The organism is Ammoniphilus sp. CFH 90114 (assembly GCF_004123195.1).
In the GTDB taxonomy this organism is placed as follows: Bacteria; Bacillota; Bacilli; order Aneurinibacillales; family RAOX-1; genus YIM-78166.
In genome coordinates, this window is sequence record NZ_SDLI01000013.1 from 1 (window position 1) to 57,671 (window position 57,671).

Here is a 57,671-nt window from a genome sequence, read left to right on the forward strand (position 1 = left end):
AACCAAGCGAAGTTAAAGGATCTGCAAGTTAAAGATCGACCCTTAAATGAAACGTTTGCCAGTGACCGGATGACGTACACGCTCCACGTGGTCAAGGGAACCGCGAGTGTGGATGTGACCGCTGTAGCGGAAGATCCGAAAGCAAAGGTGAAGATTGGAGGTCACGATGCCCAGTCAGGCACGAGCACCCGAACGGTAACGTTGAACACGGATGGCACTCCAACCCCGATTGAGATCGGGGTGACGGCAGAGGATGGGGTAACAACCGAAACCTATACTTTGATGGTGTCCTCGCGTTCTAGTTCTAATGGTGGTAGTNTGATGGTGTCCTCGCGTTCTAGTTCTAATGGTGGTAGTGGTGAAGGCAGCAGTGGAGGTGGAGGTAGTTCAGTGATGGGAACATCTTCATCAAAACCTGTGTTGCAATTCTATTTTTCTATTGATGGGAAATCAAATACAGCAGCGACTATGATAAAGAAGGATAATCAGCTTTATTTAGCTCCTATCGAACCAAAAGCTATTAAGTATCAATATATGGTGCCATTTACAACTCTAAAAGAGATTATGGACATTGAGCCTAATGCTGTTATAGTATTTGATACACAAATAAGTTCTTTTAGATTTTCAGTTGCTGAGATTAAGAAAGAAATGATAGGTACAATTCGGCCAGCTGGTCTTGAAGATGCAAATTTGATACTGTCTATAGGTTATGTAGATGGGGAGAGCAAACGAGAAATGGATAATAAGCTTGAGTTACTAGGAGGGGTCAGCTTAGTAACGCCGATAGAATATAATATAAAACTTGAAAAGGATGGGTTAGAAGTCACTCTAGAAAAATTCAGCACTTATATAGAGCGAGGAGTCAGGTGGAACGGTCTTATTCAATCTGATAATATCCAAACTGCTGGTTTATATTATGAACCTATTACCAAGTCTTACTATCCCGTGCCAATGTACATAGATGACATGGGGCAAGAAAAAGATTTTGTATTAAAGCATCAAGGAAATGGTGCTTATATTGTAATAAAAAACGAGGAAACATTTAAGGATATCACTGGACATTGGGCGAAGCAAGAAATAGAGACGATGGCTTCCAAGCTGATTGTAAAAGGAAGGACCGAAGACCAGTTTTCTCCGCAATCTACCATTACCCGTGCAGAAGTAACAGCTCTTCTTAACAAAGCTTTAAGTTTATTGTTAGAGAGGGAACTGTATCCAAATGAGTTAAAGTTTATAGATGTACCCTCTAGTGCTTGGTATGCTGATTCGATCAGATCATCGGTACGAGGAGATTATATCGTGGGTTACGAGAATCAAACTTTCAGACCGAATCAGGACATGACAAGGGAAGAGCTTGCCGTAGTATTAGACAACGTAATTGTTAAGATCCAAGGAATGAAAGAATATAAACAAATGGCTGAAAAGGTTCTTGCTAACTACGAGGATAATAAATATATTTCATGGTGGGCTAAGAATTCGGTGACAAGAATGATCGGAAAGGGGATCTTGAAGGGAAGAAGTGCAAATAAATTCTCGCCTAAAGATAAAGTAACTCGTGCGGAAGCTACGGTCATGTTTCTTAGGGTCTTACAATATCTTAAGTTCATGAATTGAAAATTGAAGGGTGTTACATAAACCTCCCATTCATTCAGAAGAGGTTATCTCTTTTAGACCACTGCTGTTTTAGTGGTCTCTTTTAATAGCTCAATAAAGTGTTGGTAATTCATATCTTGCTAATTAATGATTAGATCACCCAGTTCAATCCACCCTTATAGGATGATTGAGAAAAAATACACTTACTCTTAATAGAAAAACCCTGTTTGACTGCTCACAGCATTCAAACAGGGTCTTTTTTGGTGTTATCCCGATCTATATGGAGAAGCTTCTACTTGTTATTTACCAAATAAATCCTTTTCTAACATAATTCTATAAACAAGGGTAGCTGCTTCTTGATACTCCAATCTGTTCTGAGGTTTAAACATATTGGATTCACCCTTCATTATACCAGCTTTGGTCACTGCTACTACAAACGGTTTAGCCCAATTAGAGATTTGTACATAGTCCGTATAAGTCTTATTTAATTGACTGTTAAGGCTTTCCAAATCTTTCTCGGTATAACTTGATACTTTCAGTTGAAGCGCTCTAGCAACAATTACTGCTGCTTCTTCCCTAGACAGATGTCCGTCAGGATCAAAATAGTTTCTTCCTGAAGAATCTGTACGCTTTCCTTGGATGAGACCATTTACTAAGGCCGCCATTATATAATTGTTAGAATTTCTATTTGATCCAATGGAGTTCGGAGGTTCACCATAGGAAATAGTTGTATTATCCCTAACACTATTATCGGTATTAGACCTAGCGTTTGCTCTTATATTTACATTGGCAGGGTTTTTGGATATAAAGGAAATTTGGTTACCACTAATTGAAATGTTATAGTAGTCATCTAGTCCAGCCAATTGAGCTTTTTCTTTAATTTTCTGTAGAACACTTGCAGCTGTATCATGAGAATCAGTCTGTACTGTAAATTCAACTACATCCTTATTCGCATTATTTCCTGCTTCGTCTTCTTCAATGTCATTATCCGTGATTGTAATTAAAGTCGAGCTCGCGTAAACGTTATTTGTTACACTATAAAATGCAGTACCCGGAGTATTACCGTTCCCGGCAGTCAAGTTGTGCATTGCAATTGGGGTATTTGTTACTTTCTCCATTGTTAGGGTAATTTGGCCCTTGTTTTCCTTATCAATTGAAGTGAATATTACTTCGTTCCCAGTAGAAGTTATATTATATTCTCTAGTAATGTTAATAATCTTAGTTGCCTCTGCTGCAATTTTTCGAGCAATAACGTCGGGTGTATCCCCTTTAGAAATATGTGTATGGAAAGTTTCCGCTGGAAGACTTAGTGTATCTCCAAATGTGATTTTCAAAGTTTGATCAACATTGGACTGTCCAATTACTTTCAAGGTATTTACTTGTTTTTTTCCAATTGAACTATAGTGGGCATCTGAGATATCGGCAAAGTAACTATCGTATGGAACAGGGCTCCAGTTCATGGCCTTAGATATCATGACTGTATAATCATAGCGATTGATTGGACTGGCAAGATTATCACGAAGGAGACCATTACTACCTGTAGCTTCAACTATTCCCTTATAGGCTAAACTCATAAGAGCAGGTGCTGCCCAATTTTCAAGATCACGGTACGTTTTGAAGCTATATATAACAGCATAAGTCCCAAAACTAGGTATGGTGGCACTGACGGTGGATTTTTTAGAATCTACATACCCACCGATAGGGTACCACTGTCCATTTTCTGTTAGGCGTGCAATGGAGATATTGTACATTGCAACATCTTTAGCTATTCCACTACCTGCAAAAGATAACGTGATTTTACCGGGTTTTGAGAAATTATTGTCATTATCATTAGTTCCATCAGAGATGAAGTAACTAGGACTTCGAAAACTGTATCCATCGCTAGGAGTCACTCCGCTGTTTAAACGTTCCATAGAATTCTCAACCTTAAAGTGCAAGGTTTGTTCTGGTGCAATGGTTTGAGTATCGTAGGAATTTGTAATAAAGCTACCTACAGGAAATTCCAGTAATACATTCCCGTTAAATGCGGTTACTTTCTTTCCTGTTTGAAAAGGGGTAGTAAACTCTGCTCCGGCAGACTCCATGTTATAATAGTTCAGGGTAATCGTGATACTATCATCTAGAGGTTCAAAATCGTCTCCTTCATCATCTTCTTGGACAAGTCTTTCAACTTCAATTTCAATTTCTGTTTCCCCAGGCTTTGTAAGTGTAAAGTCCTCAATTAAGAAGGAACCTCCATAGTTACCAACAATCCGTCCCTCTTTACTAGTAACGGTATAAAGGCCTTCTTCCACATCATCATAGGTAATGGGTTCACCACTATAGGATAATTCAAATTCAATGTCTAGCTTGTTTGTAACGATATTCTTACTTTCTGGACTAATTAGCGTGAGAACTAATTTTTCGTTGTCCTCCCCAACAAACTCTTGATCGGCAGCTAGTACATTATTTGCACTGACTGGAGACATCAATAAGGCCAGTGTACAGACCAGTGCACAGAATCTTTTTCGCATTTTACCCCTCTCCTCCAAGTAATCTATTAAAAATTAATTTTACACATTAGTAATTATCGGCAATATTATTTAAATTGTTAATACTTTTTATCTAATCTTGTAGTTTTTTGTAGTAAAAAAGTAACAGATGGGTACGGATTCTAATAATTGACAACTCCCTCCCAACCGTGCTATATTTTATCTAATGGATTACAATCAAATTGGACATACTACATAAGGGACAGTTTGAATTGCCCATTAAGTTTACCTTTGAAAGGAAGTAAAGAGCATGCAAGGAAAAGTTAAATGGTTTAACGCAGAAAAAGGTTTTGGTTTCATCGAGAGAGACGGTGGAGATGACGTATTCGTACATTTCTCCGCAATCACTGGAGACGGCTTCAAGACTCTTGAAGAAGGCCAATCCGTTGAGTTTGACATCGTTGATGGGGCTCGTGGACCACAAGCTGCTAACGTTGTAAAACTATAACGCAAACAATAAAGACCCTGGATCGTCAGATCCAGGGTCTTTCTTATTTTTCGTGTTCACTCATACATAAAATCCATGGCATTGAGTTCACAAATATTTCATCAAAGTTGATTATTTTGGGTCGTAATGTGGAAGGATTTTGATGTAAGATGGAGAAGTTAGTAAGTACATGAAAGGAGGAGTTGCATAATGAGATACAACATCCGTGGAGAAAATATTGAAGTAACACCAGCCTTAAGAGAGTATGTAGAGAAAAAGGTAGGTCGCTTGGAGAAGTATTTTGATGATATTTCCCCATCCACTGAGGCTCATGTAACTCTAAGGGTTTTACGAGACGAACACACCATTGAGGTTACGATTCCAATGCCAGGAGTCATCCTTCGCGCAGAGGACACACATACAGACATGTATGCTGCTACTGACTTAGTTGTAGAAAAGTTAGAAAGACAAATTCGCAAGCATAAGACCAAGGTGAACCGCAAGTTCCGCCAAGAAGGCAGCTTGAAGACTTTGTTCGCAGAACCGGTTAACGGTGCTGCTGTAGAGGAAGAAGAAGAAGGCAAGATCGAGATCGTCCGTAATAAGCGCTTCGCGATGAAGCCAATGGACGCAGAAGAGGCTGTTCTTCAAATGGACATGTTAGGCCATAACTTCTTCGTTTTCGCGAATGTGGATAATGATGGAGTAAGCGTGGTTTACAAGCGTAAAGATGGACGTTACGGTTTGATTGAGCCGGAATTAGAATAAATGTAGTAAAAAGAGATCTCCTTCATTAGAAGGAGGTCTTTTTGCACGTTTGGTAAACTTTCCCGCAACTTCTTAACTCCTCACCTCGTATATAGTGAATAATACCATGGAACATTTCTTGTCTTGTCCACGTATTTACAGTACAATTAATTGTTAGGAAAAGTTTTTTAATTTGGAAGGAGATATCTCCCTATGCTAGGTATTATGAAGAAGCTTTTTGGCTCTTCGGATGAGCGTGAAATAAAGAAGCTTTTTAAGCGCGTAGAAGTAATTAATGGCTTAGAGCCTCAAATACAGCAACTTACAGATGATCAACTCAAAGCGAAAACGGAAGAATTCAAAGGACGTCTACAGAACGGTCAATCTCTTGACGATATCCTGCCTGAAGCGTTTGCCGTGGTTCGTGAAGCTTCCAAGCGTGTTCTTGGAATGCGCCACTATGACGTACAGTTGATCGGTGGCATGGTGCTTCACGATGGACGTATTGCCGAGATGAAGACGGGGGAAGGGAAAACCCTTGTATCCACTCTTCCAACCTACCTTAATGCGTTGACAGGCCGTGGAGTTCACGTTGTTACGGTAAATGAATACTTAGCGGCTCGTGACGCGGCAGAGATGGGTCAGTTGCATAACTTCCTAGGTTTGTCTGTTGGTTTGAACCGTTCTGGATTAAGTCCGGAAGAGAAGAGAGCGGCGTATAACTGTGATATTACGTACGGGACGAACAATGAGTTTGGGTTCGATTACTTGCGTGACAACATGGTCCTTTATAAAGAGCATATGGTGCAGCGTGATTTGTACCATGCCATCGTGGATGAGGTGGACTCCAACCTGATTGACGAGGCAAGAACACCGTTGATCATCTCGGGACAAGCACAGAAGTCTACGGATCTTTATTATGTGGCTGCTCGTTTCGTGAAGATGTTAAAGGAAGAAGAGCATTTTGCGATTGACGAAAAGACTCGCGGGATCACTCTGACAGATGATGGGGTAGCTCGCATTGAAAAAGCCTTTAACATTGATAACCTTTATGATGCTAACCATATGTTGCTGAATCACCATATTCAAAATGGCCTCCGTGCAGAATATATTATGAGAAAAGATGCGGATTACGTGGTTCAAGATGGTGAAATTATCATTGTCGATGAATTTACTGGACGTATGATGCAGGGGCGCCGATACAGTGATGGTTTGCACCAGGCGATCGAAGCGAAGGAAGGCTTGAAGGTTCAAAATGAGAGTATGACGCTTGCGACGATCACCCTTCAAAACTATTTCCGGATGTACGAGAAGCTTTCCGGGATGACAGGAACGGCGAAGACAGAGGAAGAAGAGTTTAAGAAGATCTACGGCATGGATGTGGTCATTATTCCTACGAATCGTCCTGTTTTGCGGGAAGATCTGCCGGATATGATTTATAAGAGTGAAGCGGCTAAGTATCGCAATGCTGTTGAGGAAATTGTGAAGCGTCATAAGACAGGGCAACCGATTCTTGTCGGGACAACAACGATTGATAAGTCGGAGTTGCTTTCTGCCATGTTGAAGAAAAAGGGAGTGCCTCATACCGTCTTGAATGCAAAGCACCATGCGAAGGAAGCGGACATTGTCGCACTTGCCGGGCAAAAAGGAGCTGTGACCATCGCTACGAACATGGCGGGTCGTGGTACGGATATCAAGTTAGGAGCTGGCGTACACGAGCTAGGTGGACTTCATATCCTCGGTACAGAGCGTCATGAGAGCCGTCGTATTGATAACCAGCTTCGTGGCCGTGCGGGCCGTCAAGGGGACCCAGGTTCGTCTCAGTTCTATCTTTCTTTGGAAGATGAATTGATGCGTCGATTCGGTTCTGAGAATATCATGAATATGATGGATCGCTTAGGGATGGAAGAGGATGTTCCTATTGAGAGCCGTATGGTTTCTCGTGCGATTGAATCCGCTCAGAAGCGTGTAGAAGGAAATAACTTTGACGTACGTCGTGTCGTTCTCCAGTATGACGACGTGATGAACCAACAGCGTTCCGTTATCTACAAGCAGCGTCGTGAAGTTCTAGAGAGTTCGGATCTTCGTGAGATTGTCCTGAAGATGATCTATTCTCATATGAACCGCTTAGTTGAGATGTTCTGCCCAGCTAGCGAAGTTCCTGAAGAATGGAACCTAGATGGTCTAGTTGAGCAAGCGGAGGCTACCTTCTTGACTGAGGGTGCTTTAACGGTTAAGGATATTAAAGGCATGGAAGCGGAAGAAATCGTAGAGAAGTTCAAGCAAGTGATTGATCGTCTCTATGAAGAGCGCGAAGCTTATATGGGGCCTGAACACATGCGCGAATTTGAGAAGGTTGTTCTTCTTCGTTCGGTTGACAGCAAGTGGTTGGATCATATTGATGCGATGGATCATCTGCGTCAAGGGATTCATTTGCGAGCTTATGCCCAAAATGACCCTCTTCGCGAGTACCAATTTGAAGGCTTTGAGATGTTTAACGAGATGATTGCTCGCATTGAAGAGGAAGTGTCGACGTATATCATCAAGGCCCAGGTATCCGTGGGTGGCTTAGAGCGTCAAGAAGTCGCTAGAGGAGTGGCTGTCAATCCGAAGGATGAGACACCGAAGACTGTCGTACGCAGTGAGGAAGAGAGGATCGGTCGCAACGATCCTTGCCCTTGCGGAAGTGGGAAGAAATATAAGAACTGCCATGGGGAGTGATGGAAGTGGAAGTATCTGAATTACGAAACGAGCTATCCATCATAGCTAAAAAATTGAGTGATATTAGGGGGTCTCTTTGACCTCGATTATAAAACCGAGCGGATCGCCGAGATGGAAGAGAAGATGGCGAATCCGACCTTCTGGGATGACAATGAAGCAGCACAGAAAGTGATCAGTGAAGTCAATGCCTTGAAGGAATCCGTTACGAAGGTTCAAGAGTTGGATACGAGCTACGAGGACCTACAGTTGATGCTGGAGCTCATGGTGGAGGAGAAGGATGAGTCCCTCCTGCCGGATTTGGTTGAAGGAGTAAAGTCCTTGATTAAAGATGTTAATGACTTTGAGCTTCAACTTCTGCTAAGTGGTCCTCATGATAAAAACAACGCTATTCTGGAGCTTCATCCGGGAGCGGGTGGAACAGAGTCTCAAGACTGGGCGGAGATGCTCCTTCGTATGTATACTCGCTGGTCAGAGCGCCAGGGATACAAGGTAGAGACCATGGATTACCTACCCGGAGATGAAGCGGGAGTCAAGAGCGTAACCTTGTTGATCAAAGGATATAATGCGTACGGTTATCTCAAATCGGAGAAGGGAGTGCACCGCTTGGTGCGTATCTCTCCGTTTGACTCGTCCGGGCGTCGACACACTTCTTTTGTTTCTTGTTCGGTTGTACCTGAGATTGAGGACGATGTCGATGTGGATATTCGCACGGAAGACTTGAAGATCGATACGTATCGATCGAGCGGAGCTGGGGGGCAGCATATCAATACGACCGACTCTGCGGTGCGTATTACCCACATTCCGACTGGGGTTGTCGTGACCTGCCAGTCCGAACGATCTCAGATCAAGAACCGAGAGAAGGCCATGAAGATCTTGAAGGGTCGACTTTTTGAGAAGAAGATCGAAGAGCAAGAAGCGGAGCTCGCCAAGATCCGTGGAGAGCAAAAGGAAATCGGCTGGGGAAGCCAGATTCGTTCCTACGTCTTCCATCCTTATAGTATGGTGAAGGATCACCGTACAGGAGAGGAAACTGGGAACACGCAGGCTGTAATGGACGGGGAAATTAGTCCATTTATTAATGCGTATTTGCGCTGGCAGATGAATTAAATGAAAGAGAGGTCAGGCTCCCACATGGAGTCTGACCTCTTTGATTTGTTACTAGGACTGCTTCGTGAGATTGTAACTATTGTTTGGGACAAAGGGGTGATTTTCGTGACATTGCTAGCAAATAGAGGTAGATGGAGGGGGATTGGTCCCTTTTTATTTGTAATTATAATAGCGACGTGAGTTTGATTAGCTTTTTCGGGAGAAAACTTGGTGTTTATTTGAAATGATTCCTTGCAACGTGAGATTGAAGACTGAGTTCGTGACAAAAACGGCCAAATTCGTGAGATTACTGAAAAAATCGTGAGTTTCGTCCCAGTTCCGGAGCTGCTAAGGCTTATTCTACAACTCTTTCAACACATGAACTGATTAAACAAGAAAAAACTGTCCATCACTACTCAATGATAGCCTTAGATGTTAGTCCACTGGGCTGTTTTTTAAATTAAAAACCTAAAAACTAGACCCAAAATCATTGATTTTAAAAAATAATAGGGCACCCCATAGGGGCACCCTTCTCCTCTTACTTTGTCTCAGTAGCAGTTTCGTCTTGAGTCTGTTCTTCAGTCGCTTCTGCATTAACCGTTGTTTCCTCTGTATCTGCTACTTCTTCTTTCGCTGTATCCCCAATCACCACGACGGTCTGGGTTTCTTGCTCCCATAACACCTTAGCCTTTAAGCTTTCGCTCAAAAAGCGAAGAGGAATCACGGTTCGGCCCTTGTTGATCTTAGCTGGAACATCAAGTGTGTATTCTTGTCCATCAACTGTTGCTTCCATGCTATCGATGGTAATGACAACACTTACCCCATCCTTCGTTACCGTTACGGTGCGTGTTTCCGCATTCCATACGACTTCTGCTCCTAAAGCTTCAGCGAGGGCACGGAAAGGAACAAGGGTGCGTCCGTTTTCGATGGTTGGCATGACGTCCATTTCTGGTTCCACACCGTTAACCAAAGCTTTCACGCCGACTTTCCCCATTTGCTTCATGAGCTTGCCCACTTCTTTATATTGCTTAAGAATTTCTTCGTCAGTTCCAGTATGTAACTTTTTAGCATAGTCTTGTTGAACTTTAAGAGCCTCTTCTAGCTTCCCTAATTCTACATAAACAGCAGCTAAGGAACCAACAGCAACTTCAGCTTCTTCTCCTTCTAAGGTATCTAGTTCCTCTTGAAGCTTAGCCAGCTCGTCGAGTTGCCCCTTCAGTGCATCCACTCGGTTTTGAATAGATCCAAGCTTGCCCTCTAAGGCTTGTCCCGGAACTTCTTGTTGAGAGAATTGATCAAGCTTCTCTTTGATGCGATCTATTTTCTGGATAAACTTTTCGTTGGTTGCTTCTTCTTTTTCCGTATATACATCTGTTGTTACAGAAGCATTCACCGTTGTCGTAACTTCTACGCTCTTGCCATTGTTGGCTTTTCCTTTATCCTGATTCCCCTGAGCGAAGGCTCCTTGAGAGAAGATAAGACTAGCGGCAAGAATTCCCATAGTGGCAGGTTTCCAATGTTTTTTCATGGTGAAATGTTTCCCCTTTCTGTTTTGAAAAACTTTTGTTACTTACTATTACGAGGGGATGAATTGTTTTATGGGGGGGGGGAGGCGATCAAGTTTGGGTTTTCCTTGCCATTAACGGATAAAATATGATCAACAAATTAATTTTTAGATAGGATTGTCTGGCTTATGGAACAGGCTGTAAACAATAGAAGACGAGAAAAAGGAAATTCTCCTTGGTTAACGGTTGTAAGAGAATATGTTTTTTTGATTGCGGGTTCTCTTACGGTTGCGATTGCGTTTAACTTATTCCTCAATGCGTTTAATATTGCGTCAGGGGGAGTCAGTGGGATCAGTATTATTACAAAGGACCTTTTTGGCTGGAAACCGGCTTTTACCCAGTGGGGGTTGAATGCTTTACTTATTTCTCTGGGGTTTGTTTTGCTTGGAAGGCAATTTGGTCTAAAGACCATCACGGGGACCATTATTCTACCTTTATTCGTGTTTCTTACCGAAGGCTGGCCGACGATCACAGATGAACCCTTGTTAGCTGCTCTGTACGGCGGGGTAGGAGTAGGGTTAGGATTAGGGTTGGTGTTTCGTGGGAATGCTTCGACGGGAGGAACGGATCTCGTGGCTCAGATTATCCACAAATATACGGGATTGTCTCTTGGAATTGCGATCCTACTCGTAGATGGACTTGTGGTTGTCACAGCTGCGCTTGTGTATGGACCTGAGCTTGCTCTCTACGCTCTCATTTCACTATACATTACGGGGAAAACCATTGACGTCATCCAGGTTGGATTGGGTGTATCTAAGATGGCTTTTATTATTTCGGAGAACTTGGAGCCGATTCAGGAGGCCATTCTTTATGACTTGGATCGAGGCGTGACGAGGATACCGGGCCAAGGGGGATTTACGGATAAAGAAAGACCGGTGTTGCTTTGTGTGGTTTCTCAAAATGAAATTAACGGATTAAAGAAGCTTGTTCAAGAAACTGATCCGGATGCCTTTATTATTGTAACGGATGCCAATGAAGTGTTGGGGGAGGGGTTTAAAAGGTAGAAGGTTGGTCTCAAAGCTCGTATGGACCCATAGTGGGAGCTTAATTTAATAAAATGAAATAAACTCCCACTTATTGTTCGATAGAGCCCTTAGAGATCCTTTTTTCCGTCTTACGGTTTAATATCTTTAGTCTTCTTCTCTACCTACTCATCATAACGGCAGACAAACGTTCGATCGCTTTCTTCGTCGTACGATAATAAGTGCTTAAGGAAATATTCAGCTCCTCGGCAATTCCTTCATGGGAATCATTCTTTTGTAGATAGGTTTTGGTTAATAGGTCAGAATAGAGCCGATCTTCTTTGTGGCTGGAGGCCATGGACTGCAATGCTTGGTCTATTTTCTGACGCAAGAATAAGGGGAGCTCTGTCACTTCATGAGATTGTTTCGTGCTATCTTTAAAGGACTGAAGAAGCTTAAGCTCGTGCTCTAAGAAGTGATATTTGGTAAGAAGTTTCTTTATTAGGATTGTAAATGATTGACCGTCAATTGGCCTTGGTGAGCGCATATGATTTCTCTCCATGAAAACCTCGAACCAATCCCGTTCTCGCAAGTCGATTTGAAAGATATGTTGATAGGCGATGAGATCTTGAAAACCTAAGGAGCGAAAAATGGGAGCAAGAGATGGGACAGATGTAACAACAGTAATGATCTTCCTTCGAACCATCTGTCGAAATACATAGCGTAGAATGGACCCGGCCGTTTGTGGCTCATGCGGTTCTGAAATATAAACAAGGTACTCCTCTTCTCTAAGGGGAGCAGTCTTAATATAGTCCGTTAGGAGTGGATCACCAACCAAAGTCCGTCTAATCTTTTCATTGAACTCAACGAAAACGACATAGGCCATCATTTGGCTCTGTGCCCAAAAAACTTTGACAGTTGCTGGTTCAACCTCCCATAAAGTCGCGATAATTGGATCGGACTTGAATAAGTGAAGATCGGTTTCCTTCACTTGTCGTTCTTCTAGATCTAAGTAACGGTCAATAAAGCACATCTCTTGAACGGGTTCATCCCCAGAAAGTTGAATCATCTCAACAACCGCATGGCCTTGAAGGTGTTGGGGGACGGATGCCACCGATGTCTGAATAACAGTAAGTGCCCGCTTTTTGAACTCTACATATTTACTTGGGAATCTAACTATAAGGTCACGGAGAATCCAGCGACGAAGCGGTGGTACGATCGTCCAGCCTTCTTCAGCGAGAGTGACAAAAGGGAATTTACAAAGCTGCTTGAAGATGGAATGGTCATAATGCTCTTCCATTACTTCTTTAAGCCATTCTTCATTAAACCTCCAAAATAAAGCAGCGGTATAAAGCATCCATGGATCACGGAATGCTTGCTCTGAAATGATGCTCCTCAATAGAGATTGAATCAATTGATCCTGTTGAAGTGCTTCACCTTCACCTCTATTCCTCCAGTACTTGCAAGCCTCCTGTAAAGCTAGGGGCACCCCTCCCGAAAATCGTTCAATGGCCTCTTGAGAAGTAACCTCTTTAATACCTTGGAGAGACATGTAATGAGAAATAGCAACGCGAGAAAAAGGCTCTACCTTCATGAAACGGATGAGATGGCCCCACCCAAATTCCTGAACCCATTCTCGGTCTAGTGGCTGGCGGTCGATGGTGACGACACGGATTTTGGTCGAGAGCATAGGGATCCACTCTTCCCGAAGCCATCGTTCAATCGGTTTCATGCGTTCAATGGAATCCAACACAAGAAGGACTCCGTGTTGACCTTGTTCTTTTTCTTTCAACTTTCCGGATACTGCACTTAAGAATTCCTCTCTTTCTTGGAATTCTTGGCTTAGATAAATCGTATTGGAGGGAAAAAAGCGCTGAGAAAAAACGCGTATAAGAGCCGTTTTCCCGATTCCTCCATAACCATGGATATGAACAAGATTCCATTGGGGGTCAAAGAGCCAGGAACGTAGTTGCTCCATTTCTTTTTCCCGTCCCACAAAAAAATGATGAGCAGTTTGGGTAAGCCATTCAGATATATGCATAAAACTCCCCCTCAGGATTTCATATATATACAGTATATTTCGCTCCTATCGACGACAACTCCTTCCAAAAAATCGGACAGATTGACAGTAATTTGACAAGAAATTGAAATGGAAAAGCCTACCTGTTTGCATTTATTGTAAGGAAATGAAGATGTTCTTTTTAACGAAAAGGGGGTGTGATGAAAGCAAAGCTATTAGTTCAAACAGGTTGGAGGTAGATGACACAGCGATGAGACGAACATTATTAAAGTTAAGGAAGAAGCTTCCGCTCTTTTTAACCTTTGTGATGCTGTTTGGGCTTCTTCCTCTTCCGCAGGCTACCGCTCTGGAGGAAGAGACAAGCGTCATGAAGACACCCGTGACGGAGGAGGTTTATCAGGTTCAGCAGCAGCGATCTCAGCCGAAAAGTTCCTCTCTGGCATGGAATCAACTAACGAAGCTAGATCGGGGTATACTTCCAAGTATTTATGTTTCAGAGGAACCGATATCGAGAATGAGTAGTAGTGGTCGATATGTGGGCGTTATTCGTATGAACGTATCCATGGGTGAACCTATGGAGGTTCGTGAGGTGGTTTCCGTCTTTGATCGATTAACCGGTGAGATTGATAATGTGATGGGGCCTTCCTCTATGTCTTCTTTTAATAGAATACGAAATTTTGACATGAGTGACGATGCGCGTTTTATTGCATTCTCCCATATAGAAGACTTATATCCTCAGGTGACTAAGGTGTATGTGTTCGATCGGGTAACTCGAGAGCTAGAGACCATTACGCAAACGGGCGGCCGCAGTGATAGCGGAAATGGAAACGATCGAGTAGAGATTAGCGGAGAAGGGCGTTATATCGTATTTGATTCCCTTGCCAAAGGGTTAGTGGAAGAGGACCAAGACGAGAAGCGGGACGTGTTCCTCTATGATCGTGAAACCAAGACGACTACTCGCATCAGTACCCGTCCAGGTCTCACGGAAGAGGACCTAGGTCACAGTAGTTCCCCCTCCATGAGCATGGATGGACGTTATATTGCCTTTGATTCTGAGGTGAATCTTTTAAATTCTGCGGAGTACAACTACATGACAAATGTTTACCTCTATGACCGGGACACAGGGACAATCAGGCGGATAAGTGATGGACTGGGCGGAGAGGTGCCCGACGGGTGGAGTTACGAACCTTCGATTAGTGCAGATGGGCAAACCGTTGCCTTCTTATCTGATGCGTCGAATTTAGTAGAGGGTGATGAGAATTATGAAGCAGATTTATTTATTTATAATAACCAACGTGGTATCCAACGTATAGCGTTTGTACCGGATGGTAACGATCATGGGATGTTTATCAAGAGCCCATCCATTAGTCCGGATGGTAAATATGTTGGTTATGAGCTTCTTCAATATGGTGATGAGGATGAGATCAAGGAAGCGTATGTGGCGGACATTGAAGCCCAAGCTTCCGTAAGGGTCACAGTCCCTCAGTCGCCTCTTGGACTAATCAATCCTAGTCGATTACCGACTGTGGGAATGGATGGTAATCCTGTCGTTTTCTTTTCCATGTATAACGAGAGCCTGAATGGAAACGACTTCGAGCTACCAGGCATGTTTGTAGCTTCTATGGGCAGTGCACCCACATGGCCTACAGGCAGTGAGCTACAAGTGGAAGGTGGAGAGAATAACACGGTGGTCCTAGGCTGGCCTGATGCTGCAGATTCAAGTGAAGTGTTAGGTTATCAGGTCTACAAGGATGGAACGGTCATTGGCTTTGTTCCATATGGTCAGGGTAATCAGTTTAACAGTGATGTCCAACCTGGAATGCAGCATACCTTCCACATTGAAGCGGTCAATTCGAATTTTCATGTAAGTGCTAAACTGGAAAAAGGTGCGGGATCTGATCCAGGAAACCCGAGTGATCGATTTGACATCTCGTGGGAAGCGGACAACTCGCGCAATGGTCTTCCTTCTCCCGGAAGTGAAATAGAGATTATGGCCTATACGGGTAAAGGGCTTGATGGTCAAGCGGTAATAGAGTACAAGGTTTGGAAGGATGAGAACCATACCGACTCTAAAGCAACGAAACTACTATTGGAGGAAGTGACCCATCTTCCTGGTGCCTATCGTACGAAGTTCGTTCTCGAGGAAGGAACAGCAGAACTGACTTCCTTAACGATAAAGATGAAAGATCCGGCAACAGGTAAAGAAACCGAGAAGAAGGCCGCTAACTTACCCGTTCAAATCAGTGGAAGGGTAAACGTGAATTTTGATAACCCTGGCGATGCCCCTCTGACTGGCGCGGTTCTTTCCTATATTCATCCACGGTTTGGCAGTCATTTTATGATGCTGACGGGGCAAGGAGCGGTGACCTTAGACGGTTTGGTACCAGGAGAAGAGTATCGAATAGTCTTGCGCTCCTCCAATAATCGGCACATCCTAGCCGAAGCAGATGGGGTCAAAGCTGAGGCCGGACGTACGAATAACGTTTCACTAACCATCGAGCAGCCTGCAAAAATCCGTTTTCAAGTTTTAGACCCGAAAGGCCATCCTCGAAGTGGTATACAAATCCAGCTTTACGATGAGAATCAAGAATATCTGGGAAGGTATACGAGTGGTGAAGAAGGCTGGACATATTGGCAAGAAGGCTTGGTCGCAGGAAGTAAAATTACGGCTAAGGTTGATGTGAGCGGTGAATGGGTTCAGAAGGTGCCCGATCAGAGCATTGAGCTTACTCCTGGGGTGAATGAAACAGTTATCCAACTTCAGGCACTTCCCGAAGGTATTTTAAAAGGGAAAGTTGTTAATCCGGCAGGTGAGCCGGTAATGAATGCGCTCGTCAAGGCGACGCAAACCTTTAATGGAAACACGATTGTTAAGGAAGCAAGAAGTAACCTTGACGGAGAATATCAATTTAACTCTATGTTGACAGGGGAAGTAGCTGTGGAGGCCTACGAAACCTCCTATTCTTATCGAACAGAGGAGAGCTTGAAGGCTCATATCACCGTAGGGAATACGACCACGCTGACGATTCCGGTGCGACAGCCTGGGTACGGTGTTGTGAATTTGAAAGTCTTTGTCAAGTATCTTGATACAGACTGGATGGGTCCGGTCAATATGGAACAGATGAATTATATGGTTGAAATTGAAGCGGATCGTGGCGGATGGATGAGAGGGTATTTCCAAAATGCCTACCAGTTCAGTGGCTATCCTGGAGATACAGTTAACGTTTGTGTAACGGGATCTACGCCGAGTTTCATGACGGTATGTAATAAGGCTACGTTAGATGAGAATGCCAATGGAACCGTAGAGATACGGTATGAGGAGAAAGGTGGCCGTGTTCAAGCTAAGCTTGCGCAGATGGATCACCGTTGGGTTAGTGGGTCGCTTTATAGTATTCAAGGCAACTCAAAAAGTTGGTATCGATCTGTAGGGGACTGGGATATGAACGGTGACATGCTGAATCTGAATATCATGGATCCCGGCAACTACCGCTTAGAGCTCACTCGTAGATTAAATTCATCTGAAACTCGATACGAATATGCCAATGTAGAATTTACGGTTCATGATCAGCAGATTGTCAACGTCGGAACTATTCAATTTAGCCCAACGAGTTATTTTGTAAATCAATGGGGAAATCGCTTTACAGCTTGGCCGAACCGGGCGGTCCCCGGCAGTGTGGTTACCTTCCGAGTCTTCTACCAGAACGGGAAAAATAGGGAGGCAAAGGATACCTATTTATTTCTCGACGTTCCTCAAGGCATGTCTCCTGTCATCGATACAAATGGAAATATCATTGTAACAGGAGCTGAAGGAGCGGTGCTCGAAGAAGGAAAGCTAAAGGTTCCGCTTGGTGATCTGACTTCCAATCAGTCTGGAGGCATTACCTATCAATTGAAGGTAGATTCTGCGTTTAATCGAAACACGGTTGCTGTGGCGGCTCAAATTCGATCAAACATTGAGGGGAAATCCATTGAGGAAACGATGGGGACCATTCAATTAGATACGCCGAGGCTAACCCTGGAGCTTCCCGAGGAAATCAGTCAATTGGATACCCAAATCAGCGGTTATGCGCCAGCTGGCAGCACCGTTAAAGTTTATGACGGGCAAGCATTAGTTGGAAGTGCCGTGGCTTCACCTATAGGTTACTGGAGTATGAATGCCACGTTGCCGGATATAGGAAACCCGAGCGTTCATGTTCTGCATGCCGAAACGGAGGCGAATTCTGTTACGCTTCAGAGTGAGAAGGTGTATGTCGATTATGATGATTCTCGTCCAAGGCTGATAGAAATGGCTATGGCCCAAGCGCCCAATCAAAAATGGGTTACCTTCGGCTTAGAAAATGGTATTTCTCGACTGCCCTACTCGGTTGTTCCAGGCAACCCGTTTCAATTTGAACTGAAATTTGACCGACCGGATGATGTAGAGAATGTGTATGTGTACCTTGGGGGACAAATGGGTGAACCGGTTAAGGCTGTACGAAGTGGAGACCTTTACCGTGCAGTTGCGCCTACTGGGCAGGATGCCTTAGGTGGCATATACGTTTCCTATGATGTGGTACCAGGACCATATACGTATGAGGCAGATCAGCCAAGTCTAGAACAAATCCGTCAGTCAATGCCAAGAGGGATGCGGGATTTTGAAGTCGTTTCTACCACTCCTTTTGAATTAAAGGATGGCAAGTATACAGGAACCGCCGTTTTACATTTGCCGCAGCTCGATGATATGAAAATGACAGTGACCTTCACGCTCCAACCCCATGCGGGTTATCAGCCTTCGGATGGCGAAATTGCCTTAGCGCAGAAATCGGGCGATCCCGTGTTGGGCAGTTCATTCGATGCGGTAGAAACGGAAGAAGGGCTCACATCCATCACCAAAGGGTATGTTCCCATGGATCTGATTTTTCAAAATGGAGCCCCGGGGGCGCCTGATGCCTTTACCGCTTTAAGCCGAATTGAACGATGGATTGGCAAAGCGGAACAATATAAGGATCTTGCCGAATACTCCACCCATGTTCATATGGAATTTAACGAAAGGTACAAAACGGTCAAGGATATTAAAGGGCAGTTTGACAGCTATAAAAGCTATGCAGGAAAAATTAACCGCATCACGTACAATGTGGAAAGAGGATTGGACTGTCTGGCTGAACTTCCAACAACCGTCAAGCAAGCGGGAAAAGCTCTTGGTGCCGTTGTCATCGGTGAGGTGGCAAAGGTGGGATTAGGAGCTTGGACCGGAGCCATGGGTCTCGTGGGTCCTGCGGGAGCAGCAGCAGGATTTGCTGCACAGGTCGCAAGCAGTAAAATTGACAAATATGTAGATGCGCAGATTGATTCGATCGGAACAGGCTACAATCAATGTAATGATGAAGATGAAAAGAAACGAAAGAGGAAGAAAATAGCCGATCCAAAGTGGATTTATGATCCAAGTGGTTATGTTTATGAAGCAGTGCCTGAGAACCGCCTGGAGGATGTGCTAGCTACTGTTCTTTATCTTGATGGAGGTCAATGGACGGTCTGGGATGCCGGCCCATACGAGCAAGTCAACCCTCATTATACGGACCGGGAAGGCAGATATGGGTGGGACGTTCCGCCTGGGAAGTGGAAGGTGGTTTGGGAAAAAGAAGGCTATGAAGTGCAGACCAGTGCAGAGCTTGATGTACCGCCGCCACACACAGAAGTGCATGCCGGTCTCATATCAAGAGCAGCCCCTCAGGTTGAGACGGTTACAGGTTACACCTATGAAGGTGGAAGCTTTGTCGATATTGTCTTTACGAAATATCTAAAGGTTTCCGAGCTTCCTAATAGAACCATGGAAATTAAGGATTCTGAAGGATCCGCTCTAGGCGGCACCATTCAATTCGTAGAGGCATCGGAAGACCCAGTTCAAGAAGGGGAAAAGTTGTCGAGGACATTACGTTTTCAACCCAATCAGGAACTTCGTTTGAATGAGCAGTACGATATAAAGATCCATCCACACCCATTTAAGAGCTATGCCGATGTATGGATGACTGATTCCTATACGGGAAGCTTTAGTGTGAAAGAGCTGGATACCGTCGGTCCTCGACCTGTAAGTGCCTCAGGAGATGAAGGTGGAAGGATGATTCGACTTACTTTCAACGAGGCATTGGGAAGAACAATTGATCGAGGAAGATTCGAGGTGAATGGTGCTGAGGGAGCCGTAGTTTCCGCAGTCACAGATGTAAAGGATAGCAAGGTGCTGTATTTAACTTTGACTCAGCCTATTTCTAGTGACGCGCAAGTTCTTATTCGAGAGGGAGCGGCTACAGACTTAACAGGAAATGCTTCTGGTGAAGAGAGTATAACGGTTTCGATCCAGTCTGCGGTATCGAATAATGCCTGGCTTGGGGGACTTGCCATTACTCCAGGTGTATTATCCCCCAACTTTAGCTCGGAGCAGATGAATTATACGCTTCGTCTTCCGGTTTCTGTAGGGGATATTGATGTCACGGCGAGTTTGTCTCATGCTCAAGCCAAGTTGGTTATAGAAGGGGATCTAGCAGCTAGTGGAACGACAAAGAGAGTTCGCATTCCACATACTGGGGAGATTACGCTTGTTTCAACGGCTCCGGATGGTGTCACGAAGCGAATCTATACGATTCAAGTGGAACGTGTGGATGAGACACAAGACGATGCTACACTATCGTCCATAACCGTAAATCCAGGTACCCTGAATCCAATATTCCAGCCAACGGTATTAGAGTATGGGGTCATAGTGGACCAATCCGTAACGGAGCTCACCATTACGGCAGTTGGGAATGACCCTCACAGTAAGTTGAAAATGAATGGGGTAGCTGTAAACAGTGGAAATGCTATGCCTGTAATTATCCCGAGTGATGGGAGGATTCAATTGGAGGTAACGGCTCCAGATGGAGTCACGAGGAATACCTACTTGATTCAAGTGTCTCGAAAATCAGGAAGCTCGGGAGGTTCAGGAGGAGGGTCTACTCCAATCTCTGTAGGGGATTCGCTTGACGTCGGGAAAGATGCCCAGATAGAGAAGCGTAAAGCGGCGAACGGTGGAGTATCTTTACACGTTACTCTAAACAGAGAAACCGTAAAGAAAGCTCTAGAACGCAGAGGAAAAGAAGAAAAGCCACTTTTTGTCGAGACCACTGAGCAGGCGGATGAGTACGTACTAAACTTTGAATCTGAGGTCCTCAACGAACTGAAGAAAGCTTCCGCCGTCGTCATCTGGAAAACAGGTCTAGCTAATCTGACCATCCCGATGGCAAGTGTCGAATCTAAGCTTTCGAAGGGTGTCTATCTGATCATCGGCAAGCCGACGGTGCAAGAAGGGAAGACGTACCTGGAGGCTGCGAAACAACAGAGTACATCGTTAAAGCTTGAGCAAGGTCCTATTCTTGCTGGTGTGTTTGAGCAAACGGGAGAGGCCATATCACCGGTAATGTTTGAGATGGAGTTTCTGTCAAGAGAGGTGAAGCAGGAAGCTGTCTATCATTATCAGCTTAATAAGAGCCTATGGACTTTCTTAAAAAACGGTACCACGGTAAGCATCGATTCACCAAGCATCTTGGCTGTGATGACGTACAACCATTCATTTACAGATCTTATTGGTCATTGGGCAAAAGAAGATATTGAGTGGATGGCTCAACGTTTGTTGGTCAGTGGTTATTCTGTGAGTGAGTTCAAACCACAGCAAGCCGTCAGTCGAGCCGAGTTCACAACGATGTTAGTAAGGGCATTGGGATTAACATCGAATCTATCAGATGGAACAGTACGTTTTACGGATGTTTCTAACGAAGATTGGTTCTATACGACGGTCCGAACAGGGGTTGAAGCCGGCATTGTTACAGGAATGCCTGATGGCACATTCAAGCCGAATGAAACGATCACCAGAGAACAAATGACCATTATGATATGGAAGGCTTACTTGATGAAGATGAAGGAACGTTCCGCTGCGGCTCCTAAGGCCGATCTGAATAGACTAAATCGATACCAAGACAGAGAGCAAGTAGCCAAATGGTCTGCAAATGAAATCGCACTGTCGCTTCAAGAGGGTCTGGTTAAAGGGGTAACAGACCGTCGTTTCGATCCGAAAGGAATGGCGACAAGAGCTCAAGCCGTTGTAGTCATTAAGAACCTCGTAAAAGATTAAAAAGAAAAAGGCTGAACCCAGGGGACATCTTCTTATGTCCTTGGGTCAGCCCTTTTTAAATTATCCCAAAACCTTCTCTACCTGAGCTACCACATTCTCCACCGTGAATCCATATTCCTTCAGGATACGGTCTCCAGGAGCGGAAGCACCAAATTCCTTGATGCCGATGATCGTTCCGTGGTCACCCACATACTTCTCCCAGCCCAGTGGGTAAGCCATCTCGATGCCGACGCGAGCCTTGACGTCAGGAAGGATAACGGAGTCTTTGTATTCCTGAGATTGCTTTTCGAAAAGCTCCCAGCTTGGCATGCTCACGACGCGAGCGGCGATGCCTTTGGCTGCGAGGGCCACCTGTGCTTCAACTGCTAAGCTGACTTCGGAACCCGTTGCCAGCAATTGAACTTGTGGCTTCGCTCCATCAGCTGGATCTGCCACCACGTAGGCTCCTTTTGCGACGCCTTCACGGGCTTTTTCTGCACTTCCTTCAAGAACCGGAAGCTTCTGACGAGTCAGCACCATCGCGACAGGGTTTTCCTTTTGCTCGATCGCATAGCGGTAAGCTTGGATGGTTTCGTTGGCATCCGCTGGACGCATAACCAGTAGGTTTGGCATGACGCGAAGGGAAGGCAGGTGCTCCACAGGTTCGTGAGTCGGACCATCTTCTCCTACGGCGATGCTGTCGTGAGTCAGAACGTAAATCACGGGTTGCTTCATTAAAGCAGATAAACGGACAGCTGGACGCAGGTAGTCAGAGAAGACGAAGAACGTTCCGCCATACGGACGAACCCCTCCATGTAAAGACAATCCGTTCAACGCAGCCGCCATCGCAAATTCACGAACACCAAACCATACGTTACGGCCCGCATAATTATGACGATCGAAGACGTCTAGGCCTTTCAATGTCGTATTGTTGGAAGAAGCTAGATCGGCAGATCCTCCGAATAGAGTCGGCAGGTTTTTCGCAATGGCATTCAGCGCAGCGCCAGAAGATTCGCGCGTAGCCATCTTCGGTGCATCGGTTCCGAAGACAGGAAGGTCTGCATCCCAGCCTTCAGGAAGCTCGCCCTTCATGGCTTGCTCAAATTGCTGAGCCAATTCAGGGTGGGCTTGCTTATAACCGGCGAAGAGCTCATTCCATTGATCTTCTTTTTTCTGCAATTCTCCTTTGATTTGGGCAAAATGGTTGCGCGCATCCTCTGGTACGTCAAAAGGTTCATGCTCCCAGCCATACGTTTGCTTAGTTAAAGTGACCTCGTCTTTCCCTAGTGGGGAGCCGTGAGCAGCGGATTTTCCTGCTTTATTCGGGCTGCCGTAGCCAATCACGGTACGGACTTCGATCATCGCAGGTCGAACAAGGTCTTGCTTTGCTTCTTGTATAGCTCGTCCTATCGCCTCGATGTCGTTTCCGTCTTCTACGCGAAGGTATTGCCAGCCGTAAGATTCATAGCGCTTCGCTACACTTTCGGTGAAGGCAAAGCTAAGTTCACCATCAAGGGAAATATCATTGGAATCATAGAGGACAATCAGCTTACCAAGTCCCATATGTCCGGCCATCGAAGCGGCCTCAGCGGATACGCCTTCCATTAAGTCCCCGTCTCCGCAGATGGTGTATGTATAATGATCGACGACTTTAAATCCTTCTTTATTATAAGTCGCAGCTAAATGGGCTTCGGCCATAGCCATCCCCACGGCCATAGCAACTCCTTGTCCAAGTGGTCCGGTTGTGGCTTCTACGCCTGGAGTGTGGCCAAACTCAGGGTGTCCAGGTGTTTTACTGCCCCATTGACGGAAGTTCTTCAACTCTTCGATGGGAAGATCGTAACCGGTAAGGTGAAGCAAGCTGTAAAGTAAGGCAGAACCATGTCCAGCGGAAAGGACAAAACGGTCGCGGTTGACCCACTCGGGATTCGCTGGATTGTGGTTCATCTGCTTTGCCCACAGCTCGTAAGCCATGGGAGCAGCCCCCATGGGCATGCCTGGATGTCCGGAATTTGCTTGCTCTACCATATCAATGGAGAGGGCGCGTATGGCATTAATGGCCAATTGATCGATTGACATTTGAAATTTCCTCCTTATTGTACAAGCACGATATTCCTATATTACCATAATCAACTTGGATTTATCAGCGATTTGCGAGGGGAAGTTCGAAATTTGCCAAAATCGCAAGTCCTTATTTATTCACACTTCTCCCGTTCTTTGGTTTGAGGATCCAAAACAGAAGGACAGGAATCAGCCATTCAAATAGAAGGGCGATGGCTGGCCAAGTCCTGTTAAAGTTCAGAGTCTGAATGGCGTCACTAAAAAACCAGAAGGAACACACCAGAGAAAAAAGTCCGAGAGGTCCCATGATGGACTTGGGGGAGATTTTGGGTGCTAATTGCTTAATGGCGTGACAAACCAAGAAAAGTCCTACTCCGATCTTGACAATCATGGCGGGCATCCAGATTCCGATAATAGGAAGATCCAAACGATCGAGAAAGTCGGTTATCCGGATCGCGCGAATCATCTCCTGATTCGGGTACATGAATCGGGGAGCCAGTTCCGGACCGAGAACGGTAACATTGAACGTGATGAGAATTTCTAACAGAAAGATCGCTATAAAAAATCCCCATAGACCATGTCGGAAAGAAATTTGTTTTCCCGGTACCATGAAAGCCAAGGCAATCATCTCGCCAAGATAGGCGACAGCATACCAGCTGCCATTGAGCAGATCTCCAACGCTTGCTTCAAAGATCGGTAGAAAATCTCGACCATCAAATTCACGTAATAGGAAGATCGGGAGGGATAAAACAATCAGGATCAAAGCGCTCTGATAAATCTCAGCCGTTCTTCCGACGAGTTCAATCCCCCCACGGGTCATAAAGATCGCCGTTATTACCGCAAGAGAAGTTATGACCACGATTGGTGTATTCTGTAGGATGATAATATTAATGAAATCACTGATTAACCGAATATCTCGAGCTAGGATAATCAAAAAAAAGAGAAGATAGGAAAAACCGAACACCCTACCCAAGTATGGATATCGCTCAATCATAATGGTTAGTAGATCATGGTCTGGGAAACGGGCTAGAATCCTGGAGATGAGCCACCAAGCGGAAAGAGGGATGACCATCGCGATTAGATAGCAGATCCAGGCGTCTTGTTTAGCCATTCCAATCACTTGGGCCGGCACGCTGATCAGAGTCGAATTGAGCGTTAAGGCACAGATAATCAGCATTCCTTGGTGAGCAGAGATCCTTTCCAATGGTTCACTTCCTTACGGTACAAGAATAAGGGGTTCTAGCAAGCTTTCTAGCCAAACCATAGGCCTGTGAACGTCGATTGCACTAGAACAGTAGATCCACAGAAGCCAGCTGGTACCTAAGATCCCATAGACAAACCATCGCGTGTGCCGGTTCTCCTTTTTTAGAGTCTTCCATTCCAGGGCTAGAAGGAGCCCGATAGCAATGAATCCTTGGATGAGTGGTGAATTCACGGCGCGATTTCTCCTTCCTTAAAACCAAACGGTTTGGTGATGGAACCGGTATGTTCAATATGGACATTAGCTACGACTTCTACATCTACTCGAGGGTAATATTCCTTCTTCCATTGCTCGCGCATATCCGCCCACTTTTTAGGATATCTTTGGTGGAAGGCTTCGCCAATCCCAATAGGATCGGAATGAAACTCATGCTGCAGCTTATGGATAACATCTTCCATTGTGGTCTCTATGGTTTTGCGCAATAGTCCTTCTAAATCACGTAGATTGCCATTTTTCGTAATATCATATTGGGAGGCATTCTCGACCAAGGATCCCCTTGTATCCACTTCCACTTTTATGTGGAGTTTGTCACCCTTGATGGTAGGCTTCAAGCGAGATTGCACGTCTTCGAATCTGACCTCGAGTCGTCCCTCGCCATGTGGAGGGACGACCCGAATCGTGGGAAGAGGGGACTGATCCATAGCGACCAAGAGAATCGAGGCTTCCTCATTTTCAAGGACTCCCGCCAGCTTATCTTGGTCAAAGACCGCCATTCCTTTAAACTGAATATTCGTCTTGGCTTGTCCCTTAGGTCCGGGATGGGTCTTAGTTTGAGCAAGGTAAGGGAGAATGGGGTCGATCCCTTCTTTTAATAATTTCTCTGTTAGAACTCTTAGGGTTGGATTTTCCGTCATCACGGATTGAGCCATTTCTCGAATCATCTCCGCTGGAAAGTTCTCAATCGGTGCATCCGAGTTTAATACATCCCGTGCCTGACCTTCTACGACAACGCCAAGAGTACTCAACCGATTCTGAGGGACGCGTACTAAGATGTCTAAGGATTGAGACACTCCTTCTTTAGCTAGATCCTCCCCGAAAACAATCACGCGGCGGTGAGAAAAATTGAGCTGTCTTGAGAGCATAGATTGTTGAACCTCGTTGGCTTCTCTCAGTGTGCTCCCTTCGGCGGATTCCACATACCAGGGACCTGTCCCACTGGTTCCTCCACCTCCGCCGCTCGACCCTTTCCCTCCCATCTGACCAGGCAGCGTAACCTGAATAGAAACGAGATAGTTGTCCTCAACCTTATCCACTCCCGTACCTGCTACGAAAGCCACATCATTTATTTCTATACGATCCCAACAACCTGTGCTCAGGATCATGGAGGGTATGAGGAAAAGCAGCATTTTTTTCATATCCGTTTTTTCCCCTGAGTTGGTGGTTCAGGCTTCATATCTGTGGCCATCCTTTGCCTATTCTCCTGATCGGTGTAGGTAGAGGGACGTTCATTCATTTTCCACCATGGCACACGCAGGAAGGTATCTTTGAGCTCGTTTAAGTTCAGTGGGGCAAAGCCTGACATATAAGGAACGCCGAAGGATCGCAGGCTGCACATGTGCATGATAATCCACATCATGGCGATGATAATCCCATAAAGCCCGAAAACTCCAGCCAAAATCATTATAGGAAAGCGCAGCATTCGAACTGTGATCGCAAAGTTAAAACGAGGGATGGTAAAGGAAGCGATCCCTGTAATGGAAACAATAATGACCATGGGAGCTGATACAATTCCGGCTTCTACTGCAGCTTGACCAATCACGAGAGCGCCTAGAATACTTACGGCTTGTCCCACTGTTTTTGGCAAACGTATTCCGGCTTCTCGTAAGGCTTCGAAGGCGACTTCCATAATTAAAGCTTCTATAAGAGCCGGGAATGGAATCGCTTCTCTCGTTGCCGCAATCGTATAGATCAGGTTGGTTGGCAACATATCATGGTGATACGTGATCACGGCGACATAGATAGCAGGAAATAGCAAGGAGATAAAAAGGAAAATATAACGAAGCCATCGAATCAGATTGACGATCATATACCGCTCGTAATAATCCTCTGAAGCTTGTAGGAACTGAACCGCCGTTACAGGTCCGCTCAAGGCAAAAGGGGTACCATCTACTAAAATGACAAATCTCCCTTCCAACAGTTGCCCGGCAATCGTGTCGGGTCTCTCTGAGTATTGAACTTGTGGAAAAGGAGAATAGGGATCATCTTCAATTAATTCTTCGAGATAGCCCGTTTCTAGAACCCCATCGATTTTAATATCTTTAATCCGGGCCGTGACTTCCTTAATGACATCCGGATCGGCTAAACCCTCCATATAGGCGAGCGCGATATTGGTTTGGGTATGCTCTCCTAGAACGAAGGGTACCATCTTCAATTGAGGAGATTTCAACCGAAAACGGATGAGAGCGGAATTGGTGCGTAAATTTTCCGAGAAGCCCTCTCTTGGTCCTCGAATAACAGACTCGGTATTGGGTTCCTGCACCCCACGTCTCGTTCCTCCACGAACACTGAGAATGGTCGCACGATCAAACCTTTGCACGAGGAGAACGGCATTCCCCGTTAGAATCGCGTTCACAGCTTCAGAAACCGTCTTGGCCTCAGAAACTTGGGATACAGATTGACCGTTTTCCAACAAATTCGGGATGCGTGTATCGGGCTCTACGGCTTGTTGGCCAAAACGGAACAGCAAGGGAGTAAGAGCATGATCGCTGATCATGTCTGAATCAACCATCCCATCTATATAGATGAGAACTCCTTGAACATGGGGCTGTAATGTCAACTCACGGTAGACGACATCGGAGCAATCATGAAACAACTGCTTGATCATCTCAAGGTTGTCTTCTAGCCGATGCAATAACAAGACGTCTGATGAGATACCGATATGGGTGTAGGTTTTGCTTTTGCTTTTTTTCTGCCGCCTAAACACATTTCTTCTCATCGAGATACTCCCTAATGTTAAAGTCTCTTTCTATAAAGTGGCATGAATGGAAGGGATTTATTCGCAAAAAAATCAAGAGGCTGATGGCAGCCTCTTGATTCCTTACGCTTTTATATTTCTCCACAAATTGACGGCAAATACAATGACTCCAATAATGACGGCTGTTGCTCCGACAGGAATAAAAGGGAGAGCGGCATTGACTCCAGTAAGTACTAGATATAGAGCAACCATCATAATGGGGAGTCCGATGTTGTAGAGCCAGAAGTGCCATCGAAATAACGTTGATTCGGCTGTTGCTGGATATAAGTGATAAATAATACCAAATAAAGCCATCGACATCCATCCCAATAAATTGATATGAGCATGCAAGCTGACTAAGCCAAATTGATGCGTCATCGACATTCCCATACCCACCAAGACTCCAATGACAAAATAGCCTGCCGCCAATTTAAGAAACCATGTATGCATTTTTTCACCTCCTTAATAGGGAATGAAGAGCTCCCGTTGACCTTTTTTGAGCCCATAAACCTGCCAATGGAATTCTTCATTGCCCTTTATCTCATTTCTATGTTCAAAAATTGTAGACATTCCTGGAATTATGTATGAATAAAAATAACAAGGGATTAATAAAAAAACATTTTTTCCTGTTGTATAAAAATTATAACCCTTGTATAATGATTCATAAATATTAACGGCTACAGGGAGAGAATCCATATGAATATATCGATTATTGGGGCTACGGGGTATAGCGGAGTCGAATTGATCCGTCTTTTACATCATCATCCGTATGCGAAGGTCACCTCATTATTTGCGAGTTCACAAGCAGGGAAGGAAATGACGGAAGTCTATCCTCATCTGATGAATATTGCTCAGTATCCTTTAGAAGAGATTGATATAAACGCCACAGCAGAGTGGGTGTTTATTGCCACTCCATCGGGCATTAGCAGTAAGTTAGTTCCTTCCTTACTTGAGGCAGGACGAAAAGTGATTGATCTATCTGGAGATTTTAGACTTCCAGCGGAAACGTATGAGACTTGGTATGGAAAAACAACGGCAGACAGCAGCTATCTTCAACAAGCGGTTTATGGTCTGCCGGAATGGTTCAAGGAGCAAATTCAGCAAGCACAGCTGATTGCTAATCCAGGGTGCTATCCAACAGCAGCGGCATTAGGGCTGGCACCAGCGATGCCTTATATCGATCCGAAATCAATTATTATTGATGCCAAATCAGGAGTGTCTGGAGCAGGTCGTGCGGCCTCTCTCGCCACTCACTATGGGGAAGTAAATGAAAATCTAGCAGCTTATAAAGTAGCAAAGCACCAGCACACGCCGGAGATCGAGCAGACATTGAATCGACTCTATCAACAAGATCCAATTATCTCGTTCACACCACACCTGGTTCCGATGACCCGCGGGATCTTATGTACGATGTATGCGACGATCACGGAAGACGTGAATTTCCAAGAACTCTATCAAAGTGCATACGAAGGAAAGCCGTTTGTTCGACTTCGCCCACAAGGAAGTCATCCGAAGACGAAGGAAGTTTACGGATCCAATTATTGCGACATCGCTTTACACGTGGATAAGCGCACGAATCGTTTGATCATCCTGTCCGTGATCGACAATGTGGTGAAAGGGGCCGCTGGTCAAGCGATCCAGAATATGAACATTATGGCGGGGCTAGAGGAAACGACGGGGTTAACGTTTAGTCCGGTGTATCCGTAAACGTAGAATTTTCCGCTATTTAGAAAACATAGCTAAAAACAGCGGGAATAAGAGAAAGTTCTTCCGTTATCTAGCGAAAAAGAGCTTCAAAAGGGGCTTTTCAAGCCAATAACGGAACTTTTTCCTCTTAAAACCCGACAATTCCTCAGGTTCATGAGAATAAGCGAAAAATCTTCCCTTATTCTCCTCATTTATATAAAGAAGCGGAGAGAGAGAAACATGTTCGTGTTAAAGTGTGGGGGAAGTACGCTAGATAATCTTCAAGCGTCTTTCTACGAAGAGTTGATCCAATTAAAAAGAGACGGTTTTGATCCTGTGATCGTCCACGGCGGCGGGCCGGCGATCTCCAATACCTTAAAGTCTTTTAATATAGAACCTCAATTTATCGATGGCCTTCGAGTCACAGATGAAGCGACGCTTCAAGTGGTCGAGATGGTGCTCATCGGTCAGACCAATAAGCAAATCGTGAAAAACCTGCAAGGCTATGGGTTCGGACTAAGCGGGATGGATGGACAGCTGATTCAGGCGAGTAAGATGCCGGGTCCACTCGGTTTTGTCGGGCAGATTGAACAGATTAAGCCAGAAATCTTAAAGCAAATCAGTGATATGGGATATATTCCAGTCGTTGCGCCACTCGGATTGGACTCGGAAGGGCAGTCTTATAACATCAACGCCGATACGGCAGCCGGAGCGGTTGCATCCGCGCTGGAAGTTTCTCAGTTAATCGTGGTGACGGATGTACCAGGAGTCATGGAGAACGGCGAAGTGATACCGGAGTTAACGGTAGAGGGTGTCAATGAGTTAATCGCAAGTGGGGTCATCACCGGAGGCATGATTCCAAAGGTGAAAGCAGCGATGGATGCCCTGAAGGCAGCTGATCAGGTTGTGATTATTGATCCGAGCAACTTAAGTCGTGCCGTACAAGGGGAGTCAGTGGGAACGAAAATTACAGGGAAGGTGGAGTAGAGGTGAGTCATTTATTTTCAAACTATGCGAGATGGCCCATTAACATTGTGAAGGGAGAAGGGAATTACCTTTTCGATGATCAAGGGAAGAAGTATTTAGATCTTGTTTCAGGGATTGCCGTGACTTCTCTTGGTAATATTCCACCACAGGTAAAAGCGAAAATTTCCGAGCAACTCGATACCCTATGGCACTGCTCGAACTTGTTTAACATTCCTCAGCAAGAAGAACTAGCAACGAAGCTCACTTCAATCAGCTGCGCGGATCGCGTATTCTTCTGCAACAGTGGCGCAGAAGCGAACGAAGCAGCGATCAAGCTGGCTCGTAAATACGGAAATGAAAAAGGCAAATACGAAATCATTACCTTTGAGCAATCCTTCCATGGACGGACCTTAGCGACACTCACGGCTACCGGACAAGAAAAAGTAAAGATCGGATTCAGTCCCCTGCCAGAAGGCTTTAAGACGATTCCTTACAACGATATCGAAGCCCTTAAGGAAGCGATTGGGGATAAAACCTGTGCCATTATGCTCGAGATGGTTCAAGGAGAAGGCGGCGTGCATCCAGCGGATCCAGCATGGGTAGAAGTGATTACGGAGCAATGCCAACAGCATGGACTTCTCTTAATCGTCGATGAAGTTCAAACCGGAATTGGTCGTACAGGAAAATGGTTTGCACACCAGCATTACGGCATTGAACCAGATATCATTACGATGGCGAAAGGGCTAGGAAGCGGTTTTCCAATTGGAGCCATGATGGCGAAGGAATTCTTGGCTGACACCTTTGGACCAGGAACCCATGGCACGACCTTTGGCGGGAATCCTTTGGCTATGGCGGCGGGTCTTGCCACACTAGAAGCGATTGAGGCCTACCTTCCTGAAGTCGAGGAAAAGGGAGCTTACTTCATGGAGAAGCTAGGCGGTCGCGGTAAAGGATTAATGATTGGCGTTGAGTTTGACTTTGAAGTAGGTCCGATTGTAACAAAGCTAAGAGAAGAAGAAGGTATCCTCGCCTTGGTTGCAGGACCGAAGGTACTTCGTATTCTACCACCGTTTACGATTACACAACAAGAAATGGAAATGGCTGTAGAAAAAATTCTGCAGGTCGTTCAGGCACATAAAGGAGCGGTTGAGTTATGTTAGGATACCTCGTATTAAGCACGGGGGACGTATTCGAAGGAACCTTGTTTGGAAACTTGGAAGCTTGCCAGGGAGAGCTAGTGTTTAACACTGGCATGAGCGGATATCAAGAAGTATTGACGGATCCTTCCTATTCCGGACAAATTGTTACCTTCACTTATCCGTTGATTGGAAACTATGGCGTGAACCAGATCGATCATGAAAGTGTTCGTCCGGCTTGTAAGGGTCTCGTCGTCGGCGAGTTGTGTCAACAACCGAGCCATTACCTTTCCCAACATGGGCTAGCGGAGATGGCGGCGAAATACGATTTAGGTGGCATTACGGGGATCGATACGCGCACCGTGACGCAGATCATTCGGGAGCAGGGTCTTGTGTTCGGGAAGATTACGACAGATCCAACCGATCAACCGGAGATCACACCGGTTACCGGTCAGGTAGAGCTTGTTTCCACGAAATCGAAGGTTCATTATCCAGGAAGCGGTTCGCATGTTGCTTTAATTGATTTTGGTTATAAGAAATCGATTTTGGACTCACTATTGGCCAGAGGCTGTGCGGTAACGGTCTTCCCTTACGATGTCACGTTAAAGGAAATTATGGAGATCCAACCTAACGGTATTCTTTTATCTAATGGACCGGGAGACCCGAAGGAAATGATTCCGCATCTTCCGGAGCTGAAGAAGATTATCGAAGCTTATCCTACGCTTGGCATTTGCCTTGGACATCAGGTGACGGCTTTGATTTACGGATGCGATACCGCTAGATTACCGTATGGACATCGCGGAGCGAACCATCCGGTGAAGAATACGCAAACGGGAAAAGTGTATATTACCTCTCAAAACCATGGCTACATGGTGAAAGAAGAGTCTGTAAATAAAAACGTGTTAAACATTTCATACATTAATGTCAACGACAAATCGGTAGAAGGCATAGCTCATCGCGAACTTCCTATTTCAACGGTGCAATTCCATCCGGAAGCCCACCCAGGACCGAGCGATTCGGACTTTATCTTTGATCAATTCATCGAGCAATGCCAATCCATAGGAGAAAAGACATATGCCTAAGTTTGAACACATCAAGAAAATCCTCGTGATCGGTTCAGGTCCGATCGTCATCGGCCAGGCGGCCGAGTTTGATTATGCAGGAGCTCAAGCTTGTCTTGCTTTAAGAGAAGAAGGCATTGAGGTCATCCTGGTCAATAATAATCCGGCTACGATTATGACGGATGAAGAAGTGGCTGACAAGATTTATATGGAACCACTAACGGTGGAGTCGTTAGAGAGAATTATTGCCAAGGAACAACCGGATGGGATTCTTCCTACCCTTGGAGGACAGACCGGGTTGAATCTAGCGGTAGAATTAGCGGATGCAGGCATTATCGAGAAGTATGACGTGGAGCTGTTGGGAACTCCTTTAGATACGATTAAAAAAGGGGAAGACCGTGAAGATTTCAAGCAATTGATGCTAGAAATCGGCGAACCTGTTCCGGAAAGTAAAACGGTAAATACCGTCGAAGAAGCGTTGAGTTTTGCTGAAGAAATTGGCTATCCAGTGATCGTGCGTCCCGCTTACACACTTGGCGGATTTGGTGGTGGGATTGCAGGAGAGATAGAAGAGCTTCGCAATGTGGCTAAGCGAGGTTTGGCTGCCAGTCCGATCCGTCAGATCCTCATCGAGCAGAGTGTGAAGGGATGGAAAGAGATTGAATACGAAGTGATGCGGGATAGTAATGATACCTGCATTATCGTATGTAATATGGAAAATATCGATCCGGTTGGTGTACATACGGGAGACAGCATCGTCGTAGCTCCATCCCAAACATTAACCGATCGTCAATATCAAATGCTTCGTTCGGTATCGACAAAAGTTATTCGCGCCCTCGGTGTTGTGGGGGGATGCAATATTCAGATGGCTATGGATCCTCATAGCGAACGTTATGTGTTAATCGAGGTCAATCCACGAGTCAGTCGTTCGAGTGCCCTTGCCTCGAAGGCAACAGGCTATCCCATTGCCCGGATCTCAGCGAAGCTGGCGATCGGATATCACTTGGATGAAGTCATCAATCCGATAACGGGTTATACGTATGCAAGCTTTGAACCAGCCATCGATTATATCGTGACGAAGGTACCTCGTTGGCCGTTTGATAAATTCCCGCATGCGGATCGCTTGCTTGGCACTCAGATGAAGGCGACGGGCGAAGTGATGTCCATCGACCGTAACCTAGAAGCTTCTCTCTTGAAGGGGATTCGTTCATTAGAAACTGGTGTTCATCATTTACAGCTGAATCTCGAGGGACTTTCAGACGAAGAGCTCAAGGTAGGCTTAGATCAAGCGACGGATTTGAGAATCTTCTTGGTCGCGGAGGCATTCCGACGCAGCATTACCTTACCTGAGATCCACGAGATTACGCAAATTGACCCGTTCTTTTTACAAGCCATTGAAAATATCGTACGCATAGAGAGAGAAATCGCTTCTTATTCTTGGGCAGAGGTTCCTGAAGCGTTGTTGAAGGAAGCGAAGCTGAAAGGTTTTGCAGATGAAACGATTGCTGAACTCGTTGGGGTTGAACTCACAGAGGTTCGCGAGCGCTGGAATCAGTGGAATTGGTCTCCAAGCTATAAGCTAGTGGATACCTGTGCAGCCGAGTTTGTGGCCGCCACGCCTTACTATTATTCCACTTGGCAAGGTAGAGACGAAGTAACCGTCACCGAGCCGAAGAAGAAGGTGCTGGTTCTGGGTTCTGGTCCGATTCGTATCGGTCAAGGGATTGAGTTTGATTACTGCTCGGTTCATGCTGCAAAATCGATCCGCAAGCTAGGAGCGGAAGCGGTCGTCATTAACAACAATCCAGAAACGGTAAGTACCGATTTTAATACAGCAGATCAACTTTACTTTGAGCCTTTAGCAATATCTGATGTACTTAACGTAATCGAAAAGGAAAAAGTCGACGGGGTGATGGTGCAGTTTGGTGGACAGACGGCTGTGAATCTAGCAGGTCCATTGGAGAAGATGGGAGTGACCATTTATGGAACATCCGTTGAATCGATTGACTTGGTAGAGGATCGCGATTTGTTCTATCAATTGCTTCAGAAGCTAAACATCCCGCACATTCCAGGCATTAGCGTTCAATCGCAAGAAGAAGCCTATGTCGCAGCTGAAAAATTAGGCTATCCCGTTCTCGTACGTCCCTCTTATGTGATTGGCGGACGCGGCATGGTCGTCTTGAACCAACCGGAGGAATTAGAATCCTACTTCACTGAGACTACGTTTAGTTTCCCGCTTCTAGTGGATAAGTATGTGTCGGGGATGGAAGTCGAAGTCGATGCGATCTGTGATGGGGAACAAGTGCTTATTCCTGGAATCTTTCAGCACGTGGAGCGTGCAGGGGTTCATTCCGGAGATAGTATGGCGATTTTCCCAGCTCCATCGGTTCGTACAGAGCAAAAAGAAATCATTACAGCCTATACACAGCAAATCGCAGCCGAGATGCAGGCGAAGGGCTTGATCAATATCCAGCTCGTCATCACAGACGAACAGATTTACGTCTTAGAAGTCAATCCAAGAGCCTCTCGTACGGTCCCGATTGTGAGCAAGGTGACAGGTGTACCGATGGTTGAGCTGGCGGTGAAGGCTCAGTTAGGAGAAAAGCTTCCACAAACGGGGCTTTTAGAAGACATTTCGTTTTACGCGGTAAAGGGACCTGTGTTCTCAACGATTAAACTTCGTGGCGTGGACCCTGCCTTAGGACCAGAAATGAAATCCACGGGCGAAGTCATCGGACTTTCTCGCAACTTGCAGGAAGCGATCGGAAAAGCCCTTCATTGGAAGGAAGGGATTTGCCCTCCATTAACTGAGGGTGACACGGTGATGCTTTCTTTATCCGATACGATGAAAGAAGAGTTTGTGCCTTTCCTATCCGAACTAAAAGAACTGAACTTGATTGCGACTCCAGGAACGGCTGCTTATCTTACGTCCCATGGACTGCCGGTAACAGAGGTAGTAGAAGATGCAAAACGAGTTCGTGATATTTGTACGAAACAAGAGGTGAAGGCCTTAGTCAACACCCCAACAGTCGGGAACAAGCAGGGCCGATTAGGCTTTGAATTGAGGCAATTGGCGGTTCAACTGAATATCCCTTGCTTCACTTCACTCGATACCTTTTCTTCTTATCTCAAAGTGAAAGCGGGGAATATCACCGAACCGCTGGATCTCGGACAATATTTAAGAGAGAAGGAGCGAGTCAACATATGAACGCAGAAACAAAAGTAGCGCAGTTAGCCAATCAGGTGAATTTAAAGGGGAGAGATTTCCTTTGTCTGGCGGATTTTACAGCAGAGGAGCTTACCTATTTACTAGACTTAGCGGCAGAGATTAAAGGGATGCAGAAAGAGGGCATTGCTTATCAGCCGCTAAAAGGCAAAACGTTAGGGATGATCTTTGAGAAGGCGTCTACGAGAACGCGCGTGTCCTTTGAAGTAGGGATCTACCAATTGGGCGGTCAAGGCATGTTCTTTAGCAGTCGCGATATGCAAATTGGAAGAGGGGAACCGATTGAGGATACGGCTCAAGTTCTGGCTCGCTACTTAGATGGGATTATGATTCGGACGTTCGAGCACGAAAAGGTAGAAAAACTAGCAAAGTATTCTTCCATCCCTGTCATTAACGGGTTAACGGATAAATTTCACCCTTGCCAAATTATGGCTGATTTCCAGACGATCATTGAGCAAAAAGGCCATTTAAAAGGCTTGAAGCTTGCTTATGTGGGAGACGGCAACAACATGGCGCACTCCTTGCTCAACGGATGCACGAAGCTAGGGATGAATGTCGCGATTGCTTCTCCAGAAGGTTATATGCCGGCAGAGGACGTGGTCGCTATGGCAAAAGGTTTCGCTGAAATCAGCGGAAGCAAAGTTACGATTACGGACAATCCGATTGAAGCTGTGGCAGACGCCGACATTATCTACACCGATGTATGGGCGAGCATGGGTCAAGAAGACGAACAAGAGGCACGGGTAAAAGTATTTGCACCGTACCAAGTGAATGAAGAGCTTGTGAAGTATGCAGACGATGAGTTTATCTTCATGCACTGCTTGCCTGCTCACCGTGGCGAAGAAGTTTCTGCTGGCGTGATTGACGGTAAGCACTCTGTGATCTTTGATGAAGCGGAAAACAGACTGCATGCCCAGAAGGCAATCATGGCTGCTATTATGGCTTAAAACAAGATTAACTATAAAAAACTTGGTGGCGTAAAAACATTGGCGTCATCAAGTTTTTTTGCTGTATAATGGTGCTAATATGTTATGGGAGAGCAGGTGGTTGAGATGTCTCGGGTCATTAGTGAAACAAACTTCCAAGATTACTTCAGCAAGGGACGCACATTAAAGAAGGAACTAGGGCAAGAGGATTTTTTCAAGCTGTTGATTGAGCAGCTGAAGAACCAAGACCCCACGCAGCCTTCCAATGATCTCAACCAAATTTTGAATACGGCTACCTTTGGGATTCTCGAAGGAGTAAACCAAATTAAGGAAGCTGTAGCCGATAAGAAGCTGAACGTCATGGAATATACGCATCTGGTTGGAAAAGAAATCACCTACGAGAAGGTAAAGGTCGATACATTAACCAACCAGCGATCCATTGTCGTGAAGCAGGCAACCGTGGAAGGGGTATCTCTTGAAGGGGATCGGATCATCTTGAAGGTCGACGATGGTGTTGTGTTCCCCAATGAAATTAAAGAGATGAACTTTCAAGGACATGACCAGAAGCACTTGTTACAAGATACCATGGCTTACTTCTCTCTTGTGGGGAAGAAGATTGACTATAATTTAGGGAAGCTCGATCAGAGCGGAATCGTACAATCGGTTACACTTAAGAATGGTCTCCTTGAAATTATGGTAGGAAACGATAAGTTTACACTTGATAAGGTAACAGGCGTCCATCAGAGCCTTCCACCTGTTGATTCTTCAACACCAACAGAAGGAGAGGCTCCGGAGGAAGACGAAGAACAGCGATAGAGTAGAGCCGATGGGGTACAAAGAAGTGCTTTTCTTTGTGCCCTTTCTTTTGAATAGGGGAGGGATAGAGATGAACGAACAAGGGAAAGTCCCCACCGAATTGTTAAGAGGGGCTTATAGGCCGGAAGATTTTCCGTTTGAGACAACAGAGGAAATTGAAGCGCTAACAGACGTCATCTTCGGTCAAGAGAGAGCGGCGCGGGCGATTGAATTTGGGCTGAAGGTCAAGCAGCCGGGCTACAATCTTTTTATTGTAGGACCTTCCGGTTCTGGAAAAAGCACTTACGCTGAGGCTAAGGTGAAGGAAGTCGCGATCCATGGAACGGTACCACTGGACTGGTGTTATGTTTATAACTTTGATCATCCGGACCATCCGATGGCCTTGTCTTTTTCCGCAGGTCAAGCCAATGTATTTAAACAAGAGATTGATCATTTGGTAAAAGAACTCGAGCGAACCATCCGTTCCGCTTTTGCGAGTGAAGATTTCGAGAAGAAACGCAAAGAAGTACATAAGGCTTTTAACGATCAAGTCGAGAAGATCTGGAAGCAGCTTGAACAATATGTGAAAGACCACAATTTTGGAATCGAAAAGACAGCGCAAGGGATGGCCACTGTGCCTCTACGCTTTGGTCGTCCTTTAAGTCCTGAAGAATTTAAGGCTATGCCGGACTCCATGAGAGATGAGCTCAACCAGAAAAGCAAGGAGATCGAAGCCGAGGTCACCGAAGCCGCGCGTCGAGTTCAGCTGATTGAACGCCAAATGGAAGAGGATTACAGTGAACTGAAAAAGGAAACCGCTCGAACGGCTACAGCGGAGCTATTCGAACAACTGCGAGACACTTATGCCGAGCATGCGAAGGTCTTAACCTACCTAGAAGGAATGCAGAAGGATGTGGTGGAGAATTACCGATTGTTCCAAGGGAGCGAGAAGTCAGAGAAAGCGAGCTTGCTGCCGTTCCTTGAAGGCGATAGTAAAGAGAAGCTGGTACGCTACAAAGTGAATGTTTTGGTCGATCAAACAAAAGCCGAAGGAAGCCCCGTGGTGTTTGAGACGAATCCAAGCTACTACAATCTGTTCGGGAAAGTGGAGTATAAGAGTGCTTTCGGATCGATGGCCACCGACTTCACCATGATTAAGCCAGGGGCCCTTCATTTAAGCAACGGTGGATACCTTCTCGTGCAGGCAGCTGAGTTATTGTCGAATCCCATGTCCTGGCTGATGCTGAAGCGTGCGTTGAAAACAAGGGAACTCCGCATGGAAAACATCTTAGAGGAGAGAGCCTTGATTTCCACTGCGGGCATTAAGCCGGAATCGATTCCTTTAGATGTGAAGGTGATCCTGATTGGCAACCCTTATCTCTATCACTTGTTAGCGCAATGGGATGAGGACTTTCATAAAATTTTTAAAGTTAAAGTAGAGTTCGATCATGATATGGATCGCTCACCAGAGCATATTCGGGAATTTGCTGGTTTTGTCAAAAGATATACGGAAAAAGCATCTCTATTGCCATTCCATAGGGAGGCTTTAGCGAACATTATTAATCATAGCTCCCGTATTGCCGGAGACCAACGGAAGCTGTCCACAAAGTTTCATACCTTGGCTAAGGTGCTTGTTGAAGCCAGCTTCTGGGCGGAGCAAGAAGGGCAAACGGTTGTGGGCGCATCCCATGTTCGCCAAGCTCTAGAGGAACAAGAATACCGTACCAATCGTATTGCGGAGAAAATTCGTGAAATGATCGCGGATGGAACCTTGATGGTGGATACGGAAGGAGTAGAAGTGGGTCAGATCAATGGATTGGCAGTCCTGCAAATGGGGGATTACGCGTTCGGCCAGCCGCACCGCATTACCGTCCAGACTTATTTGGGCCGGAAAGGGATCTTGAATATTGAACGAGAAGCTTCCTTAAGTGGGAACTTTCATGATAAAGGATTAATGATCCTAAGCGGCTATCTCAACGGCAAGTTTGCCCAAACTCGTCCGCTTCCGGTATCGGCGAGTATTACCTTTGAGCAGACGTACAGTATCATTGATGGAGACAGTGCTTCAAGTACGGAGTTATACGCCTTATTGTCATCTCTTTCTGGCGTGGGAATTCGTCAAGGCATAGCGGTGACAGGTTCGGTGAATCAGAAGGGTCAGATTCAACCCATCGGCGGAGTAAACGAAAAAATTGAGGGCTTCTTCTACGTCTGTGCAGAAAAAGGTTTGACGGGACAGCAAGGCGTGATGATTCCTCACCAGAATGTCAAGAACCTCGGATTAAAGGAGGATGTGGTGCAAGCCGTTCAAGAAGGAAGGTTTCATATCTGGTCGGTGAAAACGGTTGAAGAAGGCATTGAAATTCTAACTGGAGAATCAGCTGATACGATCTTCAAGCGAGTCGAAGAGCGTCTGGATCGCATGTACGATAGCATGAAGAAACTGGACTCCTCGAAAGAAGAGAAGTAAGTAGGTTTTATCTACCATTGATATCGAGGGTTCACCTGAGGTATATTAGGAACACGAAACAGCCGATAAGGCACAAGCAAAAACAGTCTCATCCGGAACTTACCATTGCTTATGAGGTGGTATCCGTGATAAATTACATCATGTAAACGAGTTGAGCTTGAAGTTGCTTTCGTTTAAGCGTAAAATATAGATATCCTGTAAGAGATGCGGATAGTCGCTGCCTGACATATGAGCAGGTAGAGGAAAGTCCAGGCTCGCCCGGAGCTGAGATGCCCGGAGTGTTCGTGCCTATCGCAAGGTAGGGCAGTCGGTTACGGCCGGCTGACGGCGGGGAAAGTATCCTAAGGCATTTATGTGCTATGGTGCGAATACCCTGAAAGTGCCACAGTGACGGAGTTCTTCCGGAAACGGAAGAAGTGGAACGAGGTAAACCCCACGAGTGAGCAACCCAAATTATGGTAGGGGCACCGCCCAGCGGGAAATGAACCAAAAGGGCGGATCGGTCGCACAGACCGATAGTTAAATGACTATGACTTCAGGTACCAGGCTGGCTGCCGATATGAGTACAGAAGTACAGAACCTGGCTTATAGCATTTCTTACGTGCCGGTATTATTTATATGGCGGATGTTTTCCGCCAGCTATACATAGTAAAGGGAAAAAGCATGAACCTGTCGGTTCGTGCTTTTTTCGTTTAGTGATGGTTTTGGGGTGCATTTTTATAATTTAATTCAAAAATGGGGCCATAAGAGTCAGATACGTCATCCTATTTATCGATAATCGCTTGTTTTTTAAGGTTTCTCTAAAATTAATAGATGTAAAAACAATTCAAGAGGTCAAGGTCAGCCTGTTCTTACCGGATACTCACGATTTTAGTAATATACTCACGTATTTCTTCATTTTTGTCACGATCTTAGACCTCAATCTCACATAGCAGGAACGATCCCAAATAAACGGCCTGTTTTCTCCCGAAATAGCGAATCATACTCCCGCCACTAGAATGATTACAAATAACATCGGACCCAACCGCCTAATATCACATCTTCTAGGTGGGAAACTCATGAAAAAAATCAACAACTCTATGGTCACGAACTATCGTCATTTCTCCTCTTCTCGGTCCTGAACCACACTCATCCAGATGAGCCCCGCTAATCCGAACAAGAAATAGCCTAACATACCAAGGAGAGGGGTCCATTCTTCTATATGATAAAAGACTGCCCAAATAGGGATGACAAGCAAGATCCAGCCTAATCGCCCCCGAAGTTTCTGATACTGCATGGGTATGTCCCCACTTTCCGGTTCGTTTGATCCTATCATTTTATGGGCTATGTTCAAAAATTATACAAACAAATTTGTACAAATGTACATATAATAATTTAAAAATTCAGTTTAGAGTAGTATAATGGACAAAAGGAATTCTGCGATAGGTAGAAGAAGGAGGTGGGATAGGATGAAGATGATTCTAGCTGTGATCCAAGATCGGGATTGGGTGAATCTATCTAAGGAACTGACCAAGAATGGATTTGGTGTCACGAAGCTTTCAAGTACAGGAGGGTTCCTGCGTCAAGGGAATACGACGGTGATGATCGGTGTGGATGAGGGGAATGTGGAAACTGTATTTGGAATCATTAAGAGGCAATGCAAGAAGCGGGATATCCCTATGACTCTTTACCCACCAAGTATTACGGGACTGAATATGACGTCCCCACCCGTGAATGTTACGGTAGGTGGAGCTACAGTGTTTGTAATGAATGTAGAGCGCTTTGAACACTTAGAATAAGGATAAATGGAGGAATTCAGATCATACTGGATTCCTTTTGTTTTTTCAAAAAAACTATTGAATTTTTATTACACATGATGCATAATGTTACACAGAGAGAACGTTATGCATTTTTATTAACTAAGACGAATATTCATTCATATAACATAGAAGATAAAAGGAGATAGAGTTATGAGTAAAGAAAAAATTGTATTAGCATATTCTGGTGGTTTAGATACTTCTGTTGCCATTAAGTGGCTTCAAGACACTTACAATTATGATGTGATTGCTGTTGGCTTGGATGTTGGAGAAGGAAAAGATCTTGAGTTTGTTCGTGATAAAGCCCTCCAAGTTGGCGCGATTAAGTCCTACGTTGTAGATGCGAAGGAATTGTTTGCTGAAGAGTTCGTGCTTCCTGCACTAAAGGCGAATGCCATGTATGAAGGAAAGTATCCAGTGGTTTCCGCTCTTTCTCGTCCATTGATTGCTAAGGTATTAGTGGATATCGCGAAAGAAGAAGGCGCTGTAGCTGTTGCTCATGGTTGTACAGGAAAAGGAAACGACCAAGTACGATTTGACGTAACCTTTACCGCTCTTGATCCGAACTTGAAGATTGTAGCTCCTGTTCGTGAATGGGGAATGACTCGTGATGAAGAGATTGCTTATGCGGAAAAGAACGGGATTCCGATTCCGATTAACCTAGATAACCCTTATAGCATCGACCAGAATCTTTGGGGACGTGCTTGCGAGTGCGGCGTATTGGAAGATCCTTGGGCAGAGCCGCCAGCAGGTGCTTATGATCTAACCGTTGGGATAGAGGATGCTCCTGATACTCCAGAAGAAATTGAAATTGATTTTGTTAAAGGTAAGCCTGTTTCTATCAATGGAAAAGAAATGCTTTTAAGCGAATTGATTCTAGAATTGAACGCCATCGCTGGAAAGCACGGAGTTGGACGTATTGACCATGTAGAAAACCGTTTGGTTGGTATCAAGTCCCGTGAAGTTTATGAAGCTCCAGGAGCGATGACGCTGATCTTGGCTCACCGTGAATTAGAATTCTTGACTCAACCTCGCGAAGTGGCTCAATTCAAGCCAATTATCGAACATAAGATTTCTCAAATGATTTACGAAGGACTTTGGTTCTCCCCGATTATGGACGCTTTGCATGCTTTCGTGGAAGAAACTCAGAAGTTCGTAACAGGAACCATCCGTGTGAAATTGTTTAAAGGGCATGCGATTGTAGTAGGCCGTAAATCCGTTCATTCTCTATATGATATGGAACTTGCTACTTATGGAGAAGAGGATACGTTCGATCATAAGGCAGCTCTTGGATTTATCCAGCTTTATGGAATGCCAACGAAGGTATATTCTCAAGTGAATCGCGAACACTTAAACAGTAACACGCCGAAGGCGGTCATCATAGATAAGAAGGAAGCGGTCAAGCAATGAAGCTTTGGGGTGGAAGATTTACAAAAGCAACAGATAAATTAGTTGAAGAATATACAGCCTCGATTCAATTCGATCAACAGCTTTGGAAAGAAGATATCGCAGGAAGCCTAGCGCATGTTACCATGCTTGGCAAGTGCGGCATCCTTCCTCTAGAAGATGTGGAGACGATTAAGACTGGTTTGAAGAAGGTTGCATCCAAGATCGAAAATGGAGAATTGGAATTTACGATCGAGAACGAAGACATTCATATGAATGTGGAGAAGTTCTTGATAGAGGAAGTGGGTCCGGTAGGCGGCAAGCTGCATACCGGGCGCAGCCGCAATGACCAAGTAGCCACAGATATGCACTTATATCTTCGTGAACAAGTGATTGAACTGGTCGAATTGATTTCTAAGCTTCAAGATTCTTTAATCGGACAAGCGAAGGAGAATCTTGATACGATTCTTCCTGGTTATACGCATTTACAACGCGCTCAGCCGATCCTATTTGCTCATCATTTGATGGCTTATGTGGCTATGCTTCAGCGTGATGCTGAGCGTTTAATGGACAGCTGGAAGCGAATCAATATGCTTCCGCTAGGAGCTGGTGCCTTAGCAGGAACAACGTTTCCTATTGACCGCGAATATACAGCGGAGTTGTTAAAGTTTGATACGATTTATATGAACTCTCTTGACGCAGTAAGTGATCGTGATTTCATCGTCGAGTTTCTTGGCAATGCCTCTTTGATCATGACACATCTTTCTCGTCTATGTGAGGAATTGGTTCTTTGGTCAAGCAATGAATTCGCTTTTGTGGAGTTGGATGATGCGTTCTGTACGGGAAGCAGCATTATGCCGCAGAAGAAAAATCCAGATGTAGCTGAGCTTGTACGTGGGAAAACCGGACGAGTTTACGGCAATCTGGTAGGAATGCTTACAGTACTTAAGTCCTTACCTCTGGCATACAACAAGGACATGCAAGAGGACAAGGAAGGAATGTTCGATACGGTGAAGACGTTGCATGGCGCTCTGTCTTTATTTATCCCCATGATCGCAACCATGAAGGTTCGCAAGGAGAATATGCGTAAGGCCGTTACGCAAGATTTCTCCAATGCGACAGACTTGGCTGATTACCTTGTGAATAAAGGTTTACCATTCCGTCAAGCTCATGAAGTAGTTGGAAAGACCGTTCTTTACTGCATCCAGGAGAACAAATACTTGCTAGACCTAAGCCTAGAAGAGTATCACCAATTCTCTTCTTTATTCGAAGAAGATATCTATAAGGCTATCGACGTGGTCCAAGTTGTCAATGCCCGTGATGTGCAGGGTGGAACAGCGAAGAATCAGGTTGAGAAACAAATCGCCTACATGGAAGAGATCAAGCTTCCAACAGAGCAATGGGTTGTACAACACAAAGAGAAAATTGAGATTGATCTTTAATATGAGGTGTCTGGGCGTAGCTTTTGGGTCCAGGCACTTTTTGTGTGTATTTTTTATTTTCCTAGTTCAATAAATCATGGATCTTGAATATGATATGTAAGACAAACGAATAACCAAATAGAGTCTCGCGTTTTATTGTTTATACCGAAGGGTAATAGGGCATAATGAAGTTTGCAGGTAAATATTGTAAAACCAACTTTTTTGAGGGTTTGGGCAGGAATTATTAGGGCTGCGTAGAATATACATAATAGGAACTAAGCCCTAAGGTACAGCCATAAGGTTGAATACCAAGGTATTAGTATGGGGGAGACAAGATCAGCCAAGTTCTCAATCAAGTAGGTAGGGGGGAGTGTCCATGGTATATATGGAGTCTACATCATCCAGTAATAAATTTTGTATGGATGCTTTGTTGGAAGAGATTTATTTTCTTCGCCGCCGCTTAAATGAAATGAGCCGAGAGATAGGTAGTTTTTCTAATCCAAGGCTTGTTGAAGTAAGCCAACTATTAGATAAGAAACTTAATGATTACGAACAGTTAAAATTAAAGAAGACCTCATAAATTAACAAGGAGTTAGCGATCCCGCTAACTCCTTTTCTAACGCCTGAAACCTTTGATTACCCTCCTACAGCGACTACTTTAGGCTGCGGTTTATACGTATCCTTCGAAATAAGGATTTTCTGATCAGGCTTCCCTTCCTCTTTTACGAGTTTATAGACATGAACCTGATAGCCGGATTTTCCTTCCCTAATGACCTTGGTTTGGCCTGCACTTAACGTTGGGTCTTTTCTGGTCTCTACTTTTGGTGGAATCACGCGAACCGTTTCCGTTTGGATCTTAATTTCTTTTCCCTCAGGCCCCGTACCGAATAACTTCACAGTCAGTTTCCCATTCTTCGCTTCTGTTCGGACCAGTAAATGCTTTCCTGTCGTGTTCTGAAAGCGAAAATCGATTCCCCAGTCCGTATACGTGGCGTCCAAGCCAAGTGGAACGTAACTGACAGGCAACGAATGATTTCTTCTTTCTACTAGTTTTAAGTCAGATAATAGGACAGCATTGTACAAGGTTGTCGATATCTGGCATACACCGCCACCGATTCCTTGAGTAATTTCGCCATTCAAAATGACGGGAGCTGGTTTATAGCCAAACTTTTTTTCGGTCTCTTGAATCACTTGACGATAGCTGAAGATTTCATCTGGGCGGAGAATGGTGTCGTGTAGAACGGCAGCAGTAGCCTCCACATTGTGGGTTCTACCATCCGTTTGGGTGGAGTAGGAGGTGGTAAATTCGGAAAGCTTTCGGGAAATGCCTTCTTCAACTAAATGTTCCTTTGTTACTTGGGCTCGAATTTCTTTAAGAGGTACCGTAATGGAGTAAGCAGATTGTGTCCAGATCTCTTCGGCTGTCAGCTTTTGCACTTGTTCACTCAAAGCAACTAAATCAGGGTGTTGAACGGACTTATCGTCTTCAAATTTCACTTCATCTTCAGGTGTAATGATTCGTTTAGCCTCTTTTGGCTGAGATTCGAATAGTTCGGGCCAGCGTTTCCTAAAGGTTCGGGGGAGCTCCTCTTCCTTCCACTCAAACGATACCCTATACTCGATCCCCTGTCTTGCTTCCCATCTGTACAAGGCTCTCTTCCAGACACTTGCTTCTTTCTGAAAGCTTAATAAGTCATGCATTACTTCTTTTTCACGTAGATCTAGAATCTCTTTTAATGGCAAAGACCTTTCCACCTGATCCTGGATAGAGTCGGGGAGGATTAACTCCACTTCTTTATTTAGGATTTGATCTGCTTTCTCCTTCCATTCTTCCTCTACTTGACTAGGTAACATTCCTCCAATATGCCAATCGTAGAGATAAACTCCATGGGGGATATCAGGACGATTCCCATACCAATAAACCCAACCTAGTACACTTGAGATGAGTGCGAACACAACTAAAACAGCAAGTAAACGTTTATGCACCTTTTGCACTACTGTTTTCTCTCCCCTCTCTTTCAAAAAAACCACATGAAGTGCAGCCAGGTTGACAGGACGCCAACGAGGCTGCACTATCACAATCTTTATGCGTAATTTAATAAAATATGACCAAGAATTTATTTGACAGCAATGGTATAATGTTAGTTGGGTTTCCTTTAGCGAAAGCTGTCATTTCCTAGGAAATACTAGGGAATCATGTGAGGATTGTCCAGAACCATGTCGAAGTGGCCTTATAGTTCTTCGATTTATTCAGACAGGGTAACCTGTTGCTTTCTTTTAGAAGAGGTGAATACGAGAATGATAGAGATGATAGACGTAGCCAAGACGTACCCGAACGGGACAGAGGCTCTAAAAGAGATTAATATAAAAATTAATAAAAGCGAATTTGTTTATGTAGTCGGTCCGAGTGGAGCGGGGAAGTCGACCTTCATTAAGCTGATGTATCGAGAAGAAAAACCAACCCAAGGCAAGATTATTCTTAATGGATACCATGTTGACCGAATGAAAGAACGGCAGATCCCAAAGCTGCGTCGGAGTATAGGCGTTGTATTCCAAGATTACAAGCTGCTCCCTAGACTAACTGTCTATGAAAATATTGCTTTTGCCATGGAAGTAGTAGAAGCCCCGAAAAAGCAAATTAAGAACCGTGTCATGGAAGTGCTAGAGCTCGTGAAATTAAAGAATAAGCTTCGGGCTTATCCTTCGGAGCTGTCGGGAGGAGAGCAGCAACGCGTTTCGATTGCTCGCGCTCTGGTGAATAACCCTGGAACTATGATTGCAGATGAACCAACTGGAAACCTCGACCCGGAAACTTCATGGGAGATTATGCGCATCTTCGAGGAGGTTAACCTGCGAGGAACGACGATCGTGATGGCAACCCATAACCGTGAAATTGTAAACACACTACGCAAGCGGGTGGTAGCGATCGAAGCAGGGAGAATCGCACGCGATCAAATGAGAGGGGAATACGGCTATGAAGATTAGAACGGTTGGCCGCCATGTTCGGGAAGGGTTCCGCAATGTCGGCCGTAATGGATGGATGTCTTTTGCCTCCATGAGTTCCGTAGCGATTACCCTTTTTATACTGGGTGTGTTTTTGTTAATGGCCCTAAACGTGAATCACATTGCTGAGACGGTCGAGAGTCAAGTAGAGATGCGCGTGATCCTGAAGAAGGAAACCGACATGGATCAGGCGGAGAAGGTACGAGAAAGACTTCAAGCCATCCCTCAAGTAGAGACGGTGACCTTCGTAACGAAAGAAGAAGGTCTGGCGAAGTTCCGGGAAAGCTTTGGCGAGAGTGCCTACTTGTTTGAAGGGCTAGAGAAAGAAAACCCACTATTGGATGAATTCGTGGTGAGGACGAAGGATCCGAGAGACACAGCGATGATTGCCGAGCGAGTGAAGAACTTCCCGCACGTAGAAAAGGTGAACTATGGAAAGGGCATGATAGAGAAGCTCTTTACCATCACGACCGCGATGCGAAATATTGGGATTGCGTTTATTGTTGCCTTAGCTTTTACCGCCATGTTTTTGATTGCTAATACGATTAAACTAACGATTGTTGCCAGACGCAAGGAAATTGAAATCATGAAGCTGGTAGGAGCCACGAATTCTTTTATCCGCTGGCCGTTCTTTGTGGAAGGGTTAATGATGGGTGGACTGGGTGCGATTATTCCCACTCTATTACTTTTAGCCGGCTATAAATATTTAATAGATTTTGTGAAAGAAGATTTGAATTTGTACTTTATTGATTTGCTTCCTCTAGATCCGCTCGCTTGGCAGGTGGGTGGGTTGCTCTTAGGAATAGGAGCTTTTCTTGGCATTTGGGGAAGTATCGTTTCGATCCATCGTTTCTTAAAAGTTTAAAACTACTGGGAGGATATTATGCGGAAGACCCCTTTACTCGTTGCCTGTGCGTTATCTCTAACCATGCTTACCCCATTTTATGGACAAGCAGCAAGCTCGTTGGACAAAATCAACCAGAAGATTGCACAGATTAAGAATCAACAGAAAGCAGCGGAGAACCGCATCTCAGAGATCGATAACCAGATCCAAGTGATTGAATCGAGAAAAACAGAAGTGAAACAGGATCTAGCTACGATAGAAATAAAACTGAATACGACCCAAGAGAAAATCCAGACGCTGGACCGACAAATCGGGGACACGACACTCAAGGCCCAAGACGCAGCTGTCCAATTGGATGAAGCGGAGAAAAGGGTAGAAGAACGGGATGAATTATTGAAAACCCGAGTGAAAATTATGTACGAGATGGGGAATGTCTCGTATTTGGAAGTGTTGCTTGGCGCTAAAGATTTCGGAGATTTTCTCAATCGGTTAGATGCCGTGAAGCTTATCGTAGATTCTGATGTCAAGATCCTAGAAGATAACGTCAAAGATAAGGAAACGATTGAAATCAAAAAAGTGGAAGTCGATACGCATTTGGCTAATCTTGAAGGTCTTTATGCACAGACGAGTCAACTGAAAAATGAATTAAAGCACCAGCAAAAAGAGCGGACGGTGGCCATTGCTCAACTTGAACAACAAGAAGTCGAATTAGAAGAAGTGAAGCTGGAGCAGGAACAGGCCATGCTTGATTTGATGGGCCAGATGAAATCTGCCTTATCGCAGAAGAATAAGCTTTTGCAACAGAAAAAGTATACAGGTGGACGTTTTGCTTGGCCGGTTCCAGACAGCTCGCGGATCACTTCTCAATTTGGTTTGAGGAAGGATCCGTTTACGGGAAAAACGGCGGGTCATAACGGCTTGGATATCGGAGCGCCACAAGGAACAACGATCGTGGCTGCAGCCGATGGAGTCGTTCTGATCTCCGGATATGTACGAGGGTACGGGAATATGATCAGTATAGATCATGGTGGAGATCTCTCCACAATCTATGGTCACATCCGTGAAGGTGGACTCCTCGTGAAGGAAAATCAGGTAGTGAAGAAAGGGCAAAAAATTGCTGAGGTAGGTTCCACGGGAAGGTCGACGGGCCCGCATTTGCACTTTGGGGTTTATAAGGGAAGAACGGTTGTTGACCCTATGGGTTATCTTCGCTAGAAGTGGCAAAAGCATGAAGGATGCGTTAAGATCAGAGTATAAGCTTTAAGTTCATATCCGGTCTGGTGCCATCATATACTAAATGGGACGAACTTTGAGGTGGACTCCTTTTAGGGGGACCAATAAGACAGGGAAAAAGGTGGTGTGGATGGATTGCGGATCAAGGGCAGCACGTTAGCAGCTCTGCTTGGTCTTACCATGGTGTTTAGCAGTCTGTTTACCATGGTGGCGATGGACTCGGAGAGAAGTGTACTCGGACAAACTTTATCCACGTTTCTCGATAAGGTTGGGTTAACTTCCCCTGCACCCTCAGCTCCCAATATAGGGAATAGGGTAGCGCCATCGGAAGCGGAGAGTTTGAAGAAGATTTATGAAGTGTACGGCATGATTCAACAGAACTATTTAGAGGAAGTAGATCCGCAAAAGCTAGTCGATGGAGCAATTAATGGGATGATTAACTCCCTCGAAGATCCGTATTCCGTTTATATGGATCCGAAGTCTGCGGAGCAATTTACCGAATCGATTCATTCCTCTTTTCAAGGGATCGGTGCTGAAGTGACGATGGAGGGAGGAAAGGTGACCATCGTTTCTCCGTTTAAGGGATCTCCAGCGGAGAAGGCGGGTCTTCGCCCTCATGACCAAGTGATCAGTGTGAACGGAGAATCTTTGGAAGGGCTAGATTTATATGAAGCGGTATTGAAAATTAGAGGTCCGAAGGGATCGGAAGCTAAGCTAGAAGTCATCCGCCCGGGTTTACGGGATGCGTTAACGGTTATTGTCGTTCGGGATGAGATTCCGCTCGAGACCGTTTACAGCGAGACGATTAAGAAGAATGGCAAGACATTCGGAAAAATTGAAGTCACGCAATTCTCGATGAATACGGGAACTCGCTTCAAGGAAGAGCTAGAGAAGTTTGAAAAGGAAAAGGTGGACGGCCTCATCATTGATTTGCGCGGGAATCCAGGCGGATTACTGAATGTTGTTGTTGACATGGGTCATCTGCTTGTACCGAATAAAGGCGTTATCCTTCAAGTCGAGGATACTTCAGGCACCCGAGAAGTCATGAAATCAAAGCTTGATGGGAAGAAGCCTTACCCGATTACAGTTCTGATTGATAAAGGAAGCGCCAGTGCCTCTGAGATTCTGGCTGGTGCGCTAAAAGAAAATGGTTATAAAATTGTAGGTCAGACTAGCTTCGGTAAAGGTACGGTTCAGAACTCGATGGAGCTCGAAGATAAAAGTCAAGTGAAGATGACGATTGCGAAGTGGTTGACCCCTTCTGGAGGATGGATTAATAAAACAGGGGTGGAGCCTACGGTGGCCATTGAACAGCCGAAGTACTTCTTCGCAGCACCCATTAGTCTTGAGGAAGGTAACCTGAAGTACGACCAGAATGGAGAAGCCATTCACAACTTGCAGATGATTCTAGAAGGATTAGGCTTCCCAGCAGGACGGACAGATGGATACTTTGATGAAAAGACGGTGACAGCAGTTAAAGCATTCCAGAAACTAAACGAGCTTCCGATGACGGGGGAAGTCGATGAGAAAACAGCGGCTATGCTTCAAGAACAGTTGGTAAAGAAAATTAAGGATCCAGCCAATGACTTACAGCTTCAGGCCGCGATCCAGGTTCTGGACAAAGAGGCAAAAAAATAACCTCCCAATAGAAGGAAGTTTGTAGTAAAATGTAGAAAAAGGTAATGGTAGATGAACACTATCATTACCTTTTTCCATTTCGTTCACGGAAACGGAGGACTATTAAGTGGCTGGATTCGTCACGGTACTTCCATCTTTTTTCTTGAATCCGTTACTTTATCTGTTTTTGCTTCTTTTTTGGAGGCATTACTATCGGCAGATTCAATTTGAACGGAAGCTTTATCATGTTCGTTATAATAATCCTTGGGAACAGTGGTTTCATTCCGTGGTCCATGGCTTGTTCGGGGGGATCTTGGCATCCGGTTTACTGTTTGTCTTAGGGGTTGCCGTTCGCCCATGGGACTTCTGGATCATAGGCGGACTTAGTCTCGTATTGGCTCTGTTCCAACTTCAATATTTGTGCTTTGCTTATGCTGCTGGATGGTATGCACTCGCGGCTTTCCTCGTGCAGCTATGGCCACAGGGAAAGGATCTCACCTGGATGAGTGGGGGTTGGGAATTCATGGGGGAAGTTCATCTCCCTTCCATTCTAGGTGTAGCGGCAATCTTGCATATCGCTGAAGCTTTTTTAGTGAAGCTGAATCGTGGACGAGGGGGATCTCCCTTGTTCATTCGAGGAAAGCGCGGAAGGTTGTTAGGAGCTTATCAGATGCAGAAGTTCTGGTTGTTGCCTCTGCTTGTTATCGTTCCGGCAACTTCGAATGTGTCCATGTCAGCCCCTTCTTGGTGGCCCATGCTTCTTTCTGTGGCTGGGACAAGCTTTGCTTTGATGCTCTTTCCGGCTGCAATTGGCTTCGCTGAAGTCGCGATATCCCAATTGCCAAAGCAGAAGGCAAGAGCCTCATCTCGAAGACTTCTACTATATAGCCTGATTCTTCTCGGTTTTGCTTGGTCTACACATTATTTCTTGTGGGCGGGGCTGATGGGAGCGATCTTTGCGATTGTCGGTCATGAAGGCATGATTCGATTCGGAAACTGGCGTGAAGGGAAAGGACATCCAATCTTTACACAATTGGGCCAAGGCATTGTCGTGCTTGCCGTGCTTCCTGCTACACCAGCGGAAAAAATGGGAATCGTAGCGGGAGACATCATTCTTAAGGTGAACGGATCAGACGTTCGAGAGGCCGATGACTTCTATCCAGCATTGCAACTCAATTCGGCCTTTTGTAAAATGGAAGTAAGAAATGTAGAAGGGCACATCAAGTATTTACAGCGGGCCGTTTATCAAGGGGAGCATCATCAGTTGGGTTTAGTTTTAGCTCCAGATGACCATACCCCATTCTATGTAGATATGAAGCCGGTCAGCTTGGTTCACCTGATTCGGCAGCAGATTGATAAGGGTGCCTAGGGGAGAAGGGGAGAGGGAACATGGAAGGAATAACAATAGGGAAGGTGCTGATTGCCCTGCTGGTGCCTTTTGCACTGATGGCGGGATTGTCGCGATTCTCTTTGAATACGATTGTGGGGTTAATCGCAACGGTCGGTATTTTGATGGCCGTTTTTGAAGGATACAGCCATGGTCCTGTTATTATGGCAATCGGAACTTTTTCTTTATTAGCGGGCTATCTCTTAGCTCGAAGACTCCTGAAGGATAAGAAACTAACAGAGTAGAGTGAGGAAGTCTTGCCCGTTCCATGGGCAAGGCTCTTTGCGTCCTACCCGTATTCACATAGAAAGCACATTCGAAGCTTGGCATCTGCCAAGTTTTCTCGTTTAGATGATAAAAGGAGGGATATACAGTGACAGAACGGTTTACATTGGTGTCAGAGTACGAGCCGAAAGGAGATCAGCCTCAAGCGATCGCCGAACTGGTAGAGGGCATTCACGGCGGAAAAAAGTTTCAGACGCTGCTAGGGGCAACGGGGACAGGAAAAACCTTTACCATCGCTCAGACGGTTGCCCAAATCAACAAACCCACTCTCGTGATCGCTCATAATAAGACCTTAGCGGCTCAATTGTGCAGTGAGTTCAAAGAGTTTTTCCCGGAAAATGCTGTGGAATATTTCGTAAGCTACTACGATTACTATCAACCAGAAGCTTATATTCCTCATTCCGATACGTATATTGAGAAGGATGCCAGCGTAAACGACGAAATCGATAAGCTTCGTCACTCGGCAACCAGCTCCTTGTTCGAGCGCCGTGATGTCATTATCGTGGCCAGTGTTTCTTGTATTTATGGTTTGGGTTCTCCGACAGAATATAAGGAACTGCTTCTTTCCTTACGCACCGGGATGGAGAAGGGACGCGACGAGGTTCTTCATAAGCTTGTCGATATTCAATATGAGCGAAACGATATCAACTTCACTCGTGGAACCTTTCGTGTTCGCGGTGACGTAGTTGAAATTTTTCCTGTTTCTCGTAGTGAACAGGCTCTTCGTGTTGAGTTTTTTGGGGATGAAGTAGAACGAATCACCGAAATTGACGTCGTGACAGGGGAGATTGTAGGGGAACGTGATCATGTGGCGATTTTCCCAGCGTCTCACTATGTGACGAGAGAAGAAAAGCTGAAAATAGCCATCGAAAATATTGAGAAAGAGCTCGAAGAGCAACTGGCCTTTTTCCGTGAAAATGGGAAGCTGCTCGAGGCTCAGCGCTTAGAGCAAAGAACCCGCTACGATATAGAAATGATGCAGGAGATGGGCTTTTGCTCGGGAATCGAGAACTATTCCCGTCACTTGACTGGACTGCCTGCTGGTGCAACTCCTTATACGTTATTTGATTATTTTCCTGACGATATGTTAATCGTGATAGATGAATCCCATATAACACTTCCGCAGATTCGGGGGATGTACAACGGGGACCGAGCACGAAAAGAAATGCTCATTAATCACGGATTCCGTCTGCCATCTGCTGCAGATAACCGCCCGATGCGTTTTGATGAATTTGAGAAGCATATTGAGCAGATCGTGTTCGTTTCCGCTACGCCAGGCCCTTTTGAATTAGAGCATACCCCTGAGGTGGTCCAACAGGTGATCCGCCCGACGGGGCTGCTCGATCCGATGTTGGAGGTGCGTCCGATTAAAGGGCAGATTGACGATCTGATCGGCGAGATTAACGAGCGAATTACTAAGAATGAGAGAGTCCTCGTGACTACTCTGACGAAAAAGATGTCTGAAGACCTTAGCAGCTATTTAAAAGAGATCGGTTTGAAAGTCAAATACCTGCACTCCGACATTAAAACGATTGAACGGATGCAGATCATTCGCGATCTACGGATGGGGACGTTTGACGTATTGATTGGGATTAACTTGCTCCGTGAGGGGTTAGATATTCCTGAGGTTTCCCTCGTTGCGATCTTGGATGCGGATAAAGAAGGCTTCTTGCGGGATGAACGTTCCCTCGTTCAGACGATAGGACGTGCGGCGCGGAATGCGGAAGGTCGAGTCATTATGTATGCGGACCGGATGACGCAGTCTATGGAGCGAGCGATTGCCGAGACAGAGCGTCGTCGTAAAATCCAGGAAGCCTATAACGAGAAGCACGGCATCACTCCGCAAACGATCCAAAAGGCGATCCGCAATGTGATTGAAGCCACGAAAGCAGCCGAGACGACAGAGGATTATTTGCCGCAGAAGGAATACAAGAAGCTAACAAAGAAGGAGCGCAAGGCCCTGATCGAGAAGTTCGAAGCCGAGATGAAGGACGCAGCAAGACACTTGCAGTTCGAGCGAGCGGCAGAGCTGCGTGACCTGTTAATTGAGCTGAAAGCGGAAGGATGATTTGGCGATGAGCCTAGAGAATATTGTGATAAAAGGGGCAAGAGCCCATAACTTAAAAAATGTCGATGTTACGATTCCTCGTGACCAACTCGTCGTCTTAACGGGTTTATCTGGTTCAGGGAAGTCTTCCCTTGCCTTTGATACGATTTACGCGGAAGGCCAGCGTCGCTATGTGGAATCTTTATCGGCCTATGCTCGTCAATTCTTAGGTCAAATGGAAAAGCCGGATGTGGATTCGATTGAGGGGTTATCGCCCGCGATCTCTATAGATCAGAAAACAACGAGTCGAAACCCACGTTCCACCGTGGGGACCGTAACCGAAATCTATGACTACCTGCGTCTCTTATTTGCCCGAATTGGGAAAGCGTATTGTCCGAACCATGACATCGAGATCAGTGCACAGACGGTTGAGCAAATGGTAGACCGCATTACGGAGTACCCAGAACGCACGAAAATGCAGATTCTCGCTCCACTGATTGAGGGACGCAAAGGAGAGCATGTAAAGGTCCTAGAAGATATTCGCAAGCAGGGCTTTGTCCGCGTACGGGTGAATGGAGAGATTCGGGATCTTTCCGAAGAGATCAAGCTAGAAAAGAACAAGAAGCATACGATTGAAGTTGTTGTAGACCGAATTGTGATTAAAGAAGGCATTCATTCTCGTGTGGCTGACTCTCTGGAGACCGCATTAAAGCTAGCAGAGGGTAAAGTCATCGTGGATGTGATGGAGCAGGAAGAGCTGTTATTTAGCCAGAACCTAGCTTGTCCTCAATGCGGATTTAGCTTGCCGGAGCTTGAGCCCCGGATGTTCTCGTTTAATAGTCCGTATGGAGCTTGTACCACTTGCGATGGACTTGGGATGAAGATGGAGGTAGATTCGGACTTAGTCATTCCAGACCGGACCAAGTCGATCAACGATGGAGCCTTAGAACCATGGAACAGCTCAACATCCAATTACTACGAACAGTTAATTTCCTCGGTATGCCGTCACTTTGAGATTCCGATGGATGTTCCAGTAGAGGAGCTAAAGAAAGAGCAAGTAGACATTCTGTTGTTTGGGAATAAGACAGAAAAGTTCCGGTTCGTTTATGAAAGTGAATTTGGGACAAAGCGGGATGCGGAGATTTTCTTTGAAGGTGTCGTTCACAATCTTCAGCGACGTTATACGGAATCGACTTCCGATTACGTTCGCGAGATGATTGAGCTCTACATGAGCCAAAAGGCCTGCCCTTCTTGTAAAGGATATCGCCTTCGCCCAGAGGTGCTCTGTGTTCGCATTCATGGAGAGAATATCTCGTTTGTGACTTCAAAATCTGTGATGGAAGCCTATCAGTTTTTTGAGCAGTTGCAGTTAAGTGAAAAGGAACTTGCGATTGCCCGCTTGATCTTGAAAGAGATTCAGTCGCGTTTGTCCTTCCTGCGTGATGTGGGTCTAGAGTACTTGACTCTCAACCGGGCAGCCGGAACGCTCTCAGGCGGGGAAGCGCAACGGATTCGTCTTGCTACCCAGATTGGTTCATCCCTCATGGGCGTTCTGTATATTCTCGACGAGCCGAGTATCGGCTTGCATCAACGTGACAACACCCGATTGATTAAGACGCTGGAACACATGCGAGATTTAGGTAATACGCTTATCGTCGTAGAGCATGATGAAGATACCATGATGGCTTCGGATTATATCATTGACATTGGTCCTGGGGCAGGCGTCCATGGAGGGAAAGTCGTGGCTCAGGGGACACCAGAAGAGATTATGAATGATGACGAGTCTCTGACTGGACAGTATCTTTCCGGTAAGAAGTTTATCGGCATTCCAAGAGAACGACGCAAGCCGAATGGCAAGTGGCTCGAGATCAAAGGGGCAAAGGAGAATAACCTGAAGAATGTCTCCGTGAAAATCCCTCTTGGCCTTTTCACGTGTGTAACAGGCGTTTCTGGTTCCGGTAAAAGTACGCTCGTCAACGAAATTTTGCATAAAGTGTTAGCAAGGGATTTAAACCGAGCAAAGGCCAAGCCGGGTGCTCACCGCAAGATTGAAGGGATCGATCAATTAGATAAGGTCATTGATATTGATCAGTCTCCTATTGGACGAACCCCTCGCTCCAATCCGGCCACTTATACGGGAGTTTTTGATGACATTCGCGATGTCTTCGCTCAAACGAACGAAGCGAAGGTACGCGGCTATAAGAAAGGGCGCTTCAGCTTCAACGTGAAGGGCGGGCGCTGCGAAGCTTGCCGTGGGGATGGAATTATTAAAATTGAAATGCACTTCTTGCCGGATGTTTATGTACCGTGTGAGATCTGTAAAGGGAAAAGATACAATCGTGAAAC

General features: G+C 45.3%; 38 protein-coding genes and 1 other RNA gene (1 of these 39 running past the window's edge). 28 read left to right on the plus strand and 11 right to left on the minus strand.

From position 1 onward, the window contains the following. Positions 1 to 21 precede the first annotated feature (21 nt). The gene (locus tag EIZ39_RS21745; RefSeq protein WP_483296065.1) at positions 22 to 1,614 is read left to right on the plus strand and encodes an S-layer homology domain-containing protein; all 1,593 of its coding nucleotides are present in this window, start codon (positions 22 to 24) and stop codon (positions 1,612 to 1,614) included. Between the two features lie 278 nt (positions 1,615 to 1,892). Here EIZ39_RS21745 and EIZ39_RS21750 read toward each other — a convergent pair whose 3' ends face one another. Then, a complete protein-coding gene (locus EIZ39_RS21750) occupies positions 1,893 to 4,106 on the minus strand; it encodes an S-layer homology domain-containing protein (protein ID WP_129202842.1) in 2,214 nt (737 codons plus the stop codon). 268 nt (positions 4,107 to 4,374) lie between these two features. Between EIZ39_RS21750 and EIZ39_RS21755 the strand changes: the two genes are divergently transcribed. The 4 genes from EIZ39_RS21755 to prfB all read left to right on the plus strand — a co-directional run bounded on the left by EIZ39_RS21755 (position 4,375) and on the right by prfB (position 9,126). Continuing rightward, positions 4,375 to 4,572, plus strand: coding sequence for a cold shock domain-containing protein (locus EIZ39_RS21755; protein WP_129202844.1), 198 nt, complete (start codon positions 4,375 to 4,377; stop codon positions 4,570 to 4,572). 189 nt (positions 4,573 to 4,761) lie between these two features. Next, entirely contained in the window at positions 4,762 to 5,319 is a 558-nt protein-coding gene (gene hpf, locus EIZ39_RS21760; RefSeq protein WP_129202846.1) for a ribosome hibernation-promoting factor, HPF/YfiA family, read from the plus strand. A 192-nt stretch (positions 5,320 to 5,511) separates the two neighbouring features. Further along, positions 5,512 to 8,019 (plus strand): preprotein translocase subunit SecA, encoded by a 2,508-nt coding sequence (secA, locus tag EIZ39_RS21765; RefSeq protein WP_129202848.1) that lies wholly within the window; start codon positions 5,512 to 5,514, stop codon positions 8,017 to 8,019. 5 nt (positions 8,020 to 8,024) lie between these two features. After that, positions 8,025 to 9,126, plus strand: a protein-coding gene (gene prfB / locus EIZ39_RS21770) for a peptide chain release factor 2 (RefSeq protein ID WP_129202850.1) whose coding sequence is annotated in 2 segments (ribosomal slippage) — positions 8,025 to 8,096 and positions 8,098 to 9,126 — 1,101 coding nt in all. Because the reading frame shifts where the segments join, the coding sequence is not laid out codon by codon here. Between the two features lie 517 nt (positions 9,127 to 9,643). Here prfB and EIZ39_RS21775 read toward each other — a convergent pair. Continuing rightward, the gene (locus EIZ39_RS21775) at positions 9,644 to 10,633 is read right to left on the minus strand and encodes a copper amine oxidase N-terminal domain-containing protein (RefSeq protein ID WP_129202852.1); all 990 of its coding nucleotides are present in this window, start codon (positions 10,631 to 10,633) and stop codon (positions 9,644 to 9,646) included. A 165-nt stretch (positions 10,634 to 10,798) separates the two neighbouring features. Between EIZ39_RS21775 and EIZ39_RS21780 the strand changes: the two genes are divergently transcribed. Continuing rightward, positions 10,799 to 11,674, plus strand: a complete 876-nt coding sequence (locus EIZ39_RS21780) for a YitT family protein (RefSeq protein WP_129202854.1) — start codon at positions 10,799 to 10,801, stop codon at positions 11,672 to 11,674. Positions 11,675 to 11,813: 139 nt separating this feature from the next. Here EIZ39_RS21780 and EIZ39_RS21785 read toward each other — a convergent pair whose 3' ends face one another. After that, the gene (locus EIZ39_RS21785; RefSeq protein ID WP_129202856.1) at positions 11,814 to 13,673 is read right to left on the minus strand and encodes an ATP-binding protein; all 1,860 of its coding nucleotides are present in this window, start codon (positions 13,671 to 13,673) and stop codon (positions 11,814 to 11,816) included. Between the two features lie 229 nt (positions 13,674 to 13,902). Here EIZ39_RS21785 and EIZ39_RS21790 point away from each other — a divergent pair, with 229 nt between their 5' ends. Next, a complete protein-coding gene (locus EIZ39_RS21790) occupies positions 13,903 to 21,786 on the plus strand; it encodes an S-layer homology domain-containing protein (protein ID WP_164985246.1) in 7,884 nt (2,627 codons plus the stop codon). A gap of 60 nt (positions 21,787 to 21,846) precedes the next feature. Here the strand turns inward: EIZ39_RS21790 and tkt are convergent, their stop codons facing one another. The 6 genes from tkt to EIZ39_RS21820 all read right to left on the minus strand — a co-directional run bounded on the left by tkt (position 21,847) and on the right by EIZ39_RS21820 (position 28,490). After that, on the minus strand, positions 21,847 to 23,844 hold the full coding sequence (tkt, locus tag EIZ39_RS21795) for a transketolase (RefSeq protein ID WP_129202860.1): 1,998 nt from the start codon (positions 23,842 to 23,844) through the stop codon (positions 21,847 to 21,849). A 112-nt stretch (positions 23,845 to 23,956) separates the two neighbouring features. Beyond that, positions 23,957 to 25,030: a GerAB/ArcD/ProY family transporter gene (locus EIZ39_RS21800; RefSeq protein WP_129202862.1), complete on the minus strand. Its 1,074-nt coding sequence runs from the start codon at positions 25,028 to 25,030 to the stop codon at positions 23,957 to 23,959. Positions 25,031 to 25,042: 12 nt separating this feature from the next. Then, positions 25,043 to 25,261: a hypothetical protein gene (locus EIZ39_RS21805; RefSeq protein WP_129202864.1), complete on the minus strand. Its 219-nt coding sequence runs from the start codon at positions 25,259 to 25,261 to the stop codon at positions 25,043 to 25,045. Further along, on the minus strand, positions 25,258 to 26,442 hold the full coding sequence (locus tag EIZ39_RS21810; RefSeq protein WP_129202866.1) for a Ger(x)C family spore germination protein: 1,185 nt from the start codon (positions 26,440 to 26,442) through the stop codon (positions 25,258 to 25,260). Before EIZ39_RS21810 ends, EIZ39_RS21805 begins: the two co-directional genes overlap by 4 nt. Continuing rightward, positions 26,439 to 28,022 (minus strand): spore germination protein, encoded by a 1,584-nt coding sequence (locus EIZ39_RS21815; RefSeq protein WP_129202868.1) that lies wholly within the window; start codon positions 28,020 to 28,022, stop codon positions 26,439 to 26,441. Before EIZ39_RS21815 ends, EIZ39_RS21810 begins: the two co-directional genes overlap by 4 nt. A 102-nt stretch (positions 28,023 to 28,124) precedes the next feature. Then, positions 28,125 to 28,490, minus strand: a complete 366-nt coding sequence (locus tag EIZ39_RS21820; RefSeq protein ID WP_129202870.1) for a cytochrome-c oxidase — start codon at positions 28,488 to 28,490, stop codon at positions 28,125 to 28,127. 246 nt (positions 28,491 to 28,736) lie between these two features. Between EIZ39_RS21820 and argC the strand changes: the two genes are divergently transcribed. The 9 genes from argC (at position 28,737) to rnpB (ending at position 40,899) form a co-directional block, all read left to right on the plus strand. After that, complete coding sequence (gene argC, locus EIZ39_RS21825; RefSeq protein WP_129202872.1) at positions 28,737 to 29,747, plus strand: N-acetyl-gamma-glutamyl-phosphate reductase; 1,011 nt, start codon at positions 28,737 to 28,739, stop codon at positions 29,745 to 29,747. 219 nt (positions 29,748 to 29,966) lie between these two features. Next, positions 29,967 to 30,713: an acetylglutamate kinase gene (argB, locus tag EIZ39_RS21830; RefSeq protein ID WP_129202874.1), complete on the plus strand. Its 747-nt coding sequence runs from the start codon at positions 29,967 to 29,969 to the stop codon at positions 30,711 to 30,713. A gap of 2 nt (positions 30,714 to 30,715) precedes the next feature. Further along, complete coding sequence (locus EIZ39_RS21835) at positions 30,716 to 31,852, plus strand: acetylornithine transaminase (RefSeq protein ID WP_129202876.1); 1,137 nt, start codon at positions 30,716 to 30,718, stop codon at positions 31,850 to 31,852. Continuing rightward, a complete protein-coding gene (locus EIZ39_RS21840) occupies positions 31,846 to 32,910 on the plus strand; it encodes a carbamoyl phosphate synthase small subunit (protein ID WP_129202878.1) in 1,065 nt (354 codons plus the stop codon). Before EIZ39_RS21835 ends, EIZ39_RS21840 begins: the two co-directional genes overlap by 7 nt. Next, a complete protein-coding gene (gene carB / locus EIZ39_RS21845) occupies positions 32,903 to 36,097 on the plus strand; it encodes a carbamoyl-phosphate synthase (glutamine-hydrolyzing) large subunit (protein ID WP_129202880.1) in 3,195 nt (1,064 codons plus the stop codon). The genes EIZ39_RS21840 and carB overlap by 8 nt, the downstream gene beginning before the upstream one ends. After that, positions 36,094 to 37,062 carry an ornithine carbamoyltransferase gene (gene argF, locus EIZ39_RS21850; RefSeq protein ID WP_129202882.1) on the plus strand — a complete coding sequence of 323 codons (969 nt, stop codon included), beginning with the start codon at positions 36,094 to 36,096 and terminating at the stop codon, positions 37,060 to 37,062. The genes carB and argF overlap by 4 nt, the downstream gene beginning before the upstream one ends. A 105-nt stretch (positions 37,063 to 37,167) precedes the next feature. Continuing rightward, positions 37,168 to 37,857 (plus strand): flagellar hook capping FlgD N-terminal domain-containing protein, encoded by a 690-nt coding sequence (locus EIZ39_RS21855; protein WP_164985247.1) that lies wholly within the window; start codon positions 37,168 to 37,170, stop codon positions 37,855 to 37,857. 70 nt (positions 37,858 to 37,927) lie between these two features. Continuing rightward, a complete protein-coding gene (locus EIZ39_RS21860; protein ID WP_164985248.1) occupies positions 37,928 to 40,306 on the plus strand; it encodes an ATP-binding protein in 2,379 nt (792 codons plus the stop codon). A gap of 202 nt (positions 40,307 to 40,508) precedes the next feature. Further along, an RNA gene (gene rnpB / locus EIZ39_RS21865) (RNase P RNA component class B) lies at positions 40,509 to 40,899 on the plus strand. A 503-nt stretch (positions 40,900 to 41,402) separates the two neighbouring features. Here rnpB and EIZ39_RS21870 read toward each other — a convergent pair. After that, positions 41,403 to 41,582 (minus strand): hypothetical protein, encoded by a 180-nt coding sequence (locus EIZ39_RS21870; RefSeq protein WP_129202888.1) that lies wholly within the window; start codon positions 41,580 to 41,582, stop codon positions 41,403 to 41,405. Positions 41,583 to 41,754: 172 nt separating this feature from the next. On the opposite strand from EIZ39_RS21870, the gene EIZ39_RS21875 reads away from it, so the two are divergent. The 4 genes from EIZ39_RS21875 (at position 41,755) to EIZ39_RS21890 (ending at position 45,489) form a co-directional block, all read left to right on the plus strand. Continuing rightward, the gene (locus tag EIZ39_RS21875; protein WP_129202890.1) at positions 41,755 to 42,084 is read left to right on the plus strand and encodes a cyclic-di-AMP receptor; all 330 of its coding nucleotides are present in this window, start codon (positions 41,755 to 41,757) and stop codon (positions 42,082 to 42,084) included. A gap of 171 nt (positions 42,085 to 42,255) precedes the next feature. After that, positions 42,256 to 43,512, plus strand: coding sequence for an argininosuccinate synthase (locus EIZ39_RS21880; protein WP_129202892.1), 1,257 nt, complete (start codon positions 42,256 to 42,258; stop codon positions 43,510 to 43,512). Next, positions 43,509 to 44,930, plus strand: a complete 1,422-nt coding sequence (argH, locus tag EIZ39_RS21885) for an argininosuccinate lyase (protein ID WP_129202894.1) — start codon at positions 43,509 to 43,511, stop codon at positions 44,928 to 44,930. The genes EIZ39_RS21880 and argH overlap by 4 nt, the downstream gene beginning before the upstream one ends. Before the next feature lie 355 nt (positions 44,931 to 45,285). Then, positions 45,286 to 45,489, plus strand: coding sequence for an aspartyl-phosphate phosphatase Spo0E family protein (locus tag EIZ39_RS21890; protein ID WP_164985249.1), 204 nt, complete (start codon positions 45,286 to 45,288; stop codon positions 45,487 to 45,489). Between the two features lie 56 nt (positions 45,490 to 45,545). On the opposite strand, the gene EIZ39_RS21895 is transcribed toward EIZ39_RS21890, so the two are convergent. Further along, the gene (locus tag EIZ39_RS21895) at positions 45,546 to 46,904 is read right to left on the minus strand and encodes a VanW family protein (RefSeq protein ID WP_164985250.1); all 1,359 of its coding nucleotides are present in this window, start codon (positions 46,902 to 46,904) and stop codon (positions 45,546 to 45,548) included. Positions 46,905 to 47,207: 303 nt separating this feature from the next. Between EIZ39_RS21895 and ftsE the strand changes: the two genes are divergently transcribed. From ftsE to uvrA, 8 genes are all read left to right on the plus strand, one after another. Beyond that, the gene (ftsE, locus tag EIZ39_RS21900) at positions 47,208 to 47,894 is read left to right on the plus strand and encodes a cell division ATP-binding protein FtsE (RefSeq protein ID WP_129202900.1); all 687 of its coding nucleotides are present in this window, start codon (positions 47,208 to 47,210) and stop codon (positions 47,892 to 47,894) included. Beyond that, entirely contained in the window at positions 47,884 to 48,777 is an 894-nt protein-coding gene (gene ftsX, locus EIZ39_RS21905) for a permease-like cell division protein FtsX (RefSeq protein WP_129202902.1), read from the plus strand. The genes ftsE and ftsX overlap by 11 nt, the downstream gene beginning before the upstream one ends. A gap of 18 nt (positions 48,778 to 48,795) precedes the next feature. After that, a complete protein-coding gene (locus EIZ39_RS21910) occupies positions 48,796 to 49,971 on the plus strand; it encodes a murein hydrolase activator EnvC family protein (protein ID WP_129202904.1) in 1,176 nt (391 codons plus the stop codon). Between the two features lie 198 nt (positions 49,972 to 50,169). Beyond that, entirely contained in the window at positions 50,170 to 51,627 is a 1,458-nt protein-coding gene (locus EIZ39_RS21915) for a S41 family peptidase (RefSeq protein ID WP_240675906.1), read from the plus strand. A gap of 106 nt (positions 51,628 to 51,733) precedes the next feature. Further along, positions 51,734 to 52,975 carry a PDZ domain-containing protein gene (locus EIZ39_RS21920; RefSeq protein WP_129202906.1) on the plus strand — a complete coding sequence of 414 codons (1,242 nt, stop codon included), beginning with the start codon at positions 51,734 to 51,736 and terminating at the stop codon, positions 52,973 to 52,975. 20 nt (positions 52,976 to 52,995) lie between these two features. Then, positions 52,996 to 53,238: a DUF2198 family protein gene (locus EIZ39_RS21925; protein ID WP_129202908.1), complete on the plus strand. Its 243-nt coding sequence runs from the start codon at positions 52,996 to 52,998 to the stop codon at positions 53,236 to 53,238. A 128-nt stretch (positions 53,239 to 53,366) separates the two neighbouring features. Next, positions 53,367 to 55,346, plus strand: coding sequence for an excinuclease ABC subunit UvrB (uvrB, locus tag EIZ39_RS21930; RefSeq protein WP_129202910.1), 1,980 nt, complete (start codon positions 53,367 to 53,369; stop codon positions 55,344 to 55,346). A gap of 7 nt (positions 55,347 to 55,353) precedes the next feature. Continuing rightward, positions 55,354 to 57,671 carry the 5' portion of an excinuclease ABC subunit UvrA gene (gene uvrA / locus EIZ39_RS21935; protein ID WP_129202912.1) on the plus strand. Its footprint extends 562 nt past the window's final position, so only the first 2,318 of its 2,880 coding nucleotides appear in the window; the start codon lies at positions 55,354 to 55,356; its stop codon lies off the right edge, out of view.

What these genes read in the sequence shown, in the direction of transcription:
- EIZ39_RS21750 (WP_129202842.1), bottom strand. Translation starts at nt 4,106, where the DNA reads ATGCGAAAAAGATTCTGTGCACTGGTCTGTACACTGGCCTTATTGATG.
- EIZ39_RS21755 (WP_129202844.1), top strand. Translation starts at nt 4,375, where the DNA reads ATGCAAGGAAAAGTTAAATGGTTTAACGCAGAAAAAGGTTTTGGTTTC.
- hpf (WP_129202846.1), top strand. Translation starts at nt 4,762, where the DNA reads ATGAGATACAACATCCGTGGAGAAAATATTGAAGTAACACCAGCCTTA.
- secA (WP_129202848.1), top strand. Translation starts at nt 5,512, where the DNA reads ATGCTAGGTATTATGAAGAAGCTTTTTGGCTCTTCGGATGAGCGTGAA.
- EIZ39_RS21775 (WP_129202852.1), bottom strand. Translation starts at nt 10,633, where the DNA reads ATGAAAAAACATTGGAAACCTGCCACTATGGGAATTCTTGCCGCTAGT.
- EIZ39_RS21780 (WP_129202854.1), top strand. Translation starts at nt 10,799, where the DNA reads ATGGAACAGGCTGTAAACAATAGAAGACGAGAAAAAGGAAATTCTCCT.
- EIZ39_RS21785 (WP_129202856.1), bottom strand. Translation starts at nt 13,673, where the DNA reads ATGCATATATCTGAATGGCTTACCCAAACTGCTCATCATTTTTTTGTG.
- EIZ39_RS21790 (WP_164985246.1), top strand. Translation starts at nt 13,903, where the DNA reads ATGAGACGAACATTATTAAAGTTAAGGAAGAAGCTTCCGCTCTTTTTA.
- tkt (WP_129202860.1), bottom strand. Translation starts at nt 23,844, where the DNA reads ATGTCAATCGATCAATTGGCCATTAATGCCATACGCGCCCTCTCCATT.
- EIZ39_RS21810 (WP_129202866.1), bottom strand. Translation starts at nt 26,442, where the DNA reads ATGAAAAAAATGCTGCTTTTCCTCATACCCTCCATGATCCTGAGCACA.
- EIZ39_RS21815 (WP_129202868.1), bottom strand. Translation starts at nt 28,022, where the DNA reads ATGAGAAGAAATGTGTTTAGGCGGCAGAAAAAAAGCAAAAGCAAAACC.
- EIZ39_RS21820 (WP_129202870.1), bottom strand. Translation starts at nt 28,490, where the DNA reads ATGCATACATGGTTTCTTAAATTGGCGGCAGGCTATTTTGTCATTGGA.
- argC (WP_129202872.1), top strand. Translation starts at nt 28,737, where the DNA reads ATGAATATATCGATTATTGGGGCTACGGGGTATAGCGGAGTCGAATTG.
- argB (WP_129202874.1), top strand. Translation starts at nt 29,967, where the DNA reads ATGTTCGTGTTAAAGTGTGGGGGAAGTACGCTAGATAATCTTCAAGCG.
- EIZ39_RS21840 (WP_129202878.1), top strand. Translation starts at nt 31,846, where the DNA reads ATGTTAGGATACCTCGTATTAAGCACGGGGGACGTATTCGAAGGAACC.
- carB (WP_129202880.1), top strand. Translation starts at nt 32,903, where the DNA reads ATGCCTAAGTTTGAACACATCAAGAAAATCCTCGTGATCGGTTCAGGT.
- argF (WP_129202882.1), top strand. Translation starts at nt 36,094, where the DNA reads ATGAACGCAGAAACAAAAGTAGCGCAGTTAGCCAATCAGGTGAATTTA.
- EIZ39_RS21855 (WP_164985247.1), top strand. Translation starts at nt 37,168, where the DNA reads ATGTCTCGGGTCATTAGTGAAACAAACTTCCAAGATTACTTCAGCAAG.
- EIZ39_RS21860 (WP_164985248.1), top strand. Translation starts at nt 37,928, where the DNA reads ATGAACGAACAAGGGAAAGTCCCCACCGAATTGTTAAGAGGGGCTTAT.
- EIZ39_RS21870 (WP_129202888.1), bottom strand. Translation starts at nt 41,582, where the DNA reads ATGCAGTATCAGAAACTTCGGGGGCGATTAGGCTGGATCTTGCTTGTC.
- EIZ39_RS21875 (WP_129202890.1), top strand. Translation starts at nt 41,755, where the DNA reads ATGAAGATGATTCTAGCTGTGATCCAAGATCGGGATTGGGTGAATCTA.
- EIZ39_RS21880 (WP_129202892.1), top strand. Translation starts at nt 42,256, where the DNA reads ATGAGTAAAGAAAAAATTGTATTAGCATATTCTGGTGGTTTAGATACT.
- argH (WP_129202894.1), top strand. Translation starts at nt 43,509, where the DNA reads ATGAAGCTTTGGGGTGGAAGATTTACAAAAGCAACAGATAAATTAGTT.
- EIZ39_RS21890 (WP_164985249.1), top strand. Translation starts at nt 45,286, where the DNA reads ATGGTATATATGGAGTCTACATCATCCAGTAATAAATTTTGTATGGAT.
- ftsE (WP_129202900.1), top strand. Translation starts at nt 47,208, where the DNA reads ATGATAGAGATGATAGACGTAGCCAAGACGTACCCGAACGGGACAGAG.
- ftsX (WP_129202902.1), top strand. Translation starts at nt 47,884, where the DNA reads ATGAAGATTAGAACGGTTGGCCGCCATGTTCGGGAAGGGTTCCGCAAT.
- EIZ39_RS21910 (WP_129202904.1), top strand. Translation starts at nt 48,796, where the DNA reads ATGCGGAAGACCCCTTTACTCGTTGCCTGTGCGTTATCTCTAACCATG.
- EIZ39_RS21915 (WP_240675906.1), top strand. Translation starts at nt 50,170, where the DNA reads ATGGTGTTTAGCAGTCTGTTTACCATGGTGGCGATGGACTCGGAGAGA.
- EIZ39_RS21925 (WP_129202908.1), top strand. Translation starts at nt 52,996, where the DNA reads ATGGAAGGAATAACAATAGGGAAGGTGCTGATTGCCCTGCTGGTGCCT.